Below are 57,671 nucleotides of genomic sequence, written 5' to 3'. Positions count from 1 at the left end.
GGGGGCCCGGAAATCAGGCGTGTTCTCCGCCTCTGCCGACAAAGCGGCAAGCCCTTTACGATTTTGCCCGGTCTTCGCCAGATCATCACCGGCGATGCCCGCTTCGGGCAGCTTCGTCCCGTGAATCCGGTGGACCTGCTGGGGCGCGAGACCGTGGATCTCCAGGAGGAACCGGTCCGCGCACTGGTGGAGGGGAGAACGGTGCTGGTGAGCGGCGCCGGGGGATCGATCGGCTCGGAGATCAGTCGCCAGATTGCGGCACTCGGACCGGCTCGACTGATTCTGCTGGGCCGGGGCGAGAACTCGATCTTTGAAGTGGAACAGGAGTTGCGGACCGCCTGGCCGAAACTGGATCTCTTGTCCCTGATCGCAGACCTTCGGGATCCGGATTCCCTTCTGCGCCATTTCCGGGAGTACCAGCCTCATGTGGTCTATCATGCGGCCGCACACAAGCATGTTCCATTCATGGAGCGTTTCCCGGAAGAGGCCTTTCTCAACAATGTTCTCGGAACCCGGAACCTCATCGAGGCGGCGACCGATTCCCGGGTGGATCGATTTGTCATGTTGTCCACCGACAAGGCCGTGGATCCGAAGGGAGTCATGGGAGCCAGCAAGCGCATGGCGGAATTGCTGGTCTTTCGGGCGAACTCCACTTCCGCAGCAAGCCGCTTTCTTTCGGTTCGTTTCGGTAATGTGCTGGGGAGCCGGGGAAGCGTGGTTCCGCTGTTTCAGGGACAGATTGAGCGTGGTGGCCCGGTGACCGTGACGGACGCGGAGACCACGCGTTACTTCATGACCATCCGCGAAGCCAGCATGCTGGTGATTCAGGCCAGTGCGCTCGGGGATGGTGGAGAGATTTTTATTCTGAATATGGGCGAGAGCCTGAACATTCTGGAACTGGCAAGAGACCTGATCATGCTTCACGGACTGGAGCCGGGCCGTGATATTCCTATCGAGATCACGGGGATGCGTCCCGGGGAGAAACTCCACGAGCAACTCATGAGCGACTCGGAGGCAGAGGCCAGCGAACTGGGAGAGAGGCTGATGATTCTCCGCCCGCCCTTCGATCCCGAGCAGGAAATCGAGGGGGTTCTTCGGGAGATGGAAGATCTGGCCCGAAGGGGAGAAGGCCGGGAACTGGCTCGCAGAATGCTGGACTTCACTTCAGAATGGGGGAGAGACAGTGAGTGATCCCAAACCTGCCATTGAGGGCGGTTCCCCGGTCCGGGAGGAGCGGCTCCCGTTTTTTCGGAGCAATCTCGGAGAAAGGGAGATCGAGTCGCTCGTGGATACCATCCGCAGTGGCTGGCTGACTCTCGGTCCCCGCACAGAGGAATTCCGGAAGGCCTTACTCGATTTCACGGAACTCCCCTGGGGGATTCCGCTCAACAGTTGTACTTCCTCAATGTTTCTTGCCCTGAAACTCTTGGGACTTGGGGAAGGCGACGAGGTCATTAGCAGCCCGAACACCTTCACCTCTTCGATCAATGTGATTTTCCACGCAGGAGCAAAGCCTGTTCTGGCTGACATCGAGATGGAAACCTATGGTCTCGATCCCGATAGCGTGGAAGCTGCGATTGGCCCGAAGACCCGGGCCATCCTTGCCGTGCATTACGGGGGACAGGCTTGCCGGATTCGGGAACTGAAAGAAATCGCTGATCGCCATGGTCTCTTTCTGATAGAGGATCTGGCCCATGGTTTCGGTGCACGGCTTGAAGGCAGACATCTGGGGCACCACGGCGACTTTGCGGCTTTCTCCTTCTATGCGACCAAAAATCTGAACACGGGAGAAGGCGGTTTCCTTGCCTGCAACAGTGAGGAGCGGGAAAAGGAAGCCTCGCTCATGGGCTTTCATGGCATGGACCGTGATGCCTGGAAGCGCTACGGAGATCGCGGGAGCTGGTTCTATGAGATCAGCAGAGTTGGCTACAAGTTCAACATGAGTGATCCCCAAGCGGCCCTGGGTGTGGTTCAACTGGAACGAGCCGATGAACTCCTGCTTGAGCGAAGCCGGATCGCGGGACGCTATCTAGAGGCTTTCGCCAGGGAGCCGGCCCTCATTCTTCCCCAGACCGGAGCCGATGCCTTGCATTCATGGCATCTCTTCGTGCCGCGCCTTGTGCCCGGAAGCCTTCGCATCGAGCGCGATGATTTTCTCAAGGCTCTTATTGCTGAAGGGATCAGTCCCAGCCTGCACTTTATTCCCATCCACCATCACCCTGCTCATAAGGACAGCTTTGCAGGGCTTGCCCTGCCGTCTTCAGAAGCATTCTACGAAACCTGCTTTACCCTGCCTCTCTTTGCGGGGATGGAGGAAAGGGAAATCGACGAGGTGATCGAGGCTGTGCAGAAACTCCTGAACTACTACAGGAGCTGAGATGAACTTCAGGCTGGAGGAATCACTGGACTGGAAGGAAGTGGATGCCTTTCTCGAAGAGGCCACCGGTGCATCCTTCTTTCACCACTCCACCTGGTTGAGTGGACTGAGCGAGATCTACGGCATGAAGATCTCTGCCCTCAGCCTTCGCAGGGAGGGTCGCCTCCGGGCCCTTCTTCCCTTTGCGGAGAGAAGTCGCTGGGGACTGAGGATTCAGGAGAGCCTCCCCTTCGGAACCTATGGCGGGCCTCTTCTTGCTCCCGGCGAAAAGTCGGAACTGGGGGAGCATCTTCTGGAAGCGGCTCTTGGCCGGGTCTCCGGAAGAAGGGTTCTGGCTCGCGTATTTCTGAAGCCCGGCGATAAGGCGGAATTGGCCAGCGAGTCCCTGTCCACCTATCGGGTGGATCTTCGGGAAGGCTGGGATGAGATCTTCACAAAGCGTTTTGCTGCGGGGAAACGCCGGCAGGTTCGACAGGCTCGGGAGGCGGGGCTGGTGACAGGAGAGAGCCGTGAGGACCGGGACCTGGAAGAGTACTATGCGCTCTATCTTGCCAATGCAAAACGCTGGAAGCTGAAGAACCCGGTTCCTCTTTCACTCCTGAAACATCTGCTGAAGGATGAGAGTCATGTGAGACTCTGGCTGGCGAGGCATGAAGGCAGAATCGTCTCGGGTATGCTGAACTTCCAGTGGGGGCAGGAGGAAATCTACTGGCAGGGGAGCAGCCTGGAAGAGGCCCGCAATCTGCGTCCAAGCGCCCTTCTTTATGCGGCTGTGCTGGAAGATGCCTGTCGGAGGAATCTGGACTATTTCAATCTTGGTGCAAGCCCGAACCTTCCGAGCCTTGCCCGCTACAAGATGGATTTCGGGGCCGAAGAGATCCCCTGCACACTCCTTGAAAGAGAAGCCCCCTGGTTTCGAAGACTTCGTTCCAGGAGGAAGGCATGAGGGGCGAGAGCCGCATCGGAAGAAACACGACCTGGCTGGGTCTCGGAACGGTACTCTCCAGCCTCTTTGTGATTGTGCAGATGAAGGTCTTCACGGTGACGCTGAGTCTGGAGGGCTATGGAACCCTGCTCGCCCTGCGTGCGCTGGCCGGAGTGATCACCGCTCTTGCCGTGATGGGTCTTCCCCAACTGGCCACCCGCTTCCTCCCCCAGTTTGAAAGTCGCGGAAGCCGCAAGGACACCCTTCGCTTCTTTCTGATGCTCATGCTCTTTCTCGGTCTCTCTGTTCAGGCGGCACTCTTGCTTTCCCTTTGGGGACGCGAGTTTCTTCTTTCGAATTTCAGTATGGGGGAAGAAGGGCTGGCCTTCTTCAACCTCACCCTGTTTTTGGCACTTGCGATGAGCGTCAATGAGATGTCCCTGAATCTCTTTCAGGGAATCCGCAGGATGTCCTGGGTTGCTGTTTCCCAGGTTCTCATGCAGGGACTTCTGGCACTTCATTTCATTCTCGTGCGGGGGAATCTTGAGCCGGCCTATGCATTGAAGCTCTATGCCATCTACTTCGCTGTTCCGGGATTCCTCATGCTCGCGGCCTTCCCCTTTCTCATCCCCCGGGGAGGAGAGGGGAACCTCCGGATTCGCAAGGGAGAGATCTTCTCCTACTGGAAGTTGGGTCTTCTGCTGAGATGGATGGTTCTTGCGGCCATGGATCTCGACCGCTACTTCCTGAGTTTCTTCGCATCGATGGAACTGATTGCTTTCTTCAATATCCCCGCAAGAATCATGGGAGTAAGCCGCCGGCTTCTGCAGAGTTCCATCACCAGTCTGCAGACCGAGGTCAGTCGGCTGCATGAGGAAAGGCGGGACAGTGATCTTCCCGCTCGCTTGGGGATCTTTCTCCGCGGGCAGGTAAGCCTCTCTCTCTGGATGGCAACGCTCCTCTTCCTGCTGGCTCATCCCCTGATCCTGCTGGTTTCTTCGGAAGACTACCTGAAGGGACTTCCGCTTCTTGCGATCCTCCTTCTTACCCTGCCTCTTTCCAGTTTGTCCTCTCCCCTGGAAGCTGCGTTTCGCGGAACCCGGGGTCTGGGAAAGGTGCTGACGGGCAACCTGATCTGGGCTCTTGCCTACTTTGGAAGTTTCCCCTTTCTGGTCAGGGGCATGGGACTTGTCGGACTGGGAGTTGCGCAGGTGGGCGCACTTCTTCTTCAGGCACTCTGGATGCTCTGGATGGGGAGAAGACTTGGACTTCTGGGGAAAGGTCCCCTTGCTTCACGACTCATTCGCTCGCTTTTCCCATCCATTACGGCTCTGCTGGTGGCCTTTCTGATTCCGGGTGCAAGGGGGCTTTCCCCTTCGCTTGCGGGGATGCTCCTGGGAAGCCTTGTTCTTCTTCTGCATTCTCTCTTACTGCTTCGGGGCAGCACGCTCTTTAGCAGAGAAGAGAAAGCCTGGTTGCTCGGGAGAGTCCGCCCGGCCCCTTTCCGCGAAAGACTGGAAACCCTGCTGGGAGTCGGGGAGGGGAAGGCATGAAAATCGCAATGCTCAGTGAGGGCGGCAATGTTCACACCCGGCGATGGGTCGAGTATTTTCACGCGGCCGGCGATGAGGTGCTCTTGCTGACCCTGGAGCCGACTCCGAGTCTTCCGGTTCGCGTGGAAAGAATCGGGAGAAGGGGAAAGCTGGACTTCCTGTCCTACACTCTCTCCCTTCCCCGTGCGGGAAAGATCCTCTCTGACTTCAGCCCCGATCTGGTCAATGCCCACTTTGTTCCGAACTATGGCTGGATTGCCGCTCTTCTGGGCCGCAGGCCTCTGGTGGTTTCGACCTGGGGCAGTGATGTTTTGAGCAATCCCCGTCGAAGTGTCCTGCATCGCTGGCGCGCTCAATTCGTCCTGCGAAAAGCAGACCTTCTGACGAGCGATGCAGAAATGATGAGCGAGGTGATTCGGGACATGATCGGCAGTGCAAGTCCGATCCTCACCGTGCCCATGGGCGTGGACCGCCATTTTCATGAGTCTGCAAATCCCGGAGAGGCTCGTGAGAAGATCGTTTTGCAGTACCGGAACTTTGAGCCGGTCTATGATCCGAAGACCCTGATTGCCGCCATTCCCGCCTTCCTCGATGATCACCCCGACTGGCGCTTTCGTCTGGCCGGAGAGGGTAGCATGCGGGCGGAGATGGAGGCCCTTGCCGGGAAGCTCGGAATCGCTGGCAGCGTGAGCTTTCTGGGGAAGCTGCGAAGGGAGGAGTTGATCTCGGAATTGCGAAAGGCGCGCATCTATCTTTCGGCGAGTTTGTCCGACAGCAGCAGCGTTTCACTGTTGGAGGCGATGAGCCAGGGAGCCTACCCGGTAGTCTCCGACATTCCCGCAAACCGGGAGTGGCTCGGTGATGGCACACGCGCCCTCTTCTTCCCCTGTGCGGATTCACGGACCTTGTCGCGGCGTCTTTCAGAGGCCGCCGCCCTTCCGGAGGATGTGAGACTCCCCCTGTTGGAGCAAAACCGGAAGCTCATTGGCGAGACGGCAATCTGGGAAGACAATATGGACAGGGTTCGCAAAGCCTTCCTTGAACTGAAGGAGTCGGCATGAAGCGTCTCCTGATGATCAGTTATTATTATCCGCCCATGGGCGACGGCGGCGTATTCCGCTGTCTGAAGTTCAGTAGCTACCTTCGAGAGCATGGCTGGGAAGCCGTGGTCCTCAGCGGGGATCCGGAGGATTACTGGGTTCGGGATGAATCGCTTCTTGAGCAGTTGCCAGAAGATCAGCAGGTGTCCCGGGTGGGGGGGATGACCGGCCTGTCTCTTCTGCGGAAGATGCGGGGAGGGCGTAAATCCTCTTCTTCCTCCTCCCGCTCCAGTTCTCTTTTTCGTTTCCTTCGAAAACTCTCGGATTTCTTTCTCTTCCCGGACTCCTACCGGGGCTGGATAGCGCCCGCCCGCAAGGAAGCACATCGGCTTCTTTCCACCGGGGACTTCGACCTGATTTTCAGTTCCGGCCCTCCGGATTCTGCCCACCTTCTGGGCCACTCTCTGGCCCGGGAATTTCAACTTCCCTGGGTGGCGGACTTCCGGGACCTCTGGTACAACCTGCACCTGAAGGATGCTCCCACGCCCCTGCACCGTTTTCTTCATTCCCGTCTCGAGGCCGGCGTACTCCGGGATGCGGAAGTCGTGACGGTAACCCGGGGCTGGCAGAAGTTTCTGGAAGGACGCAAGGCGGGCCCCGTGCATCTGATCCGCAATGGTTATGACCCTGCGGATTTCGAGGGGCTTCATCCCGCTGGGCGGGAGGATGCTCGCCTGCACCTCTTGCACACTGGCAAACTGAGTCTGGATCGTTCCAGTCGACCTTTTCTGGAAGGTCTCTCCCTCTTGCTGCAACGAAGGCCGGATCTTCGTGAGCAGCTCCGGGTGGAGTTCCTCGGTCCGAGTGAAAGTGACAATGAGAATCTGATCGCAAGTCTGGGTCTTTCAGAAGTAGTTCGTTTCCGTCCCTCTTTGCCTCACCGGGAAGCTCTCTCTCTTCAGCTTTCTGCAGACTTGCTCCTTCTCCTTCAGCAGAGCGAGCTGCGATACCGGGATCTGGTTCCCGGAAAACTCTACGAGTACATGGGGTCAGGTCGACCGGTTTTTGCGGTGGGACCCGGCGGCGAAGTTTCCGAGCTTGTCCGGGAACTGGGGCTGGGCTGGATGAGCGAGGCGGAGACAGGGGCTGTGGCGGATCTTCTGGAAGAGGCCCTGGAGAAGATCCGATCTGGCTGGAAGCGGGAGACCGTGGATCTTTCTCCTTTCGAGCGTCCCGGGCAGGCGAAACAGATGGCAGAGATTTTCGACTCTCTGGAAAGGACGGACTCCCCTTGAAACTAAGCTCCTGGGCCTTTCCTGCTTTTCTGATTCTTCTCTTTCTGGCAGCGCAGATTCCACTCTGGGGATACTGGACGGATGACACCTATATCCACATGGTCTATGCGAAGAACCTCGTGGCGGGTCATGGTTGGTCCTTCAACCCCGGGGAAGCAAGTTATGGTTCGACCAGCCCACTCTGGGTCCTGCTTCTGGCGCCCTGGGCTTCCACGGAAGCGGGGGGACTGCTTGCGGCAAAGCTGCTGGGCATTCTGGCAGCCCTGATTTCGATTCTCCTGTTTCACAAACTGTCCGGCCGCTTCCTTCCCGATGAGACGCTTCGCCGCTCCGCCAGTTTTCTCTTTGCCACCGAGGTCTGGTTTCTGCGCTGGAGTGCTTCGGGGATGGAAAGCTCTCTGGCAGTGCTTGCCCTGCTTCTGATTCTTCTGGCCCTGTCTGCTCCCCTGAAAAACCGCGGGGATTTCTTTCGCCTCGGCCTTTTCGGGGGGCTGGCCTGCCTGGTGCGTCCCGAGTTTTATCTCTTTGGATTCCTGCTCGGCCTTGCGGGGCTTCTTCAGCGCGAATGGCGGAAACACCTTCCCGTTCTCATTGCCGGTCTTCTTCTGCCTACGATTCCCTGGCTTCTCTTTGCGCAGTTTTCCATTGGAAGCATGCTCCCGAGTACGGGGTCGGCAAAGGCGGAGGGTCTTCAGGGTTTCGGGGAGTACCTGAATTACGCTGGCAAGCTTCTGCGCATTCCTCTCTCCAGTCAGGGGCTTCTGCTGATTCTCGCGCTGGCCACTCTGGGCTCGAGCCTGTTCTCCCGAATCCGGTCGAAAGAGTGCTACCGCCCGTTTTTCTGGATCACGATTCTCTGGGCCACCCTTCTGCCCCTTTTCCTCCTGAAATCGGGGGTGGCTCTGGTCAGCCGATACCTGCTTCCCGTCACGCCCCTGATTCCCCTGGCGGCCATGATGGGGCTCAGAAATCGTCTTTCACCCCTGCGGAAGTTTCTCCCCCTGATTCTCCTGCTCAGCCTCCTGCCCAATCTCTGGCTTTACTCCTCCAAGGTGCTTCCCCATGCCCGGCAATTTCCCCGGGAGTTCGGCAGCGTAATGGGCGAGGTCGCGGACTGGCTCTCGGAGAATGATCCGGGAAGCCGGGTGGCCTGCCCGGATATCGGGCTCATCGGCTACCGCTCCGACTGCTATGTCGTGGATCTCGTGGGCCTGATTCACCCGGATATCGCGGATATCTGGCATCAGACCAGTTTCGGAAAAATGATCGAGGAGCTGGACTTCCTACCCCTGCGCGATGCAGATTACCTCATCGAGAGAACTTCGGAAGGCGATGGCCTGGACGGGCTTGAGAGGAGGGGGCGAAGACTGGTGATAATCCTGGAGAGAGAGGTCCCGGGTCTGGGAATTGCAAGAGATGGCGGGTTCCGATACAGATTTTACCGGATTGAAAGGCACGATCAGGTCGAATGAAGAGCATCCTGAGTGGCATACTCCTGCTAACTTCCCTCTTTTCCCCCGTTTATGCGGGGGAATGGCTTCATGAGGAGAGCCTCGCCGCCCATGAAATCCTGATTTCGCAGGACAGGGATGGGAGCGGGCTGGAGTTTCCTTCCTCCCTTTGTCTGGAGGCTCCCGGATCTCCCGCTCTTCCTGGCCGAATCCTCAGGATTCCCCTGCCGGAAGGACAGCGTCTTTCTTCCTTTCGCTATGAACTTCCGGCCGCCTCCCTGATTATGGGAGACTTGCCCCTGCCCGGACTTCGATCCGATCAGGGCGACTTCGCCGGGCCTGCTGAAGGGATCCCGGAGGGAAGCCTTGTTCTGCTCTCCCAGCCCGGTCGCCGGGGCATCCGGGAGGCTCATTTCTACTGGCGCCCCCTGAAGATCGAGTCGGGTCAACTGAGCCTTGATCCGGAGCTTCGACTGTATCTCACGAGCGAGGCGGATCCCGAACCCCCGCTACCGGTTCTTCGGGCTGATCGGGGAGTAGAACTGTTTTTTCAGCCTTCGGATCGTCCCGGTCTGGATGGCTCTGCCGTCGATGCCCTGATCCTCACCAATGAGGAAATGTTGCCGGCCTTTGAGATTCTCGCGGACTGGCACCTTGAGCGCGGAAGCAGAACCGTCGTGAGAAGCCTCGAATGGGTGGCAGAGAACTATCCGCCGGGAGCAGATCCCGCCGAGAATCTCCGCATTTTCCTTCAGGATGCCTATCAGTTCTGGGGAATTCACTCCCTGCTCATTGGTGGCGATACTTCCGAGATCCCCGTGCGTTACTCCACGATTCGCATTGCCTGGGAAGAGAAGGAGGTTCCGACAGACCTCTACTATTCCTGTCTGGATGGAAACTGGAATGGCGATGGCGATGAGCACTGGGGGGAGGGCTTCAGTTCCGCATCCAATCCCGGCGATGATGCCGACTTCCTGCCGGAACTTCTCGTGGGACGCGTCCCGGTGAGTTCCTTCTCCGATGCCGAGAGTTACGTCAGCAAGCTCCTTGCTTATCGGGAAAGCCCCCCGGATGCGGACTTCCAGGACCAAATACTGTTCTTTGCGGAAGTTCTCTTCCCGAAAACCTGGTACTCGGGGCTCCCCATCCTGACTGATGGAGCAGACTTTCCCGTGAAGATCATCGAGAACTATCTCGAGGATGATCTGAACTACACCTGTCTCTTCGAGAACTACCAGGACAGCGTTTCCGTCTGGCAGTCCATCCCTCTTGATCCTCTGCCAGTGGAACTCACCGTGGAAGCTGCGGTGGATTCCATGAGCACGGGTCACTTCGCCCTCGTGGACCAGAACGGGCATGGCTTCCGCAACAACATGTCCGTAGGCGACGGGAACATCACCCTCTCCCATGCCCAGAATCTGACGAATCCGAACGGATTCCATATCACCCTGATGAACTGTACTTCCACGGCCTTCGACTACGACTGCCTCGGAGAGAACTTCCTGCGCAATCCAGATGGAGGCGCGGTGTCGGTTTTCGGAACGACCCGGGAGAGTTTTCCTTCCTATACGGAGCCATACTACAAACGGTTTTACGATATGCTCTTCAGCGGGCAGGTTTCCAACGCCGGCAAGGTTTTCGACTCCATCCGCTGGGAGATGGCCGCCTCCGCCCAGGGCAACAGTTACTTCCGCTGGACCTACCTGATCGTCACCTATCTGGGCGACCCGCTCATGGATCCCTGGTGTGGGGAGCCTCTGGAGTACAATGTGACGGCACCTGCAGAGATCTGGGTGGGGGACTCTCTTCTCGACTTTCATGTGGATGACTCTCTTGGCTCTGCCTCCTCGAAGGTTCGCATCACCCTTCAACAGGGAGACGATCTTTGGGTGAGTGGCACGACCGATGCTGCGGGGGATCTTACTCTCCCCGTCTTTCTTCCCTCCGAGGGAAACCTGGAGCTCTGCGCCTGGGGGCACAACGGAGTACTGCTTCGCGATACCCTCACGGTTCTTCCCTCCGAAGATGCCGAGCTTAATCTTGCGACCTGGTCCTTCAGTGATGATTTGGCTCTGGACCCAGCCAATGATGGCGATGGCCTGGCGGATGCCGGGGAAGTCCTGTCCCTCAACCTGCTTCTGGAGAATGCGGGAGGAAGCGATGCCAGCGGGCTAACGATTGGCATTTCCTCCAGCCATGATTCCCTTCAGGTCCTGCAGTCCGAGGAGCTTCTGGGAGAGTTGCCCTCGGGGGCCACGGTTTCCTCGACCACGCTTCAGATTCGCTCTGCTGTCGGTCTGGAAGACGGGAGTCGTCTTGCTCTGCTGCTGAGCCTCTCCGCAAGTGATCTGCCCACGAGGCAGGATACCCTGTTCCTCAGCTTCCAGGCACCGGAGTTGCGTTGTAGTGGCTGGACTCTTGATGATAGCGGCGATGGAATTCTTGATCCCGGGGAATCCTTCCGGGCGATTCCCCGTCTGGTCAATGTCGGACAGGGTGAGACCACTTCCCTGTCTCTTCATCTGGAGGCTCTGGAACCGGGAGTGTCGGTGGAGGAGGGCAGCCTGAATCTCGTCTCGCTGTCTCTGTTGGAAGAGGGGGAAGCCGGGCCTGGTTTTCTTCTTTCACTCGATGACCCGGAGGCTGGAATCCCCGCCCTGTTTACGGTCATGGACGAGATGGGCCGAGTCTTCCAGGACACGCTGGATTTCATGCCCCCGGATCCTCCCGGGCAACCGGTTTCTGCCGTGAGTACGGAATCCGGGAGAATCGATCTTAGTTGGGACGCCTCCCAGTCCGAAGATGTTGCCTCCTATCATGTCTACCTGGCCCTCGAAGGAGATCCGGCCTTTAGCCGCTACACGCTTCTTCCCGTGGAGTATCGGGGGATGGCCGTGCGAAACCTGCCCGAGAACAGCCTCCTTCAGTTTACTGTCACGGCTCTCGATTCTTCGGGCTTTGAAAGCCTGCCCAGCGACACTCTGCAGACTTCCACCAACCCTGCACAGCTTGCCGGCTTCCCCCATATTCTGGGGCAGTCCTGCGGCAGCTCGGTTGCTTTGGGAAACATCAGCGGTGATGAGGCTCCGGAACTGGTCGTTGCCTCGGACTATCTCTACGCCTGGTTCGCCAATGGGGATGAGGTTCTCGATGGAGACAATTCGACGGGCACGACGGGAGTTCTCACTCAGGCGGCCAATGATGTCGCAGGATCGGTGACTCTGGCACCGCTTTTGGGCACGGAGACTCTTCAGATTGTGGTCGCTGCCCGAGGCTCCAGTCCCCCGGGCCTGAAGGCCATCTATGCCTTTGATGGGGAAGGCAATGTCCTGCCCGGCTGGCCCCGGGAAACCGAGGACTGGATCTGGGGCAACCTGCTTGCTGAAGATCTGGACGGGGACGGGGATCTGGAGATCGCAGGAGTCGACAACGATGGAATTGTCTATGCCTTCCATCACGATGGCAGTGAATTGGTCGATGGAGATGCGGATCCTTCGAGCATCGGAGTCCTTGCCCGCGGTATCGGAGCCTGGAGTATCGGCAGTCCTGCAGCTGCCGATCTGAATGGGGATGGTGCGAAGGAACTGCTCATCTCCTCCCGGGACAACTTGCTTCATGCCTTCCAGTCAGACGGCAGTGAGGCCAGCGGATTTCCTGTCAGTGGCAGTCTCTCTTCGAGAAGTCCCCTGGTCGTGGCCGACCTGATGGGCGATGGAGCGCCGGAGATCCTCTTCCTCTCAGCCAGCAATGCTCTTCACGCCATCGGATTTGATGGCGTCGAAATGGCGGGCTTCCCCCTTTCCTATCCCAATGACTTCGGGAGTACGGGACCTTCCCCGGTTCCGGTGGATCTGGACGGAGACGGGGTAATGGAGATCTTCCTGCCGAGAATTGTCTCGGAAAATGAGGAAACCCATCTTCATCTCATCGACCTCTCCGGAAACGAGCAGCCCGGCTGGCCCATTATCCTGGAAACCAGCATGCAGTCCAGCCCCGTGGTCGGGGATATCGATGGCGATGGCAGCCTGGAGTTTATCATTGGAAGCGAGGATGGGACGGTCTTTGGATTCAATGTGGACGGGAGCATCCAGCCCGGCTTCCCGATCAAGGTGGGCGGGGAAGTCCGTGGCGCGCCGGCCCTCGGGGATCTCGATTCTGACGGGGATGTGGACCTGATTCTGGCCTCCTGGAACCGGGGTGTCTTTGCCTGGGATTTCGAGGGCCGCTTCGACCTTGAGAATTTTCCCTGGCCCACGCAGTCGGGGAACTATCGGAGAACCGGACGCTTGGGCGATGCGGACAGCTTCGACAAGACTCCCCCTCAACTCAGTTTGGCGGTCTTCCAGAATCCCTATCTGGACCAGTACCTCGATCTCTATGTAACGGCCGATGAGGATCTCAAGGTTGAGAGTGTGGAACTCCTGGCCGGCGTAGATACTCTGGAAGTACACGCGGTAAGCGGAGAGGGGGGGCTCTACCGTGCAGATTATGAACTGACGGATGAGGGACTTCTCCATCTGGAAACCTGTGCAGAGGATCTCTTTGGAAATGCCGCATGCGGAGAACTGGAGTTCAGTTCTTCCTTTGTCCTGGCCTCTGAAGGCGTTCATCTTCGCGATGGAATGGCAAGCTTGCTCATCGAGCCGGGAAGTCTCTCGCAGGATCGCTGGTGCCTCATGGTTCAAGAAGACTGTGAGGGTCTGCTGGCAAGGAAGCTGCTGATTCCCGGTTCCGCGGAAGCTTGGCTGGAGCTGTCCTGGTCTGGCGAGCTGGAGGATCCCGGGAATCTGGTGATTCAGGGGCCCGGTGGCGAAGTGCTGGAAACCTATGTGGATCCCCGCAAGCAGACGGCCGGTGCCCGCATTCTCGGGGGAGGCATCTACGAACTTCTCCGGGAGGACGAGGCCGAGTCGCATCTTCTTGACCCCTCGTTTCTGAAGATCTCGCAGAACTATCCGAACCCTTTCAATCCTGCAACCCGGGTGGATTTCGAGCTGAGAAGCCATCAGCGAGTTCGCGCTGATCTTTTCGATCTGAGAGGCCGACGACTGAGAGTTCTTCTCGATGAAACCCTCAGCCCGGGGCAGCACACCTTGCGCTGGGACGGGCGGGACGAGAGAGGCCGGGAAATGAGCAGTGGCCTGTACTTCCTCAGGATTCGAAGTGAGCAGAAAACCCGGAGCCTGAAGATGCTCCTGATTCGATAGGGCGGGAAGAATCGTGAAAGCTGGAAATATCGTCCTTCTCTTCTTGCTCACCCTCCTGGGCGCTTGTGGCGGGGGCGGCCCCACGGATCCTCCGCCTCCCTCCCTTGGCAGCATCCAGATACAGGCCCTTCCCGAAGAAGTCGCGGATCTTGCCGCCTGGACCCTGAGCGAGCCCGATAGCGGAAGCCAAAGTGGAAGCGGGGTCGCGACTCTCGAGGACATGCCCACGGGTGCTTACTCTCTCCAATGGGAGGATTTGGAGGGGTGGATCACTCCCTCTGCATCTCAGGGAAATCTTGCCGCGAATGACACGCTTCTGCTCACTGCCACTTATTTGCCTGATCCCGATCCGGTCACCCAGAGCGCCTGGCTTCTTTTTGAAGCGGGCTCTTTTGCCGAGGCTCTTCTCATGTTTGAGGAGGCACTCGGAATGGATGCGGACTATGCCGAAGCTCATCACGGGCTCGGCTGGTGCCAACTGCTTCTGGGAAATCTGTCCGAAGCGGTGGAAGCATATTCTGCAGCCAGAGCTGCCGGACTGAACACGGCCGATCCGCTGGTGGGAGAAGCTCTGGCTCTTCGTGACCTGGAGCCAGTGGACTTCCCGGCGGCTATTGAAGCGGCGGAGGCCGCGCTTCTTCTTCAGCCCGACTATGACTTCGTACACGATGAGCAGCTCGACTGGCATGACCTGCGCCTTGTGATTGCCCAAAGCCAGGTGGCGCTCGGAGAATACCTGCTTGCCCTCGACGAGGTGATTCTTCTCGGAGGAGTGGCCCCCGACCCCGGGTCGGAGACTTTCCTGGAGGATCTGCTTTCGGAGATTCAGCGTCTCGAAAGCCTCTACGGCTCCTGATTCTATTCCTTGCTTGTGCCTCTGAAATTGTAGCTGGCCTTCTTCCTGCCGTCTTTTGTGTAGGGAGAAGCTCTCGATGCAGGGTTCCCTCTGGCAGCCGCCCTTTTGCCCGGACCCCAAGTGACGCTACCATCAACACTTACAGGTCCCCAGGCCCTTCAGGAAGCAGGGGTCGATCCCCGGTTTCAGGAGAGTATCTCCAGCAGATACAATTTCAGAGGCACAACAAATAAACCTCCGAAGGGGCTTGACTTGGCAGACGGTGGGGAGTAATCTCTGCGCAGTGGGGGAAAGTGGGTGAAGATTCATTCTCTTTCACTCAAGGAAAGGAACCGGATGTCGGCCTTCATCGGAACTCATCGCTGTCGAGTGGACGCCAAGGGGCGCTTCAATGTGCCGGCCAGTTTCCGGCGCTATCTCGGCACGGAGGGCGGCGAGACCTTTGTGATCAGCCGGGGAACCGAGCAGTGCCTGATTCTTTTTGCCCCCGACGGTTGGAAGGCCTTCCAGGAAAAGCTGGCGGCCCTGCCTGCGGGCGCAGACAAGAAGAAGACGATCCGCTTCTACAGTGCGAATTCCGCCACGGTGGTTCTGGACCGGCAGGGGCGTGTCGGTATTCCCAAGGACTACCTGGGCGATTACGGAATTGAGGGAGAGGCCCTTCTGGTGGGGGCCCTCGACTATATCGAAGTCTGGATGCCCGAAGACTTCGATCGCCATCTGAAGGACGCCGAAGAGGTCGTCCGGAAGATGGATACCCTCCTCTGATCCCACCACTGGCCGGCAGGCCCGCTCCATGCGGGCCGCCCGCCGGCCAAAGAGGTGAGACGGGGAGGGAGGGTGAGAGAGAAAAGGGGAGAGAGATGCTGCACATCGAGACATTGAGAGAGAAGGTTCTGCTTCGCCCCGGAGGCGAGTGGGATTCAAGTGTCGAGATGGAACTGAAGTCCCGGATCCTCGGCAAGATGAGCGAGGGCTATCGGGATTTTGTGATCGACCTCAGTGAACTGGGGCACATCAAGTATTCCATTCTTCCCGACTTGCTGTCGTTTTATCGGCAGATTCGAAGGCAGGGGGCCGAGCTTGCTCTGGCGAGTCCGAGTTCTTACCTGCTTTCCATTCTTGCAGCGGGAGATCTCGCGGGACAGGTTCCCATTTATCCTTCAGAGGCTTGTGCGGGTCCGGATGACTGGAGCTCTTCCGCTGCCATGGTTCACTGGCAAGAGGGTGAGAGAGAAGAGAGTGGCCTGGGTCTTTAGGCCACTCTCTATTTTTGAAAGGTGCAGATGAGGCACAAACCGGTGCTTCTTGAGGAGACTGTGGAATTCCTCAGACAGGGAGGCCCCGGACTTTATCTGGACGGCACTCTCGGGGCGGGAGGTCACAGTCGGGCCCTCCTGGAAAGCTTCGGGGATGCCAGAATTCTGGGACTGGACCAGGATTCCGTGGCTCTGGACGCTGCCCGGGAAACTCTTTCCCCCTTTGCCCAAAGAGTTCTGTTTCACAAGGGGAACTTCAGGGACATGGAAGCACTGCAGAGAGAGTTTGCGCCGGAAGGCTTTCGCGGAGTTCTCCTCGACCTCGGTCTCAGTTCCCTGCAAATCGACGAAGCCGACCGCGGGTTTACCTACCAGCAGGACGCTCCCCTGGATATGAGAATGAGTGAAGACACGCCCCGAAGCGCAGCGGATCTTCTTGCGGAGCTGGATGCAGAAGCTCTTCAGTCCCTGCTTTCAGAATTTGGGGAAGTTCGTCATGCCCGCCGCATTAGCCGGGCCATCGTGGAGTTCCGGGAGCAGGAGCCACTGCTTCGCAGTTCCCAGCTTCGCCGAGCCATTGAATCGGCGGTCCCGGCGGGCCCGAAGAGAACGGGGGAAGTGGCTCGCGTCTTTCAGGCTCTCCGCATCAGCGTCAACGGGGAACTGGAGGCACTTGACGAAGCCCTGGAATGCCTGCCCCGGGTTCTCGCAGAAGGGGGGCTGGCCGTTCTGATCAGCTATCACTCTCTGGAGGATCGTCGGGTGAAGCAGAGCTTCCAGCGGGGAAGTCTGGACTGCCTCTGTCCCCCGAGCCTGCCGGTCTGCGCCTGTGATCATAAGAGGAAGTATGAGATTTTGACGCCGCGCCCTCGGGGTGCGGGAGAAGAGGAAATCAGAAGCAATCCGCGCGCAAGAAGCGCAAGGCTGAGAGTCGCCAGGAGGATCGCCCAATGAGCAGCGCCCCCCGAAGAGTGCAGATCTGGAACCCGGACTCCCGCAGGGGAGAGGAGAGCGGGCTTGAGAAGTTCTCCGAGCGCAAGGAAATCTGGTTCCTTGCAGTTCTCTTCCTGCTGGTTCTGGTCATTGTCATCTGGCAGAACAATGCCGCCTGGAGGCTCAGTAGCGAAATGGCGCATCTGGAAAGTCAGCGCGACGCACTTCGAAACACGGTCCTCCAACTGGGAACCGAGCTCACCGAATTGCAGCAGCCGAACTTTCTTTTGGCAGGTCTTTCCCCGGGAGAAAAGCTTTCCCCGGATCTCAGCGGTCGGGTTATGATCTCGGCAGATCCCCTGCCAAGGAGCCGGAGGGCTTCTGGGGGGGGAGAACAGTGGTTAGCCAGCCTGGGCCTTGCGGTTCCCAGTGCCCTGGCCTCAGAGTCTCCCTAGCGTCCATCCTGAAAGCGAGCCCCGATGCCGCAGTCTCCCGCCCCCGGTTTGAAATTTCTGGGGAGGCTGATGATTGCTCTCTCTCTCTTGCTGGCGGCTCGCCTGATTCAACTCCAGTGGGTCCAACATGACTTCTACCTCCGTTGCGCTCTGAGGCAGTGGGAGCGCAAGGTGTCCCTGCCCGGGAGTCGCGGCAATCTCTATGACCGAAGCGGCTCTCCGCTGGCGGTAAGCGCACACAAGATCAGAATCAGCACCGACCCTTCCTGGTTTGTCGACATGGAGGGGGAACGGAAGAAGAGGATTCTGGGTCTGCTCTCGAGGATACTGGACAGAAAGGAGTCCCTTCTTCGGCGTCAGTTGAAGAAAAATGGTCACTTCCTCCTTCTCGACGATGGCCGCCAGTTGACTTCCGAAGAGAGAGAAGCTCTGGAAGAGACAGGTCTCTTCAGGCTGGAGGAGCAGACCAAGAGACTCTATCCCCTGGGGAGCATCGCTGCGCCCCTGATCGGATTTCTCAATTCCGAGGGCAACGGAGCAGGAGGTCTTGAGGCTTCCCTGCAGGAGTTTCTTGCCGGGGAACCGGGGCTTGCGAGAGTGCAGAAGGACGGGAGAGGAAGAAGCAGCAAGAGCAGTTCGAAGATCGTGGTCAAACCCGCCGTTCCCGGGGGAGATGTCACTCTGACCATCGACCACAAAATGCAGGCAATCGTGGATGGAGAACTGAAGCGGGCGGTGGAAGACGCTTCTGCCAAGTCAGGGGCTGCCGTGGTTCTCGAGCCTTCCACGGGCCACCTGCTGGCTCTGTCATCCTGGCCTTCGCCGGAATCCCGCGACGATGCCTACCGTGCCGTGGAATGGCAACTTCTCCCCCTGCAGGCTTCCTATGAGCCCGGCTCCACGGTCAAGGCTCTCAGCAGTGTCGCCCTGATGGAGAAAGGGGGCGTGGACTTCCAGACCCAGACGGATGCTGAAGATGGGACGGCCCTGATTGATGGATTTGCCATCCGGGATGACAAGGAGCATTTCGGCTTTCTCAGTTTTCGGGAGGCCTTTTCCCTTTCCAGTAATGTCTGCTTTGCCAAACTCTCCGAAAGGGTCAGCGATCAGGAGCTCTTCTCGACCCTGAGAGATTTCGGATTCGGGATCCGAAGCGGACTGGAGTATCCCGGAGAGCAGGACGGCATCCTGCGGCACCCCACAGAATGGAGCCGACGAAGTCGCCTGACCCTGGTATTCGGACAGGAGATGAGTGCAACTCCTCTTCAGATGGTTTCGGCTTTTGCTGCTCTGGCAAATGAGGGTCGACTGATGAAACCTCAACTGATTCTGGCACGGGCGAAATCCGGTCGGCCCGCGGAGAAAGTCGAGGAGTTGAGCATTCGGAAGGTATGTCGGGAGTCCACGGCCCGGAAGATCCTGGAGCTTTGCGAAGAGGTGGTTCTTGAGGGAACGGGAACAAGAGCCGCCGCGGCACCTTTCCGCGTGGGAGGGAAGACCGGAACCGCACAGAAGTTCGAACAGGGAAAACTCAAGTCGGGGAAATACATGGCCAGTTTCATCGGCATGATTCCTCTGGAGAAACCGAGCCTTGTGATTGGTGTTTTTCTGGACGAACCACGATACGGGAAGCACCATGGCGGGGTGAGTGCCGCTCCGGCCTTCGCGCGAATTGCCCGCCGGGCAGCCCTGTCTACCGACTGGCTGGCTCTGCCGGAAATCGAGGAAGACGAGAAGGGGAATCCTGGGGGCTTTCGTCTTGCCTCCTATCTCGATCTGGAAGCGGAGGAGGCTCAGCGCCTGGCGGTGAAGGCCGGTGTCCCCGTTCTTCTTCGAGGTCGGGGAGAGAGGGTCGTGGCGCAGGAACCGGCCCCCGGCGCACTGCTTCCACCGGATGAGAATCTGAACCTGATTCTCGGGGGAGAAAAGCGAAAGCCCGGGGAACCACCCCGCCTGAAAGGCTGTACACTCCGCGAGGCAAGAAAACGCGCCCTGGAAAGGGGCTATCAGATTGAAGCCCGGGGCCAGGGAATTGTCATTCGTCAGGAAGCCCCCCGAGATCGCAAGATTATCGTGAAACTGGGAGAACCATGAGCCGAATCTGGACCCTGGAGGAGCTTTGTCATGCACTCTCCCATTGCAGGAGAGAGGGTGGCCCGGCTTCGATTTCCGGGATCTCTTTTGACAGCCGGGAGGTGAGAAGCGGCGATCTTTTTGCCGCCCTTCCGGGAGTGCAAAGTGAGGGTCTGGACTACCTGGAACAGGCTCTTTCCCGGGGGGCCGTGGCGGTTCTTGCTCCATCCACGGCGACCCTTCCGCGGGATCTGCCAGCCCTTCTTTGTGATTACCCAGCAGAGAGTGCGGGGCAAGTGGCCCACCTTCTGGCCGGAAACCCTTCCCGTGACTGGCCTCTTCTTGCCGTAACCGGAACCAATGGAAAGAGCAGTTCTGTCTTTCTTCTTCGCCATCTTCTCGGGCAGGAGGAGGAGTGGGGCATGCTGGGGAGCCTGAGCTATGAGACCGGCCTAAGAAAGGAAGAGAGCAGTCACACGACTCCCGATGCCCTGCGTCTTTCCACCTTTCTTCGGGAAATGCGGGACTCGGGATTTGCGGGCGCGGTTATGGAGGCCAGCAGCCACGCTCTCGAGCAGTCCCGGCTGGCAGGTTGCAAGGTTCATGCTGCGCTTTTTACCAACCTCAGTCGGGATCATCTGGACTATCACGGGAGTATGGAGGATTACTTTGAGGCAAAACTGCTTCTCCTCGGTCTCTTGGGAGATCGTGCCCCCTGCCTTTACAACCGCGACGATGAGTGGATGAAACAGGTGGGCAAAGTGCATCCAGGGGCTCTCTCCTTCGGGCATCACAAGGAAGCGGACTATCGCATTCTTGAAGAGGACTGCAGTGCCGAGGGGAGCCGGATGCGAATGAGTTTTGCCGGAGAGGGAGAACGGGACTTCTTCTCGCCACTTCCCGGACGCTTCAATGGAATGAATGTAGCCGGAGCTTTGGCTCTGGCCCATGCAATGGGGAGGGACAAGGACCTGCTCATTGATTGCCTTCCCACTTTCGTAGGGGTTCCCGGAAGGATGGAGTCATGGCGACTTCCCTCGGGGGCAAGGGTGCTGATTGACTTTGCGCATACTCCCGATGCCGTGGAAAAAGTCTGTCTTGCGGCTCGCCCTCTTTGCCGGGGAACTCTCCGGATCCTGATCGGAGCCGGCGGGGACCGGGACCGGGGGAAACGCCCGCAGATGGCCGCGCTGGCCGCTTCTTTTGGAGATCACTTGATTCTCAGTAGCGACAATCCCCGAAGCGAGGATCCAGAAAGGATCCTCGACGACATGGAGTCCGGACTGGATTCTTCAAAATACTCCTGGCAGAGAATCAGTTCCCGTTCCGAGGCGATTGCCCGGGCCTGTGCAGAGTGTGAGGACGGGGATCTTCTTCTCCTGCTGGGCAAGGGAGATGAAACCTGTCAGGAAATCGCCGGCGAACGCATTCCCTTTCGGGATTCCGAAGAAGTTCAGAAGGCGGGAGGGCGCAGTGATTAACCCGGCATGGATCGAGGAAACACTGGCTGCATCAAGGCAGCTTCTGGACTCCCATCGGGGAAGTGCCGGTGTTTCGGGAGCTTCGATAGACAGCAGGAGTATCCGGGGCGGAGAGATCTTCTTCGCTCTTCCCGGGGATAACACCGACGGACACCGGTTTCTCGATGCAGCGGGAAAAGCGGGAGCCTCTGCTCTGGTTCTGGAGGAGGAGGAACCCTTCAAGCGACTTTCAGAATCTGCTGACGGCTTTTCTCTCTTTCGGGTAAGGGACTGCCTGAGCGCTCTGCAGGAACTGGCGTCTCAGCGCGTGAGAGATTGCCATGTCCGGGTTCTTGCGATTACCGGAAGCAATGGAAAGACCGGAACCAAGGATCTCCTGGCGGCCCTGCTGGGAAGCCATGGGAAGACCTATGCGAGCAAGGGCAACCTGAACAACCAGATCGGCCTTCCTCTCACCCTTCTCTCCATGCCGGAGGACGCCGACTATGTCGTGGCAGAGATGGGCTGTTCCGGTTTCGGGGAGATCCGGAAACTGTCGGATCTTTTCCCGCCCTTTGCCGGTATCGTGACAAACATCGGCGAAGCGCACCTGGAGGAACTGGGGGATCTTGACGGAGTCTTTCGGGCAAAAAGCGAGTTGCCGGAATCCCTCCCGGTAGAAGGTCTATTCGTGACCTCCGGTGATGAAGACTATGCCCGCGCCCTGAAGGAGTCGAGTCCCGCCAGAACGGTCTTTGCCGGAAGGGGAGAGGAAAACCACTACCAAATTGAGGATCTCGGTTTGATCGACCCCGTGCAACGCCGTTTCAGGATCGAAGGCCTGGAGGGCCAACTGGCCGCTCCTTCCGCCCATACCCTTCTCAACCTGTCTCTGGCCTGGGCACTGGCCCGGGAACTTGGCGCAGAGGCCGAAGCGATGCTGGAGTCTCTCAAGTCCTTTCAGGGAGAGGAAAACCGCTCGACACTCCTTCGTCTGGGCTCACACCTGCTGATGAACGACTCCTACAATGCGAATCCGTCCTCCCTGCGCGTGGCTCTCGACTGGCTGTCCCAGCCTTCGGAAGGGAAATGCTGGGCCGTTTTGGGCGACCTTCTGGAGTTGGGTGACGATGCCGCAGGGATTCACGGGGCACTGGGAGAGGAAATCGCCGGGCGGAAGATCGACGGACTTCTGGCACTGGGTCCCCTTTCGGCCGTCATGGTGCAGCAAGCTTCAAAAGCCGGGCTGGACCATTCCTACCATTTCGAGGATCATGGATCTCTGGTGGAGAAACTTTCCGCTTTGCTTGGATCCGGGGACCGGATACTCCTGAAGGGATCCCGGGGAATGGCCATGGAGAGGCTTCTTCCCCTGCTGGAGAAAACGCTGAACGACTGTCCTGAGGAATGGCAATGATCTATTACCTTCAACCCTGGCTCGCGGAGTATTTCTCGGCCTTCCGGGTTCTCCGTTATCTGACCTTTCGCAGTGCCTATGCGATGGTCACGGCACTGCTGATCTGCTTCATCATCGGCCCCTGGCTGATTCGAAAGCTCCGGCAACTTCAACTGGGAGAGACCATCCGCAGCGAAGGGCCTGAAAGCCATCAGGCGAAGGCGGGCACCCCGAGCATGGGCGGTCTTCTGATTCTGGCTGGCATTCTCCTGCCCAGTCTGCTCTGGGCGGATCTCTCCAATCGCTATGTGCAGTTGGTTCTCGCGGTCACGGTCTGGACGGGGCTGATCGGTTTTCTTGATGATTACCTGAAAATCGTTCGTAAGAAAAGCAAGGGACTTGTCGGTCGCTACAAGATGATCGGACAGCTGGCCTTTGGCCTCGGTCTTGGCTGCTTTCTCTATTTTTTCCCTCTGGAACCCGGGGTGGCTTCTGCAACCGAACTTCCCTTCTTCAAGGGAAGCCTTCTGCAACTGGGACTGATCTATGTCCCCCTGGTCGTGATCGTGGTGGCCGGCACGAGCAATGCCGTGAATCTCACGGATGGTCTCGATGGTCTTGCCATCGGCATTACCGCCATTGTCTTCTTCTCCTTCATGGCTCTGGCCTATCTCAGCGGAAACAAGGTCTTCAGTGAGTATTTGAACATTCTCTATCTGCCGGGAGCCCAGGAACTGACCGTCTACTGTGCCTCGGTGGTGGGGGCTTCTCTCGGCTTCCTCTGGTTCAATTCCCATCCCGCAGAGATTTTCATGGGAGACACGGGGAGTCTCTCCCTGGGCGGAGCCTTGGGCACAGTGGCGATTTTGCTGAAGAAGGAACTCCTTCTCGTAATCCTCGGCGGGGTCTTTGTCCTGGAAGCCCTGAGCGTGATCCTCCAGGTGGGAAGCTTCCGGTTTTTCGGCGGGAGGAGAATCTTCCGGATGGCTCCCCTGCATCATCACTTTGAACTGAAGGGCTGGGCGGAGCCGAAAATTGTGGTTCGTTTCTGGATTCTGGCGGTTCTTCTGGTCCTGATCGGACTTTCCACGCTGAAGTTGAGATAGATGTCCGGTACCCTGATTCTGGGAATGGCCCGAAGCGGGCAAGCTGCTGCCCGCTTGCTGATGGAGGAAGGCAAAAGCCCCCGGCTTGCGGACAGCAAGCTCTCGCAGGAGGATCTTCCTTCCGCGCTCCGGGATCTGGATTTTCGTGGAGGGGCTTTTCGCGAGGAGTTTTTTGAAGGGATTGACACCCTGATTCTCAGCCCCGGCGTTCCGCTGGACTCGCTCCCCGTGCATGTGGCTCGCCGCCGGGGAATCCGCGTGAGCGGAGAACTGGAAGAGGCCTTCTCCCGCACCCGTCGCCCGGTGATGGCCATTACCGGCAGCAATGGCAAGAGCACCACCACGACTCTGGCATCGCTTCTTCTTGAGGCATCCGGTCTGCGGGCTCCTGCCTGTGGAAATCTCGGAACGCCTCTATCCGATGCCATCGTCAATCATCCCGATGCCGATGTCTGGGTGGTGGAAGTCAGCAGTTTTCAGGCGGAGACCTTTTCCCGCTTCCACCCCCGATCTGCCTCTCTTCTGAACCTCACGCCCGATCACCTGGATCGCTATGTCAGCATGGAGGCCTATGCCCGCGCAAAGCTGGCCTGTTTCTCCTTGATGAAGGAGGAAGACACGCTGGTTCTTGATGAAAGCCTCGAGGAGCGGCTTTCTTTCTGTCCCTCGAGAAGACTGCGCTTTTCCCGAAAGGACTCCGGTGGGGAGGGGGCATTTCTCTTGGGCGATGATCTCTGCCTGAGGTTCGGGGGGAAGGAGGACAGGGTGCTGCCGCTGGCAGAACTGGCCCTGGCCGGGGAGCACAATCTTCTCAATGCGCTGGCGGCGCTGGCTCTTTCCCTGCCCCTGGGCCTGAAGCCCGGGGCGGCTGGAGATGTACTCCGGGAGTTTTCCGGCCTTCCCCATCGCATGGAGTCTCTGGGAGTTCTCGGTCCCCTGAACTGCTTCAATGACTCGAAGGCCACCAATGTCGAAGCCACCCTCGCGAGTCTGGGCAAGCATCCCCGACCCTTTCGACTTATTGCCGGTGGCAGGGACAAGGGCGGTGATTTCAGTCTTCTGGCAGGGGGCCTTCCCCGACTGAAGCGGGTCTACGCGATCGGAGAGGCCAGCGGGAAAATCCTGGAGGCTTTTGGTGACCGCGCCCTTGCCTGTGAAACTCTGGAGCGTGCCATCAAGAAGGCCCGGCAGGAAGGCTCTGAAGGGGAGGATCTCATTCTCTCTCCCGCCTGCTCGAGTTTTGATCAGTTCCGGGATTTCGAGGACCGGGGCGACCGCTTCCGGGATCTGATTCGGGAGCTCTCATGATTGCCCTCTTCCGCTCCCTGAATCGCACCCTCATCCTGACCCTTCTTGTCCTGATCTTCTTCGGAAGCACGATGCTCTATTCTGCCAGTTCCGCCCATCGGAAGGGAGGACTGGAAGTGGGTCTGCAGGAATTGTCCGACCGCGTGTTCCACGTGATGATCGGACTTTCCGTTTTGGTTCTCCTCGTGGTGATTGACTATCAGGTTCTTCGCAAACTGGCTCTCGCAGGCTTCCTCCTGGGCGTTTTTCTTCTGGTGATGGTGCTGTTTACAAAGGGAATCCGGGGCACCCGTGGCTGGCTTTCGCTTCTCGGCTTTTCCCTGCAAGCCGCTGAACTGGCGCGACTGGCCATGTTGATCTTCATGGCGAAACTTTTGGCCGACAGGGAAGAGGAGGGCAGCCATTGGAAGCGTCTGCGTCTTCCCCTGCTCGTGCTCTTTCTTGTCCCCGCCCTTGTCATCTTTCAACCCGACTTCGGCTCCGCCTTTGCGATCGGGCTGAGTGGCTTGCTACTGCTTCTGGCTGCCCGCCTTCCCCGTCGATGGCTCCTGGCCCTGCTGCTGGGGGGACTGTTTATTGCGGGGACCGGTTACCAGGCGAGTGAGAGGATTCGGGAGCGCATTGACTGGACCTACCGGGTCGACCCGACGGAATTGCGGGACGAAACCTATCAACTGGGTCAGAGCCTGATCGGATTCGGTGCCGGAGGGGTAAGGGGCCGGGGTCCCGGTGCGAGTCGGCAGAAGGTGTTCTTTCTCCCGGACCATCACACTGACTTTATCTACTCCATTGTCGGGGAAGAATTGGGTCTGATGGGCTCTCTTTCCACGCTTTTTCTTCTTGTCTTTCTTTCAACACGGATGTTGCAGATCGCAAGACGGCATACAGAGCCTTTCGGGCGCTACCTTGCTTCGGGCATGGCTTCGATGGTCTTTGCCTATACTTTCCTGAACATGGCCGTAGCTCTGGGACTGTTTCCCCTGACGGGGCTACCTCTGCCGTTTTTCAGCCACGGGGGAAGTGCCCTGATCATGAACATGGCGGCCGTGGGGATCTGTCTCTCCGTGGATCGGCAACAGAAGAAACCGGATCGAAGGTCTCCAGGGAAGGTGAGCGGTGAACTGGAAGATCTCTTTCAGAGGGGTTCCTCATGAAGCGCATGATCTTTACCGGCGGGGGAACCGGGGGGCACATCTACCCGGCCCTTGCATTGGCCCGGGAGTTTCTTGACCGGGATCCTGCCAGAAAGGCTCTCTATCTCGGATCCGGACGGGGCCTGGAGAGTCGGGCTGCCGCAAGTGAAGGGCTTCCTTTTGCCCCGATTCCCGCAAGGCCCTGGAGGGGGCGCAATCCTCTTCAGCGGATTCTCTTTCTTTGGGACCTCCTGCGTGCCTGGTTTCTCTGTATCGGTCACCTTCGGCGTTTTCGCCCTGATGCGGTGCTGGCCACCGGGAGCTATGTCAGCCTTCCGGTCGTCCTGGCAGCCCGAAGCCTGCGCATTCCCTATTTCCTTCAGGAGCAGAATCGCGTGCCCGGCAAGGTGAACCTCTGGATGGCATCGCGTGCCCGGGAAATCTATGCGGCCTTTCGGGGAACAGAGGAACATTTTCCCAAATCTTCCTGTCTTGTTTTCGGGAACCCCCTAAGACCCTCTTTTCTGAACAGGGAAACAGGGGAGAGAGAGGAAGGCCCTCCCCGGCTTCTGGTCTTTGGAGGCAGCCGCGGGGCAAGCAGGATCAACCGCGCCGTGATGGAGGCCCTGCCGGCTTTGCTGAAGGACCTTGCCTTCACCGCGCTGCTTCAGACAGGAGAGGAAGAGCTGGAGGAAGTCCGTTCCGCGCTCGCTGTCCATGATTCCATTGAGGTGTTTCCCTATCTGGACGACATGCCGCGGCACATGGCAGAAGCCGATCTTCTGCTTTGCCGGGCCGGAGCCATGAGTCTGGCCGAACTGACCGTCTGCGGGCTTCCCGCAATACTGGTTCCCTATCCTCATGCCGTCGATGACCACCAGACCCGCAATGCGGAGATGCTCGTGGAGGCCGGTGCCGCCCTTCTTCTTCCGGATTCGGAACTTCAGGGCAGAATCCTCTCTGAGGCACTTCGCCCGCTACTTTCCGACAGGGCACTGCGGGAGAAGATGGCGCTTGCTTCGGCATCTCTTGCCAAACCCGATGCCGCGAGCAGAATCCTGGATTCCATAGAGAAATACTTGTCGGGGCGGGGAGCCGATGATATTTCTTCTCCTGGCTCCAAAGGAGAAATATCATGATCCTGGGCAGAACCCGCCAGATCCATCTGGTCGCTATTGGTGGAATTGGCATGAGCGGAATCGCAGAAATCCTTGTAAACAGCGGGTTTCGGGTGTCAGGCTCCGACTTGAGCGAGAGTCCTGCCCTGCAGCGGCTGCGGAGTCTCGGGATTTCCTGCCATGTGGGACATCGTGCCGAGCAGGTGGGGGAGGCGGATGTTGTGGTCCACTCCACGGCGGTTCCTCCCGACAACCCGGAACTTCAGGAGGCCCGCCGCAGGAAGATCCCCGTGGTTCGCCGTGGCGAAATGCTCGCAGAACTGATGCGCCTGAAGCACGGCATTGCGGTGACCGGAAGCCACGGAAAAACCACCACCAGCAGTCTGGCTGCGGAGATCCTTCATGCGGGCCAACTGGAGCCGACGGCCGTGATCGGCGGAAGGCTGCACAGTATCGGAAGCAATGCCCTCCTGGGCTCCGGTCCCTACATGGTGGTGGAAGCGGATGAAAGTGACGGCTCTTTTCTGCGCCTTGCGCCCACCTGGGCTGTCGTGACCAATGTGGATCGCGAACATCTCGACCACTACGGCTCCTTTGAAAAGCTCCAGGAGGCCTTTGTGGACTTTCTGGACCGGGTTCCTTTCTATGGGGCGAGCATCGTCTGTCTGGAGGATCCGGTCCTGCGGTCCCTTCTGCCCTCGGTCTCCGGCCGCATTGTGGGATACGGTTTCGGCGAGGATGCGGCTCTTCGCGGTCGTCTTCTGGAAAAGAGCGAGCGGGGAATGCGATTTGCCTGGGAAAGTGCGAGGAACCGCGGAGAAGCGGAGATCCCTCTTCTTGGGGATCACAATCTCCTCAATGCCCTGGCGGCCGTGGCCGTGGGTCTGGAGCTGTCCATGGAGCCGGAAGCCATCGCTCTGGGGCTGTCTCGTTTCCGGGGCGTGGGACGGCGTTACGATGTGAAGGGGGAAGCTCGGGGAGTGTTTGTCATCGACGATTACGCACATCATCCCACGGAGATAACTGCGATACTTAAAGCACTGCATGAACACTCGAAACGCCCTGTGAAGGCCGTCTTCCAGCCTCATCGCTACAGCCGGACTCAGATTCTCTTTGATGATTTCGCAGCGGCCTTTGATCTGGCCGAGGAAGTCATCATCACGGAGATCTACGAGGCCAGTGAGAAGCCCATTGAGGGGATCACTCCCGAAGCTCTGGTCGAGAGTGTCAATCGGCGGGGCAAGACTCCCGCGCTTCACCTGTCGGATCGCGAGGAACTCAGTGACTACCTGCTGGAGAGTCTCGAGGAAGGCGACCTTCTGGTCACCCTCGGAGCGGGCAACCTGAACCGTTTCTCCGAGGAGTTTCTGGCCCGGCTTCAGGAGTCCTGATGGAAGCCGCGCAAAACGCCTACGCCGGTCCCTGGTTAGCGGAACATCCACTTGCCCCCTTGAGCAGCTTTCGAGTCGGCGGAAAGGCCGACTGGCTGGTTGAGCCCGGGGAGGAAGAGGCCGGTCCCCTTCTTGCCCGCCTCCGGGAGCTTCAGGTCCCGGTGACTTTTCTCGGGGAGGGCAGCAATGTCCTGATCCGGGACGGGGGGATCCGGGGCGTGGTTCTTCGCGTGGGCAAGGCTCTTTCATGGATCCGTTTTGAAGGGGATTACGCAAGCTGTGGCGCGGGGCTCTCCAGTTCCCGTCTGGCACGCCTTGCAAGGGAAGAGGGACGGGGTGGCTTCGCGTGGGCAGCATCCCTGCCCGGCAATCTGGGGGGAGCTGTTCGCATGAATGCGGGTTGCTTCGGCGGAGAAATCGGAGAGGTCTTCCACTCCCTTTCCGGCTGGACTCTGGGTGGCGAGCGCCGTTTGGTCAGTGCTGAGGAGATCGAGTTTCGCTATCGACATTCTTCCCTGCCCGGGGACTTTCTGGTCACCTCCCTCAAGCTGCGTCTTCCCCTCCTGTCCTCCGATGAACGAAGTGCCATGGAAGAGAGATTCCGGGAGGTTCAGCAGACTCGCGCCCGAAGCCAGCCGGGAGGTCTCTTTACCGCAGGAAGCACCTTCCGCAATCCTCCCGGAGATTCTGCGGGCCGACTTCTCGAGCAGTGCGGGCTGAAGGGTCGCAGTGTCGGGGGGGCCATGGTGAGCGAGCGACACGCGAATTTCATTGAGGCCCGGGGCGAGAAGGTTCTTGCTTCCGACATCGAGTCCCTGATGCAGATCATGGCCGAGGAGGTCGAGCGACAGACGGGCATTCGCCTGAAAAGGGAGGTGGTCCTCCTTGGCGAAGCCTAGGCAGCGCATGGCGGTTCGCCGCCGCGGCCCCTGGCGCAAGATCCTGCTGGTCCTCATCCTCTGTCTTCTGGGTTTGGGAGGATGGGGGAGCTGGAAGGGATTCCTTGCCATCCTCAACAGCGATTTCCTCACGACCCGCTATCTGGAGGTCGAGGGATGTCGTGTGGTTCCCGAGGAGAAAATCCGGGAGCTTCTTCAGCCTGCGATCGGGCAGCCTCTTTTTCGTCTGGACCGGGAAACGCTAGGTAGCTCCCTTACCGTCCTTCCCAGAATCCGTTCCCTGAAGCTCAGCCGACACCTGCCGGGAACCCTGCGCTGCCGCGTGGAGGAATCGGAGGCACTGGCACTTTTCTACGACGGCAAATTTCGCGAGATCGACCGGGAGGGCCGCTTTCTGGAACGCTATGGCAGTGAGGCGCCCGATCTGCCGATTCTGCGCAAGAGCGATCGTATTTCCGCTGACAGCCTCATGACGCTGGCTCTTCCGGTTCTCACTGCTCTTCAGGAGTCCTTTTTTGATCTCTCCCGCGAGGTCAGCGATCTGGGGCTGGAAGAAAGGGGCCTGTTTTTCTACCGGAACGAGGGACAGTGCCGGGTCCTCCTCGGATGGGATTCCTTCGATGAGAAAATAGCCAACTACCGGGAAATCCACTCCCGACTGGATCAGGAAAAGAGCTTCCCCGAAGAACTGGATTTGCGTTACCGTGATCAGGTCATCGCGAGAGACCGGGAGTGAAAGCATGAACGACAGCATGATCATCGTGGGACTGGATCTCGGAAGCCACCGGGTTTCCATGGCCATTGCGGAACTGGACGGACGGGGGAAACTGCGGGTCCTGGGCTTGGGGACCTCGAGCAGTGAAGGAATCGTTCGCGGGGAAGTGATGGACTTTGACCGTGCTCTTGATTGTGTTCGCACCGCTCGCCGTGAGGCAGAGGCTGCGGCCGGCCATGATGTGCAGTCGGCATTCGTTTCGGTAAGCGGGAAGGACTTCGTTGTCCGTCGCAGCGAGGGTGTTCATGTCAAGGACGGAGACGGGCGTGAAATCACTCGAGAGGATCTTGAGCAGGTGGTGCGGGTTGCCAAGGGAATGCTGCTGCCTGAGGGCTACCGCATTCTGCACACGCTTCCCGTAGATTTCATTCTTGATGGTCGTTCCGGCATCAAGGATCCCGTGGGGATGGATGGCATCCGCCTGCAGGCGGAGGTGCAACTGGTTCTGGGAAGTTCTCCGCACCTTGACAACACGAGGAAACTCGTCGAGAAGGCGGGCGTGGGTGTCGAGAGTCTGGTCTTCAGTCCCCTGGCCACGGCCATGGCCGCACTCAGTCCCGATGAAAGGGAAACAGGGACGATTCTCTTCGACATCGGTGACGGGTCCACGGAGATCCTCGTGTTGGAGAAAGGGGCCCTGCAACACTGTCAGGTTCTTCCCATCGGTGGCTCGAATATCAGTCGTGATCTTTCCATCGGTCTGAGCATTCCTTTTGAAGAGGCCGAGCGGCTGAAGCGAAATGCCTGTGTTGCAATTGAAGAGAAGCGACAGAATCTCAGCTTCCCGATTCGTCAGATGGGGAGCAGTGAGAACCGGAGCGTGAGCCTGGAGACGATTCGTTCCATCATGGATCCCCGCCTGAACGAAATCCTGGAAGTGGCCTGGAGGTCTGCCCTGGAAGGAAGCGAGGCGGCTCGCCTTCCCTCGACTGGGCTGGTTCTCTGTGGGGGAGTGGCTCGGATGCCGGGCATCGGGGATCTGGCCAGCCAGCGTTTTGACCGTCCGGTGCGTCTGGCCTCGCCGGTGGACACTGAGGGTCTTCTTGCTGAACTTCGGGACCCCCGCTACACGCCACTCGTCGGGCTTCTGCGCTACGGCTATCAGCGCCTTCAGGGAGAAGGTCGGGAGTCGGTTCCGGAACGCTCCGGGGGAAGCCCTCTCCGCCGTGCCCTGCGTGCGTTTTCGCGGAGATAGACCTCGAAAAAAAACCGGGCGAAACTCCGAATAATCCTAGACAAGATTTTCACTTCCGAGGATACCTTGTCTTGGAGGTGAGAGAAATGTCCAGGAACCCGTCTGAGCGGAGCCAGGCTCCCTTGCATTTCAGTTTTGACAAGGAATTTACCGACTCGGCCAGCATCAAGGTCGTGGGAGTCGGAGGTGCCGGTGGCAATGCGATCGGAAGGATGATCGAAGCCGGGCTCTCGGGGGTCGATTTCATCGACATCAATACCGATGCCCAGGTTCTTTCGGAAAGTCAGGCCCTGCATCGACTCCAGATCGGAAGGAAGCTGACCAAGGGACTGGGTTCGGGGGGCAACCCCGAAGTCGGTCGTCGCGCGATTGAGGAAGATCTCGACGAGTTGAGCGAGCTTCTTCAGGGTGCAGACATGGTCTTCGTCACCGCTGGAATGGGGGGAGGCACCGGAACCGGAGCCGCTCCTGTGGTCGCAGAGATTGCACGCAAGACGGGTGCCTTGACGGTAGGCGTTGTCACCAAGCCCTTCAGCTTTGAGGGCAAGAAAAGGAATCTGGTGGCAGAGACCGGACTGACGGAACTGCGCAGTGAGGTGGACACGCTCATCACGATTCCGAACGAGCGTCTTCTGGAAGTTGTGGATCAGAATGTGGCCTTCTCGGAGGCCTTCCGCGTTGCAGACGATGTCCTTCTCCAGGCGACCCGGGGGATCAGTGACCTGATCACGGTCAAGGGCATGATCAATCTGGACTTTGCGGATGTAAAGAGCATCATGGCGGGAATGGGTCCCGCACTCATGGGTACCGGACAGGCGGATGGCAAGGATCGCGCAGAGTTGGCCGCCGAGCAGGCGATCCGTTGCCCCTTGCTCGAGGAACTGGAAATTGCCGGTGCTCAGGGAGTGCTGATCAATATCACGGGCAGTTCATCCATGACCATGCATGAAGTGACCCGGGCCACGGAGATTATCACCCAGGCTACAGGCGAGGAAGCCAATGTGATTTTTGGAACCGTGATTGACGAGGGAATCGGGGACGCGATGCGCATTACGGTAATCGCCACCGGATTCCAGAGCGAGTATCAAGTTTCCAGTGAGCGTCGGGAAGCGCGGCAACAGGAACTGATCCATCCCGCGCCGAAACGGGCCTTCGCGGCCGTGGCGGGTTCGGACGAAACAGTGGAACTGCCTGCCGAAGAGACAGTCGATGAGAATCCTTTCCCCTTCGAGGCTGCGCCGACGGTTGAGTTGATGGAGATCGCTCCTGAGTCGGAAGCGGGAACATCTCCTGTCGAACCGGTTATGGAAGAGGCTGCGCCGATCCTGACGGAGGAGCCGAGAAGCATGGTGAAGGAAGCGACCTTACGCCCAGAGCAGTCCGAAGACGAGGAATGGACAGTTCCGACCTTCCTTCGGAAACAGAGCGATTAGGAGAGAGATGCCGACCCTATTCCAGAAGATCTTTCGGAACCGGGGCAACGAGGATTACAACACGGGAATCACTCTCTATAATCAGGGCCGGTTCGAAGAGGCCATCAAACGCTTCGAAGCAGCGGTGAGCGAGTCTCCCGTCCACAGCACCACCTATCGCCTGGGAACTTTCTACACCGCAGAAGCACATGCGAACATTGGACGAAGTCTGCTGAGGGCAGAGAAGTATCAGGAAGCCATCAGTCACTTCGAACACGCGCTGGAAGAAACTCCCAACTTTCCCGACCTTCTCTACTGTCTCGGTGTTTCGCGCTTCATGTGCGGGCAAGTGGATGAGGCCCGTCCTCATTTCGAGAAAGCCCTGGAAATCAACCCGGTCTATGTCGAGGCCCGTTGCTTTCTTGCAATCTCCGAAGAAGAATTGGGGCACACTGATGAAAGCCGGGAACATCTGAAGCAGGTGCTGGCGGAGCGCTCGGAGATTCCCATTCAGGTCAGCCAATACCTTCTGGTTCATCTCAAGGAAAAGGAGCACGTCCTGCCGGAGATCAGCCCGGTGCTGGAACTGCTCGAGAGTACTACTCAGTTCCGGGAGGTGTATACCGAGGGCGTGGCCCAGTTCAATCTTGGGCACTTCGACCTGGCCGTTGGTCTTCTGGAGCAGGCTTCTCGCATGAAGCCACACTATGCCGATGTTCAGTGCCAACTTGGTCTGTCGCTGTTCCGCTCCAGGGAGCACTCTCGTGCCATTGAGGAGTTTCAGGGGGCGCTGAAAGTCAATCCCCATTTTCTGGAGGCCGCCTTTTTTCTGGGGGTGGTTCATCTGCATGAGGAATGTTATCTGGAAGCAGAAGAGGCTTTCCTTCGCGCCATGGGCATCCGGAAGGACTCCCATGATCTGCTCTATCATCTGGCTTTGGCCCGTTTCCATCTGGGCAAGAGCGAGGAAGCACTTCCCCTTCTTGAGGAAGTTCTCGAACACAAGCCCGAGTTCACTCAGGCTCGCTATCTGTTGGGCTTGGTGAATTACTCTCTGGGTCAGAGGGAAGAGGGCATTCAGTACCTTCGCAAGGCGCTTTCCCAGAGCCCTCACCTCAACGAGGTGGAGCGCGATCTGGGGCTGATGTACATGAAGCAGGGCGAATGGCAGAGCGCGGAGGAACTCTTCAGCAGTCTCGGGGAGCGCAGTCCCGAGGATCCTTCCCTGCAGTGCTTTATTGCCCAGACCCGGCTGGCACGGAATGAACTGGCAGAAGCGGCTCGCAGTTTCGAGAAGGCCCTGTCTCTGGATCCCGGCAATCTCTATGCGCTCAAGGGGCTGGCCCGTTGCTGGCTGAAGCAGGGGAGACCTTCAGAAGCGCAGAAGATTCTCGATCGTGCTCTCAAGGAGCATGAGACCTTCCCGGATCTCTGGAAACTTCAGGGAGTAACCCACTTTCGTGCCGCCCGAATGAAGGAGGCCGAAGAAGCCTTCCAGCGCGCGATCCAGGGAGCGCCCGGAGATGTGGAAGCGAAACTCGGCATGGCCCTGGTGCTCCGCAATCTGGGACGCTATGATGAGTCCTCCCTTCTCCTGAAAGACATGGAGCGCCTTCATCCCGACCAACTGGAACTGAGCAAGCTGCTGGGTCTTCAGGCCGTGGACCTGGAGGAAATCCCCTAGCGTTTTCGCACTTGCTGGGATAATCTCCCCTTATGCCTTCCCACAACCCCCGAAATCAGGATCTTCAGTCTCCCTGCCAGTATCTCAAGGGAGTCGGCCCCGCTCGTGCAGCAGACCTGTCCCGTCTGGGCATTGAGACTCTGGAAGATCTTCTCCGGCATTTTCCCCGGGAGTATCTGGACCGAAGTCGCATGACTCCTCTCGGCCAACTGAAGCCCGGGGAAAGGCACAGCGTTCGAGGGACGGTGCTTGTCAGCGGCATTCGCCGCCCCCGCAGGGGGATGAACCTCCTGCAGGTGATGATCGGCGATGAGACCGGGCGACTGGAACTGGTCTTCTTCAATCAACCCTTCCTCAAGCGAATGCTCCCAAACGGGCGTGAGGTGATTGCCAGCGGAGAGATCGGTAGTTTCGGGCAGAAGCTGCAACTCGTGTCTCCGGAAATCGAAATTCTGGATGGCGATCTTGATTCTGCTTTTCCCCACGCCCAGGGCATTGTGCCCGTTTACCCGCTGACCCGTGGAGTCAATCAGCGCTGGATGAGAAAAACGGTGCATGCCCTGCTGGAGCAGCGGGAACTGATGGAGTCTGTTCAGGAGATTCTTCCCCGCGAATGGCTCGATGAAAAGAAGTGGCCTCTTCGGGAGTCAGCTTTCCGGCAGATTCATTTCCCAGACGCAGAGAATGCTGCGGACTCCGCTCTGGAGCGCTTCAAGTTCGAAGAGGCCTTCCTCCTGCAGCTTCTCGGGGCTCTCAGCCGGGAGCAATTCCGAAAGGAGAAGGGTCCTCATCTGCCCGACGATTCGCCTCTTCTGGAGAATTTCATCAAGTCCCTTCCCTTTCAATTGACCCGGGCCCAGGAGAAATCTCAGGGTGAGATTCTCGAAGACCTGCGCTCCGGAAGACGAATGAACCGCATGCTCCAGGGCGATGTGGGCAGCGGGAAGACGGTCGTGGCTCTGGGGGCGCTTCTCAGTGCCATCGGCGCAGGCTATCAGGCGGCCTTTATGGTGCCGATTGAAATTCTGGCCGCCCAGCATTTTCGTCGCTGGCAAGAGAGGCTCGCAGCACTGGGGGTTCGTTCTGCACTGCTTACCGGAAGCACGCCAGCGGCGGAGAAGAAGGAGATCCTGTCGGAACTGGAGTCCGGGGAACTGCCCCTTGTCTTCGGCACACAGGCTCTGATTCAGGAAGGCGTGAACTTCCACAATCTCGGTTTTGCCGTCGTAGATGAACAGCATCGGTTCGGGGTTCGCCAGCGCGCCAGTTTTCACGATCAGGGTCGTCCCCATGTCCTGATCATGAGTGCAACTCCCATTCCCCGTTCCCTGGCCATGACACTCTATGGCGATCTGGATCTTTCCATCATCGACGAACTGCCTCCCGGTCGTCCTTCACTGGTCAGCCGCAGAGTCGGGGATGGGAAGACCGGGCAGGTCTATGACTATGTGAAAGAACGGCTGGAAAAGGGAGAGCGGGGTTTCCTGATTTTTCCCCTGGTGGAAGAGAGCGACAAGCTGGAACTGCAGGCGGCCACGGAGCGCTACGAAGAACTCAGCAAGACAGACTTCCGCGACTTTCACTGCGAACTGATCCATGGAAGGATGAATGGTGCCCGCAAGGCAGAGGTGATGGAGCGCTTTGCCAGTGGCGAGACGCAACTCCTGATCGCAACCACCGTCATTGAAGTAGGCATCGACATTCCCGAAGCAACGCTCATGGTCATTCATAATCCCGAGCGCTTCGGACTGAGTCAGTTGCACCAGTTGCGAGGGCGCATCGGGCGGGGGACCATGAAGAGCTACTGCATTCTTCTCGAACCCGGAAATCTCGGAGAACAGGCGCGACAGCGGCTGGAGGTATTCGTGAAAGAGTCCGACGGTTTCGTTCTGGCCGAAGAGGATCTGAAGATCCGGGGTCCGGGAGACTTCTTTGGAGTCCGTCAGCACGGGATGCAGGACCTTCGTCTGGTTCATCCGATTGCCGATGCAGAGCTGGTAGCTCTTGCCCGCCAAAGGGCTCAGGCGATGGTGAGCCGGGATCCACAGTTGATGGCCGCCGATCTTCAGCCGCTCCGGGAGCTTCTTGACCGCCTTTATCGGAACCGGATGCCCCTTGCCGGGGTCGGTTGATCCCCATGCTTCCTTGTTATTCCTCCGGGTCGGCACGCTCATTGCACTAGATCCCTGAAATGGAACACGAACAGCTGCAATGTCCGTCCTGTGCAGCGGGGTATCCCGTGCCACAAGAACTCTACGAGAGTGGACGCCTTCGTGTGCGATGTCCGTCCTGCGATTGCGTCTTTACCCTGAAGTTCTCGGGAGCGTCTCCTTCCGGGAAACCGATGGAGCCGGACGCGGTCGATCCCGCCGAACTGGAAAGGCGGGCGCAACGCCTGGCCCGTCACCTTGCTGAACAGGTTCTCGGGAGTCGTGCAAGGGAAAGGGATCGGGCACTTGAAGACGGAAGCCTGATTCGTGTATTTTCCAAGTCGTTGAGAGGGGCTCTTGAGGAACTGCGCCAACAGTTGCCCGAGGGCTATGAGCCGGCCAATCGCTATTTCAGGGAAGCGTTGAATGAAGTCCTCGCAAAGGGAAAACCACTCTTCTGAACTGGCTTCAGGAGGACCCCGTTTCCGGATCGACCCGGAACTGACGGGGAAGGTGCGCTTCTCCCTGGAGTTTTGCATCCCCAGCGAACTGCGGATGGTCGGTCCGGTGGTGGGCTATTTCTCCCGCCTTGCCCGCGGTCATGCCTTCAAGTCGGCTGTCTGGGCCGAGGCCATGCCGCTGGCCGTGGACGAAGCACTCAGCAATGCCATCCGTCACGGTAATGCAGAGGACCCCGCCCGGGAAGTTCACATTTCCGCAGAAATGGATGCCGGAGGTCTGGAGATTGTGGTGGAAGATCAGGGTCCGGGATTCGATCCGGAGGCCCTGCCCGACCCGAGCAGCGAGGAAGGCAAGCTCCGTGCAAACGGGCGCGGAGTCTTCCTGATGAAAGAACTCTGCGATCGAGTGATTTATGAGGAGGATGGCCGCAGGGTGCGGCTCTACTTCAAGAGGAACTAGTCCTCACTGTCCCAGTGATTCTCCCCGTCCCACTTGCTCATACTGATCTCCGCGAGGATGTTCTCAATCTGATGGCGAACCCTTGCATTCTGGTCCGGTTCGAAGAGAACCTTCCGGATTCGCCCGTTGCGATCCTTCTTCACATAGCGGATGCTTTGAAGATCCTTGACCGGAACAAGGATGTCCTTGCTTGTGCGGACCTCGTTCGGATTGCCGTCTTCATCTTCCAGGGGATTGTGAAAGGGATGCATCCCCAGACCCCAGCCATAGGCCAGGAGGGTCGCAAGCTGGAATAGGAGGGCATTTTTCCCCTGAACGGTGCCTAAATCCAGATCCTCACGAATGCTCTTGTTCACCTTCTCGAGAAGGGGCAAGAGGCGGCTCATCGTTTCTTCCGAAACCTCAAGATTCAGGAAACGGGAGAAAACTTCCTCGATGACCCGGGTACTACTGGCCATGAAACCCTCCGGAAAAACACCCAAAAACCCGTCGAAACACTTCTGCGCGAAGGATTTGCAAGAAGTGAGCCGCTTCTTGACAAGCTGTCCCATGCTGTCCTAGCTTCCCCTGTAGGTTCTTCCACTTTCCTCTGTCCCCGGGATGGGCAATGCAAAAGTTCCTCACATTCCTTCTTCTGGTTGCAAGTCTTCCGCTGGCCGCTTCTGAATTGCCCGCTCACCCCTTTGTCCTGTCTTCGGAAAGTGAGAGGGAGTTTTCCCTGCCCTTTGAATGGGGGCCGACCACTCTTGGCTATTCCCAGTCCTGGGGGGGAGGGGAGTCCTGGTCCCGGGGGACCATGATGAAGAGCCTGAAGGCGGAGTTGATGCCCGGGCTTCAATTTCAGGCGAGGATGGGGCTGAGCTACCGCGCGGGGGCCTTCAACACTGCTGAGAATGCCCGCTTTGAACTGCCGGAAGCCTCGCTCGTCTGGCGTCCCCGGGAGGATTTTGTCCTTCGTCTCCAGTTCTCTCATGGCTCGAGTATGCTAGACCCGATGCATCGGGAGGAGCGGTTTCCCTGGGCGGGGGATTTCACTCGATAAGTCTTGACCGGCTTTTCAGGGCGTGACTATTCTGCCTGAGTTCTCCCGAAAGGATCCCATGGCCTGGTTCTCCCGATTCAGCTTGTTACCCAAAAGAAAGCAGCTCGTGTCCCAGTGGCTGGAGCAGGGTAGCGGCATGGGAGAACTCGGGGGCTGGCTTGCTTCGGAACTGAGCGGGGGGCGTATGGGCCCTCTGGAGAGCTTCTTTGAGGATCTTCCCCCGATGAGCCGCATTCCTCTGGAGAGCTTTCCCGAACTACTCGATCTTGCCTGCAAGGGCCGGTTTATTCCCGAAGGCATTCGCCTTACCGAGGCCTGGATGGAGCGCGCTCCCGAGTCCGTGGCTCCGGTGAATCAGGCGGCAAGACTTCACTCCCTGGCAGGGCGCCATGAACAGGCGCACGAACTGCATCGCTACGCTCTGGGGCGTGATCCCGAGGAGCCGGAAACCCATTACCAGCTTGGTTGCACCCTGCTTCGGGAGGAGCGGATGGAGGAAGCCAAGGCTTCTTTCGAACAGGCGTTGGCTCTGGATCCCCGGCTGGGCAAGGCCTACACGAATCTCGGTTTCGTTCTGGATCGCAAGGGAGATCGCGAAGGGGCGATCCGCCAGTTCAAGCGGGCCATCCAGCTGGATCCGCGCAATGCGAACGGGCACTACAATCTGGGCGCTCTCTATGGAGAACAGGGGGAGTTCGACCTTGCCATTGAACTTTTCCTCAAGGCTCTGGAACTGGATCCGACCAGCCTGGAGGGTCGTTTGAATCTGGGGCTCGCGCTCTTCAATTCCGGTCGGCACAATGAGGCGATCCGCGAGTTCGAGATGGTTCTTCGCCATCATGCCGAGAACGGCGAGGCCTGGTTCTTTCTCGGGGTCAGTCTTTCGAGAATCGGATCCCATGAGCGCGCCTTCTCGGCCTTCCAGAAGTCCCGCAGACTCTATCCCGATGACACCCGCGTTCTCTATCACCTCGGTCTCTGCCATGTGAACCGGAACGAGTATGTGAAGGCTCTTCCCTGTCTTCTGGAAGTTCGGGAAGCCGATCCCGAAAATGCCCGCAATCACTACTACCTGGGAATCGTCTACGACAAGCTGGGGGACCGGGGGCAGGCGGAAGAATCCTATCGCCGTGCGGAGAGTCTCGGCATGAGCTTGCAGAGCCGTTCGGCCGGGGCCTGATGAACCTCTGGCAGAGTATTCTCCTCGGCCTGATTCAGGGCCTCACCGAATTCCTTCCCGTCAGTTCCAGTGGCCATCTGACCCTCTTCGGAGCTTTTCTCGGAGTCTCCAGGGGCGGGGGCGATCCCTATCGCTTCTTTGTCGTCATGACTCACTTCGGTACTTTGATGGCGATTCTGATTTACTATCGAAGGGATCTTTGGGGACTTCTTGTTTCCCTCTTTCGGAGCCTGCCCCGCCTGTCCCGCCCACGGGAGGAAGATCGCCCGCGCCTTCGCCTGATTGGTATTCTCGCGCTCGCGACTCTTCCCGCAGTGCTGGCCGGACTGCTTCTGGATGACTGGATTGCCGGTCTTTTCGAAAAACCCCTCCCCGCAGCTGTGTTTCTTTCGGTCACCGGTCTGATCCTCTTGAGCAGTCGCTGGACCAGTGCCCGTGCTTCTGGAGAAGCAGGTTACCGAAGCGGTTTTCTGGTGGGGCTGGCTCAGGCACTGGCCATCCTCCCCGGGATCAGTCGAAGCGGCTCGACGATTGCCATGGGACTGGCCATGGGCATCCGCAGGGAGGAAGCCGCCCGTTTTGCCTTTCTTCTGGCCGTTCCCGTTCTCTTCGGTGCGGCGCTCTTTGACTCCCTGAAGATCGAATCCCTGGCCATGGTGGATTGGCCCGTGATCCTTGCGGGGACTTTCACGGCCTTTGTCTCCGGCTACCTGGCCCTGATCTGGCTGATTCGCCTCCTCCAGCGCGAGAGCTTCTGGAAGTTCTCCTGGTATTGCTGGGGGGCGAGCCTTGTGGCTTTGGGGATGATCCTTCTGGGCTGAGCAGAGCCCTCCCGCCTTGACCCCCTGCTCCCTGTATTCTACTATGTTGGATCTTCAGGACTTATGTCGCCCTTGGCGAGGAGTATTGCATGAGTAGTCGCCCGAGCGCGCCGATGGACAAAACCTACGATCCCGCTTCCGTGGAACACCGCCTCTACGAGGCCTGGGAGAAGGAAGGTCACTTCCGTCCCCAGAAGGATGAGAAGGGGCGGGATCCCTACGTCATCGTGATCCCGCCACCCAATGTAACGGGCATCCTGCACATGGGTCATGTCCTCAACAACACCCTTCAGGACATCCTCATTCGCTGGAAGCGCATGCAAGGTTTCGAGACCCTCTGGGTTCCGGGAAGCGACCACGCGGGCATTGCCACGCAGAATGTTGTTGCCAAGAAACTGCGCGAGGCCGGGCAGGATCCCCGGGAAATGGGTCGCGAGGCCTTTTTGGAAAAAGCCTGGGAGTGGAAGGACGAATACCAGAGCCGCATCATGGGCCAGCTTCGTCGCCTCGGTTGCAGTCTGGACTGGGAGCGCGAGCGCTTTACCCTGGACGAAGGTCTCAGTCGCGCAGTGCAGAAGGTCTTTATCGACCTTTACAATGAAGGGCTCGTCTACAAGGGACAGTACATCGTCAACTGGGATCCTCTATACGGCACGGCCCTGAGTGACGAGGAAGTCGAGTTCCGCGAAGTGGAGGGCAAGCTCTGGCACTTCCGTTACCCGATGGAAGAGGGCGATGGCTATCTCGTGGTTGCGACCACGAGGCCGGAGACAATGCTCGGTGATACGGCCGTGGCCATGAATCCCTCCGACGAGAGCAAGGCCGCCTACCGTGGCAAACATTGCCGTCTTCCCATCATGGACCGGATCATTCCCCTGATCGAAGACGATTTCGTGGATCCCGAGTTCGGCACGGGCTTTGTGAAAGTCACGCCGGCTCATGATCCCAATGACTTCGACATGGGCGAGCGGCACGATCTGGAGAGGATCGTCGTCATCGGTCCCGACGGTAGCATGAATGCGAATGCGGGACGCTTCGAGGGCATGGATCGCAAGGAAGCGCGCGAGGCCATCGTCGAGGAGATGCAGTCCCTGGGCCTTGTCGAGAAGATTGAGGACTACACGCACTCGGTCGGTCATGGAGATCGCAGTGGCGTTCCCATCGAACCCTATCTTTCGGAACAGTGGTTCGTGAAGATGAAGCCTCTGGCCGAGAAGGCCATCGAGGTTGTAAAGTCCGGTGAGGTCACGCTGACACCGCCTCGCTGGGAAAAGACCTATATGCACTGGATGGAGAACATCCGCGACTGGTGCATCAGCCGACAGCTCTGGTGGGGGCATCGAATCCCCGTCTGGACCTGCAGCAATACCGGCGAGACGAAAGCCTGCATCGATTCCCCCGGAGACTGCTGGGTGCAGGAACAGGATGTTCTCGACACCTGGTTCTCCAGTTGGCTCTGGCCCTTCAGTGTCCATGATTGGCCGGAGGATAACGAGACTCTCAGGAAATACTATCCGAGCAATGACCTCATCACCGCTCCCGAGATTCTCTTCTTCTGGGTGGCGCGCATGATCATGGCCGGACTGCGTTTCGCCGATGGCATTCCCTTTGACCGCGTCTTTCTGCACGGGATCATCCGTGACAAGAAGGGTCGCAAGATGAGCAAGAGCCTGGGCAACAGCCCCGACCCGCTGGTGCTTTTTGACGAGTACGGGGTCGATGCCGTTCGCTTCTCGATGACCATGCTCACTCCCTGGGGTGGTGATCTCCACTTTGAAAACAGCCAGATGGAAATGGGCCGTAACTTTGCCAACAAGCTCTGGAATGCGAGTCGCTATGTGATCGGGCAGTTGGAGGAAGCGCTGGCAAGCCGCTCCGGTGAGGCCAGAGATGCGCGGGAAACCTGGATGTCAGAGGACTGGACAAATCCCGGTTCTCTGGGTGAACCCGCTCCGGAGGATCGCTGGATTCTCAGCCGTCTGGCCCGCACTCAGGCGGAGGTGAACCGCGACCTGGAAGCCTTCCGCTTCAATGATGCGGCTCGCAAGCTTTACGATTTCCTCTGGAAAGAATACTGCGACTGGTATCTGGAACTGACCAAGCCCCGCGTTTATGGCGAGGATGAAGAGGCAAAGCGCGCCGCCTTGCTTACGGCTGGGGCCGTCCTGCAGTCCACGCTTCGTCTTCTGCATCCCATTGCGCCCTATGTGACCGAGGCCCTCTGGGAGCGCTTCCCGGAGACTGAGGGGCGCGTGATCACGGCGGCCTGGCCGGACCTGCCGGACTCCTTCCTGGACGAGAAGGCAGAAGTGGAACTGGCGTACTGGATGGAACTCATTCAGGCCATTCGCAATTTAAGAGCCGAAGCGAGGCTCAAGCCAGGACAGCGGATCCACATGATCTTCCGAACCGAAAGTCGTCAGAAGGATGTCGAGGCCTGTCGCATTTTCCTGGAGAGCCTGGCAAAGGTGGAGAGCTTCGAGTTCCAGCCCCTCGGCGAGGAAAAGCCCAGTCCCGCTTCCAGCGCATTTCTGGAAGGGCTGGAAATCTGGCTGCCTCTGGAAGGGCTCGTGGATCTGGAAGAAGAGGCCGCACGACTTCGCAAGGAACTCGGGCGAGCAGAAGGCTCCCTGACAGGTTTGGAAAAGAAACTGTCCAGTGAGGGCTTTCTTGCCAAGGCTCCCGAAGAGGTGGTGGCCGATGTGCGGGAAAAGGCAGGGCTCGCAAAAGAGCAGGTCGAAAAACTTCTTGCAAGTCTCGCAAGTCTGGGAGGAGATGCGTGAATCCGGAACGGACCATTGGAGAGACACTGCGTCTGGCCCGGGAGGACAAGGGTCTGAGTCTCGAAGAAGTGACCGAGTCCACGCGCATTGCCCTTTCCGTTCTCCGTGATCTGGAGCGTGATCGCTTCAGCGAACTCCCCGGCCCCATCTATGTTCGTAACTTTCTGCGATCCCTTTCCGGTTTTCTGGAACTCGACTACGAAGCTCTTCTTGAGCGCTACCGAGAAGGAGTTCGGGGTGTGAGCGAAGAGGTTCCCGAACAGCAGATCTGGAGGGAGGCTCCCGCAGAAATCACCCGCCTTCGCGACTGGAAGGGAAGGACACGCTATCTCTGGGCGCTGCTTCCCATCGCGCTGATCGTGCTTCTCTTTCTCTGGGCTCCCTGGCAGGGAGATGGGCAAGTTGAGCCGAAGGCAGAACTTCAGGAACAGTCCCCGCCTGCCGGCATTCCCCGGGAGGAAGTGGAAGCCAGGATTGCTGACCGTGGTGCTGTTCTGGAGGAGGGGCCTGCACCTTCTGTTACTGACCGGAATGCAAAGTCAGAAGGGGCGCCGGTTCAGGGGGATCTGGCCCTGCACATCCTCGCGAAGTCTCCCTCCCGGGTTCTCGTGGAAGTGGATGGAGAACGCAGCTTCTATCGCGCCTTTGACGAAGCAGGGGGGCTCTGGACACTGCAGGGCGTGGAGTATTTTCTGCTCAGCGTAGACGGTCTTGATGCACTGGAGATTCGTCTTGGCGACAGTCCTCTTGTCATGCCGCAGTCCCCGGACAATCGTCTCATCGAGTTCCGGGTGGATGCTGCCCGGGCCGGGGGAGTTCCCTGATTGCCCCGCTTCAAGTTGCATGCGCCCTATCCCCCGAGAGGGGATCAGCCAAAGGCCATTGAGGGGCTCAGCGAGAGTGTCCTCTCGGGGCGCAAATACCAAACCCTGCTCGGAGTTACCGGAAGCGGCAAGACCTTCACCATGGCGAAGGTCATCGAGAAGACCGGCCTACCGGCTCTCGTCATCAGCCACAACAAGACTCTGGCCGCACAACTCTACGGAGAGTTTCGCGCTTTCTTTCCTGAAAACGCCGTAGAGTTTTTCATCAGCTACTACGACTACTATCAGCCGGAAGCATTCATTCCCGCTTCGGGAACCTATATCGAAAAAGATGCGAGTGTGAATGAGGAGATCGACCGACTCCGCATGAGCGCGACCAGCCAGCTTCTGATGCGTGATGATGTGATCGTGATTGCCAGCGTGAGCGCGATTTACGGGCTTGGTAATCCCGAGGAGTTTCGTCGCATGGTTCTTCCCCTTCGGGTGGGGGACTCGCAGGGCCGGCCGTCCATTCTGCGGAAGCTGGTGGACATGCAGTACACACGCAACGATGTGAACTTTCACCGGGGCTGTTTCCGGGTTCACGGGGATCTCATCGAGATCTACCCGAGCTATGAGGACAGCAGCTATCGAGTGGAGCTTTTCGGTGACGAGATCGAGAGTCTGGAAAGGGTGGATCCCCTGACCGGGAAACCGCTGGAAGAGCTTCAGGAGTTTACGCTTTTTCCTGCGCACCACTTTGTGACCGGCTCGGAGAGAATGCAAAAGGCCATCGGCGAGGTGGGGAAGGATCTGGAGATTCGCCTGAATGAGCTTCGGCAGGAGAACCTGCAGGCGGAAGTTCAGCGACTGAGCAACCGAACCCGCTACGACATGGAGATGATGCGCGAAATGGGATTCTGTCCGGGCATCGAGAACTACTCGCGCTATCTCGACGGTAGAAAGGCGGGAGAGCGCCCGCTCTGCCTTCTCGACTACTTTCCCGAAGACTACCTGGTCTTTATCGACGAGAGCCATGTGACCGTCCCCCAGGTTCGGGGCATGTATAATGGAGATCGCAACCGGAAGACGACGCTGGTAAATCACGGCTTTCGACTGCCCAGTGCTCTTGACAACCGTCCTCTGCACTTCGGGGAGTTTGAATCGCTTCTTCCGCGCGCGGTCTTTGTCAGTGCGACTCCCAGCGACTACGAATTGAAACAGAGTGAGGGAGCGGTCTTTGAACAGGTGATTCGCCCGACCGGACTCCTGGACCCGGAGATTGAGATTCGCCCGAGCAAGGGGCAGGTGGATGATCTTCTTGCGGAGATCCGGATTCGGGCAGAGAAGAAGGAAAGAACGCTGGTCACGACCCTGACCAAGCGGATGTCCGAGGATCTGAGCGACTATCTTTCGCAGGCCGGGCTGAAGGTCGCCTGGCTGCACAGCGACATCAAGGCCCTGGAGCGAGTCGCCATTCTTCGCAAGCTGCGCCTGGGTGAACTGGATGTTCTTGTGGGGGTGAACCTTTTGCGCGAAGGGCTGGATCTGCCGGAGGTTTCCCTGGTAGCGGTTCTCGATGCAGACAGCGAAGGCTTTCTGCGCAGTCACACCAGCCTGATCCAGACCGCCGGTCGTGCGGCGCGTCACGAGTCTGGCAAGGTGATTCTCTATGCGGACCGGGAAACCAATTCCATCCGACTTTCGGTGGAGGAAACCCGTCGCCGGAGAGAACTGCAGGAAGACTATAACCGAAAGCACGGGATACAGCCCCGGGGCATCCGGAAGAGTCAGGAAGACATTGAAGCGCAAACCCGGATAGGGGAGCGCAAGGGAGACGGAGGGCAGGCCCATCGGGTGGCCGCCCGTTTCGGGCATCTTTCCGTCGGGGAGAAAATCACAGAACTGGAGAAGGAAATGCGTCGGGAGGCTGAAGCCCGGCGTTTCGAGTCGGCAGCCAGTTTACGGGACCTGATCGAGGAACTGAAACTGCAACTGGCTGAAGACGGGAGGCAGGATGAAGGATCCCTGGTTTGAGTGGCCTCGCAAGTTGCGGGAATCTTCGACAACTCTTCTCACCCTCGCTCTCGAAGAGGATCTTGGGGAGGAGGGCGATCTGACAGCCCGCTATTTCTCTGCGGGTCGAGGGTTGATTCCCCTGAGACTTGTGGCAAGAGAAGCGGGCGTTCTTGCGGGGATGCCCCTCTTCCTGCGTTGCTTTCGCGCGGTCGGAGAAAAACTGTCCGGGGAGACCCTGGACCCCGAGCGTGGCATTCTGGGCGAGGGAGTCGAAGTCCGCGAGGCTCTTTCTGATGGAAGCCACTTTGAAGAAGGAGATGTTCTCGCCCGTTTTCTGGCTCCGGAAGCCTGGGCGCATCCTGCAGAACGCACTGCATTGAACTTCTTGCAAAGGCTCTCCGGCGTGGCCACGCGCAGCCGGGAAGTTCGGGACATCAGCGTCGGCCCTCTTCCTCTGGACACCCGAAAGACCACCCCGGGATTTCGCCTTCTGGAAAAATACGCAGTTCGAACCGGAGGCTCCGGAAACCATCGCATGGGTCTGCACGATGCCATCATGGTGAAGGATAACCACAAGGAGGCTCTGGGTGGCATTGCCCGTGTGATGGACAAACTGAAGGAGCTTCCCGATTCGATTCCCGTCATTCTGGAAGTGGATCATCTCGGGGAGTTGGAAGTGATTCTGGAGCACGAACTGGCCTCTCGCGTAAAGCAGGTTCTTCTGGATAACTTCGATCCCCGGGACGCAGCGCGCGCCCTGGAGCTTCGGGAAGCGGCCGGAGGTGGACCGGACTTTGAGATCTCCGGGGGGCTTCGTGCAGAAGACCTGGCCAATCCTCTCTACCGGGGCATTGAGTTCGCAAGCCTCGGGGAACTGACCCACCAGATTCACTCCCTGGATCTGGCCCTGGAAGTGGACGAATAGAAATGAAAAGGCTTCCGGAAATGGAGTCGAGGTTCCAGCACTGCCTTCGGGGAACCTGGGGTCGGCAGCTGAGATTCTTTGATCGGGTCACGAGCACGCAGGATCTTTTGGCAGAATGGAAAGACGCGGAAGAAGGAGATGCGGTTCTGGCGCTCAGCCAAGGCCGGGGGCGAGGACGAAGGGGGCGTGAATGGCAGGATTCTCCCGGCTCTTCGCTTCTGGTTTCCGTCCTCATTCTCCCTCGCAGAAGTCCTGAAGATTTGGGGGGGCTGCCTTCCCTGGTCTCCGCTTTGGCACTGCTTCGTTCTCTTGGTCGTGAAGACCTGAAGCTCAAGTGGCCCAATGACCTGCTCTGGAAGGGTCGCAAGCTGGCCGGCCTGCTTCCGGAATCGAGAATCGAGTCTGGCCGTTTCCGCTGTCTTCATCTTGGCTTGGGTCTGAACCTCTCGCCCTTTCCGGAATTGCCGCAGGGGGCCTGTAGTCTGAAAGAGATTCTCGGGAGAGATCCGGAAGCAGAAAGGGTCTATGCCGCATTCCTCTTCGAACTGGAAGGGGCCTTCAAGGCACTGGACCGCGGAGAAGAGTCAGGACTGCTTGAGGACTGGAAGCGTCACTGGAGTCCGGATCAGGAAAAATGGCAGGGACAGGAAATCCGCGGACTCGGTTCCCGGGGGGAACTGATTCTCGCAGAGGGCACAGCTCTGGCTGGAGCCGCCGACGGAGAGGAGAAGAGAGGATGAAGCTACTATGCCTGGATCGGGGAAACAGTAGCCTGAAGGGGATTTTATATCAGGACGATCAGGCAATTGCCCGACTGAATCCTGCCCTTCCTGAAAAAGAGGCATTGAGGGAACTCCTGTCCATGGAACTGGAGGGCATCGCCCTTTGCAGTGTCCGACCCTCGGAGGATGTCCTGATCCATGCACTTGCCGGAGAGGTCGGACAGAAGGTCTGGCAGGTGAAGGGTGATTCCCCGACGCCTTTCCCGGTGGACATTGACAAGCGGAAAACTCTGGGTCCGGACAGGATTTGCAACGCCGCCGCCGCCGTTTTTCAGAAGCGGAATCCGGTCGTGATTGTAGATGCGGGGACGGCGATCACGCTCGATCTTGTGGATCTTGAAGGAGTCTTTCGGGGAGGGGCCATTCTTCCCGGACCCCGGCTCTGGCTCGCCTCTTTGGCCGGGGGCACGGAGTTGCTGGGCCAGGTGGAGCCGAATCCGAAGGTGAGTCCTCTGGGACGACACAGTCAGGAGGCGCTTCAGGCCGGACTTCTCGGAATGGGAGGAGCCGTTCAGGAGCTGATTCTTCGTCTGGGGGACTTGCTCTCCGAAGACTTTTCCGTCATTCTCACCGGCGGGGCTTCAGCCTTCCTCGCAGACACCATGCCCGACCTGGCTTTCGAGAGGGAGGCGGACTGGACTCTGGAGGGGCTTCGTTTCCTGCATAAAGAATCCCGGCCCTGAAAGGAGCCGGGATCCCGGGAGAAGCCTGCCCGGAGGCATGCTCCGGTACAGATGGAGCGTGGACGAATCTCAGGGAGAAGCTGTCGATTTCGTCCACCCCTTGTATCGTCCCTTCCGGGAAAAGCTGAAGTTCTTTTCTTGCATATTCTCCCAAAGGAGAGCGGGTATGAAAGAAATGCTGCGAATCGGCTGGAAGGAAAAGGTGGCATTTCCGACCTGGGGGATGAGCCTTCGCGCCCGGGTGGAACCCTCTGAAGCCCTTTCGACCCTTTCTGTGGAACGAGTGGAAGCGATCGGACGGGTGCGAGATGAGGAGGGACGGCGCCGACTGGTGCTAAAAATTCTGGTTCCCCTGGCTCGCGGAAAAAGCCGTAGCAAAACGGTCCATGCCTTCTATCATCGCCGTACCCGTCTGGGAGAAGCCGAGGGTCGCCACTATGTGATCCGGGTTCCTCTTCGGGTAGGCGGCACGCTTCAGGAAGCAGAGCTTGCGCTTCTGCCCTCGGAGCGCCGGCAGCACTTTCTCCACCTGGGAAGGGAGCTTCTCTCCGGGCGCTTTCTCGTGGATTCCTCCGTCAGTTACCTGCACCGGATTCCCCGAACCTCTCTGGAGGCCGATCCGCTACTTCCCTTGCCCGGCACGGATTAATTCCCGGAAGCGTCTTGCAGGGATTTCTTGCGCTTCCTATATTGCATCCACACTGGCAAAGAGCTGAGGCTATTGCCAAATCCTTTGTCATACAAGGTCTTACGAGGGTTTTCAGGGAGAGAACCCGATTACAAGGAGAAGAAATGTCCAAGCAAATCGAGTTCAATATCGATGCCCGCAATTGGCTGAAGTCCGGACTGGATCAGTTGGCCAATGCGGTGAAAATCACTCTCGGTCCCCGCGGACGCAATGTCATTCTGGACAAAAAGTTCGGAAGCCCGACCGTCACCAATGACGGCGTGACTATTGCCAAGGAAATTGAACTGGAAGATGCCTATGAGAACATGGGCGCCCAGCTGGTCAAGGAAGTGGCCACCAAGACGAATGATGTGGCTGGCGACGGAACCACTACGGCGACACTTCTCGCTCAGGCCATCGTGACCGAGGGCCTGAAGAATGTCACTGCCGGCGTGAATCCCATGTACCTGAAAAAGGGTATTGCCAAGGCCGTCGAAGTGGCGGTTTCGGCGATCGGGGAGATGAGCAGTGAAGTGAAGGATCGTGAGGGCATCGCCAATGTGGCCTCGATCTCTGCGAACAACGATCGCGAGATCGGCGAGCAGATCGCCGAAGCGATGGAGAAGGTCGGACACGAGGGCGTTATTACGGTGGAAGAGGCGAAGAGTCTCGACAGTTTCCTCGATGTGGTCGAGGGCATGCAGTTCGACCGTGGTTACCTCAGTCCCTATTTCGTTACCGATGCCGAGCGCATGGAAGCGATCATCGAGAACGGTCTGATTCTTCTCTACGACAAGAAGATCAGCAACATGAAAGACCTGCTTCCGGTTCTCGAGAAGGTAGCCCAGACGGGCCAGGCTCTTCTGATCATTGCCGAAGACATTGACGGGGAAGCTCTGGCGACCCTCGTTGTCAACAAGCTGCGCGGCACCCTGAACGTCTGTGCGGTCAAGGCTCCCGGCTTCGGCGACCGTCGCAAGGCCATGCTCGAAGACATCGCCATCCTCACCGGCGGTACGCTGGTTTCCGAGGAAATGGGCCGCAAGCTCGACAGCGTGACTCTTGAGGATCTCGGCAGTGCGAAGCGCATCACCATCGACAAGGAAAACACCACCATCGTCGAGGGTGCCGGAGAAGAGGGTGCGGTTTCTGCTCGCGTGAATCAGCTTCGCAAGCAGATCGAGGACACCACGAGCGACTACGACCGTGAGAAGCTGCAGGAACGCATGGCCAAGCTGGCCGGCGGTGTTGCGGTGATCAATGTGGGCGCGGCGACCGAGACCGAACTGAAGGAAAAGAAGATGCGGGTTGAGGATGCGTTGAACGCCACCCGCGCTGCGGTGGAAGAGGGTATCGTGCCCGGAGGTGGCGTTGTCTTCCTCCGGATCGTCGATGCTCTCGACACTCTCGAAGGCCTGAGCGACGAGGAGCAGACGGGCGCGAATATCATTCGCAAGGCTCTCGAAGCTCCCCTGCGCCAGATTTCCGAAAACGCCGGCGTGGACGGCTCCGTGATCATCGAGAAGGTCCGCAATGAGGAAGGCGACTTCGGCTACAATGCTGCGACAGGCGAGTTCGAGAACATGCTTGCCGCCGGCATCGTGGATCCTGCGAAGGTCAGCCGTTCGGCGCTTCAGAATGCTGCGAGCATTGCGGCGCTTCTGCTGACCACCGAGGCCATCATCGCAGATCTCCCCGAGAGGGAGAATGCGGCGTCGGCCGCGGCCGGCATGCCGGGTGGCATGGGTGGCATGGGCGGCGGCGGGATGTTCTAGCTCCCGATCCAGCCTGGATTTTAGCCCCGGAAGCAGTGTCTTCCGGGGTTTTTTCTTTGCCCGGGGGCTTCCCTTGACAGCCCGCCTTTCGCTCTCTAGTCTCTCCGGCAATCGGGGGGAGAGCACCTTGGATTGCATCCGGCTGAAGGATATTCTGGTCTTCGGACATTACGGGGTCAGTGCCGAGGAACGGGACCTGGGCCAGCGCCTTCGCATGAACCTGCTTCTGGAACTGGATCTGTCTCACGCTGCCGAGAGCGACAGTCTGAAAGACACTGTCAGTTACGAAGACCTCTACCGCAAGGCAAAGGAGACGGCGGAATCCGAGTCCAGCCATCTCCTCGAACATCTTGCCGCAAGGGTGGCCGATCGGGTGATGGAAACCTGGCCGATTGTTCAAGCCGTAAGCGTTTCTCTTTCTAAACTGAACCTTCCTTTCCCCGGAGAGTGCCGGGAGGCGGAAGTGGAAGTACGCAGGGAGAGAGCATGAGAGAAGCACCTCGCCTGGTGGCTCTTTCTTTGGGGAGCAATCTCGGAGACCGCCGGAGCCACTTGAGAAGAGCTCTCCGCCGGCTGGATGAGGTCCTCGAGGACACTCGCCTCAGTTCCCTCTGGGAGACCGAGGCCGTAGAAGTGGATGAGAAGCAGAATCCCTATCTTAATCTCTGCCTCAGCGGCTCTTGCCGCTTGACGGCCCGGGAGCTTCTGGAATATTGCAAGGGACTGGAAGTGGAGGCAGGGAGAAGGCCGGGAGGACATCGCCTTCCCCGGGAACTGGATGTGGATCTTCTCTTTCTGGACCAGGAGAGGCACCGGGACAAGACCCTCTCTCTTCCCCATCCGGGATTGCCCGGGAGGAGATTTGTTCTGGCCCCGCTCGCCGAGATCCTCCCGGACTGGAGGCACCCGGAACTCGGTTTGACGGTTCGTGAACTATTGTCGAATGTGGGGGAGGATCAAGCGGTTCGCAGGCTTGAAACAGGCAAGGACGGTTGGGATTATCATGGCGAGTGAACAGCAGACAGCTTCCTATATCGTGATTGAAGGTGTGATCGGGGTGGGAAAGACCAGTCTGTCCCGCCTGCTTGCCGAAGAAATGGATGCCCGCCTGAATCTGGAGATCGTGGAAGAGAATCCTTTCCTGTCGGAGTTCTATTCCGACCCCCGCTCCAACGCATTCAAGACGCAGGTTTTCTTCCTTCTGTCTCGCTACCGCCAACAGCAGTCCCTTTTTCAGGGCGAACTCTTTCAGTCCCGCGTGGTCAGCGATTACCACTTCGACAAGGATCGCATTTTTGCGAACATCAACCTGAGCGATGACGAACTGGGCCTCTACAATCTTGTGGCGGATGCCCTGACGCCCCGGGTTCCCACGCCCGACCTGGTGATCTTCCTGCAGGCTTCCATGGACAAGATTCTCGAGAGAATCGCCCGCCGGGGGCGCCCCATGGAGCGGGATATTCGAAGGGATTACCTGGAATCCCTTGCGGAAGCCTACAATCACTATTTCTTCCACTATACGGGGACGCCCTTGCTGGTCGTGAACACGGACAACATCGACTTTGTCTCGTCACGGCAACAGCTCTTGGACCTGAAGGCCAGGATCCTGACTCCCTTTGAGGGCACCCTCTACTATGTCCCGACCTGGGAGGACTAGTGGCAGAGAAAAAGAAGACCATACTCTGTTTTCAGAAGATGAAGGATCGTGGCGAGAAGATCGTCGCCCTGACGGCCTATGATTATCCCTCCGCCCGCATTCTGGATCGAGCGGGCGTGGATCTCATTCTGGTGGGGGATTCGGCTGCCAATGTGGTTCTGGGATACGACTCCACGCTACCGGTGAGCATGGATGAAATGCTGATGCTCTCTTCTGCAGTGGTTCGAGGCTGCCACCGTGCTTTGGTGGTCTCAGACATGCCTTTCCTTTCCTACCAGATCAGTCCTGAGCAGGCTCTCGAAAATGCAGGCCGCTTTATCCGGGAGTCAGGAGCGGGAGCGGTCAAGCTGGAGGGCGGGCGCCGAAGTGTTCCCGCTATCAGCAAGATCGTGGAAACGGGAATTCCCGTGATGGGACATCTGGGCCTGACCCCGCAGAGCTATCTGCAGATGGGGGGCTATCGGATCCAGGGCAAGGAAAGCAGGGAAGCGGAACTGCTGGTGGAGGAAGCGCTGGCTCTGGAGGAAGCGGGGATCTTTGCCCTGGTTCTGGAGGGAATCCCCTGGACTCTGGCCCGACACATCAGCGGTAAACTTCGCATCCCGACGATTGGAATCGGCGCGGGAGCGGAGACCGACGGACAGGTTCTTGTTCTTCATGACATGCTGGGTCTGGAGGCTGGCGACCTCAAATTCGTGAAACGCTATGCTGATTTGGGCAAGGATCTTCAAAAAGCAGTCGAAGACTATGCCCGGGAAGTCAGACAGGGACAGTTCCCCGCCGAAGAGCATCGCTTCGAAGCTCCCAGTGCCCATCGGGCAGCTGGCGAGGACTCTTCTTGATGGATGTTCTGCGCAGTGTTGCCGACATGCAGGCCTGGAGCCAGAGGCTTCAGCGTGCAGGAGAGGACATTGCCTTTGTCCCGACCATGGGAAACCTGCATGAAGGGCATCTGGCCCTGGTTCGCCGCGCCCGCAGGGAAGCCCAACGAGTGGTCGTCTCCATTTTCGTCAATCCCACTCAGTTTGGACCGGACGAGGATTTCGAGCGATATCCCCGGTCTCCCGAGGAGGACATGGCACTTCTTCGACAGGAAGAAGTCGATGCCTGTTTTCTGCCTTCGAAGGAAGATCTCTATCCCGGGGACAATGCGCTGACCTTTCGACTGGACTGGGGACTGGATCAGCTCTGTGGCCCTTTTCGCCCCGGACACTTTGAGGGAGTTCTCAGTGTCGTGGCCCGCCTCTTTCATGCCCTTACTCCGAGCCATGCAATCTTCGGCCAGAAGGATGCTCAACAGGCTCTGCTGATCCGGCGAATGGTTCGGGATTTTCATTTCCCGCTGAAGCTGATCCTGGAAAAAACCGTGAGGGAAGAAGACGGTCTTGCCATGAGCAGCCGGAACTCCAATCTCAGTCCCGAGGAGAGGCGGCAAGCTCTGGCCCTTCCGCGCGCGCTTGCTTCTACAGAAGAGGCTCTTCGTTCGGGAGAAAGAGAAAGCTCCCTTCTGGAAGCCCGGGGCCGCGAGCAACTGGAGGGATTGAAGCTCGAGTACTTCTCAATGCTTGAAGCGGAGAGCCTTCGCCCGGTCTCCCGCCTGGAGTCCGGTCTCTATCTCCTTGCAGGAGCCATACGATTTAAATCCGCCCGCCTGATCGACAACCGGGTTTTCCTTGTCGATGGGGAGCGGGTGGAAGAAGGGATCTTGTTCTGATGTCAGAGCGATGTGCTGCTCTTGTTCTTGCCGCCGGCAAGGGAACCCGCATGAAGAGCGATCTGGCCAAGGTGCTTCATCCTCTGGATGGAAAAACCCTGATTCGCTGGGTTCTGGAGGCTTCCCGCGAGGCGGAACTCGGGCCCATGATTCTGGTCCTGGGCCATCAGGCCGACCGGGTTCGGGAGAGTCTGGACGGAGAAGCGGATCTTCAGTTTGTCCTTCAGGAAGAGCAGAGAGGGACGGGACACGCCGTCATGATGGCTCGTGAGATTCTGGATGGTCTCGAAGGCGATGTTCTGGTACTGGCCGGGGATGTTCCCCTGATTCGTGCGGAAACACTGCGAAATCTTCTGGACTATCATCATTCCCGGGATGCTGCGGCCACGGTACTGAGTGCCGTTCTGGATGATCCCACGGGCTACGGCCGCATTCTCCGCAACGCAGATGGTGATCTGGAAGCCATTCGGGAGCATCGTGATGCCAGTGAGGAGGAGCGTGAGATCCGGGAGATCAATTCCGGGATCTATGTCTTCAAAGTGAGTTTGCTTCTCGCTGCTCTTGATCAGTTGGGAAATGACAATGACCAGGGCGAGTACTACCTGACCGACACGCTGGAAATCCTTCGCTCAAGGGGACAAAGAGTGGCCGCGCAGATCTGCCCCGATCCTTCGGAACTTGAGGGGATCAATGACCGGGAACAGTTGCTGGCGATGGAACAGTCTCTCCGGGAGCGGGAAATATGAACCTTCTCTTTACCCCCTGGCGCAGAAAGTATGTGGTGGAAGGTGAGGGGCGGGACGACTCCTGTGTCTTTTGCCGCCTTCCTGACGAGGAGGAACGGGACTTTCTTCTGGAGACCGAACACTGGTATCTCGTTCTCAATGCCTATCCCTACTGCAATGGGCACATGATGCTGGTCAGCCGAAGGCATCTGAGTTGGCTCTCTGACTTGAGTTCCGAAGAGATGATGGAAATGCCGGCGCTTCTTGCGAGAGCGGAGTCGGCCCTGAGGATAGCTTACTCTCCGGACGGGATGAATCTCGGCATCAATATCGGGTCGGCGGCGGGAGCCGGAGTACCCGGTCATCTTCATATTCATCTTCTTCCCCGCTGGATCGGGGACACCAATTTCATGACTTCTCTTGGCGAGACTCGCATCCTGCCTGAAGAGATTTCCCTGACCTTCGAAAAGCTCAGCAAGGCACTGGAAGAGGGCCATGGCTAAGCGCGGTCAGAGAATTGGCGGGTTCTTCTTTTTCCTCTCCCTGGTCTTTCTGGTTCTTCTTGTGTTCTCTCTTGTTCTGCGCTACGGGGAGCCCCTTCAGGAAAATGTGGATCGCTGGATTGCCATCGGCAAGAGCGGAGATAGCAAGGAAGAACCTCTCATCCTTCCCCACGATGTGGGAGACAGGAAACTTGCCTTGAGAATCCAGATCCTCAACGCCACCCGCGTACAGGGGCTTGCCGCCAGAACCGGCGAAATTCTTCGGGTTTGGGGCGTAGACACGCTGGATCGCGACAATGCTCCTCCCTGGCCTTTCAATGAAACCCTCCTTCTGTTGCGACGGGGGAAGGACGATGAACTGAAGATCCTGTCGGAGTGGCTGGGAGGGGTTCCGGTTCTGACCCAGAAAAGAGAAGATCTGATGCTGGACGCAACGCTCATCATGGGGCATGATTGGAAGCGTTACAAGTGGCCGGATTCCCGACAGGGGAGGTAGGCGTGGTACTTCGAAGAAAATCCATCAAGGCGATACTCCTGACCGTTCTTTTGGGCATTGCCGTAGGAACCGTGTTGGGCGATGTCCTTGCCCTGGTCCTGCCGGATGGAATTGCCCGGGAGGTTCTGACGACCTCCGCAGAGTACAACTTTGATCCTTTCACACTGAACCTCATGGTCATCAGCTTTACCTTCGGCTTCAGTCTCAAGTTCAATGTGGTCTCCGTTCTCGGGATCTTTCTCATGGTGCAGCTTCTGAAATGGTCCTGGTAGCGATTGTGGGGGGCATTGGAGGATGGGAGCTCTTTCTGGTCCTCGCCGTGGCTCTATTGATCTTCGGCCCGGACAAGCTTCCCCATCTTGCCCGGAAGATTGCAGGACTGACAATTCGCATGAGGGAAGTAAATCGGGACTTTCAGCGGGAAATGTACCGAAGCATCGACGAGAGTGGGGAAGAGGAGGCTCCTCGCCCCCGTCCGGAGACCCGTAGTGTGGAACGGGAGTCTGGCGAAGATCCTGGGGAAACTTAAAGGTTGTGCCTCTGAGAGTGTATCTGGCCTTCTTCCTGCCCTCTGTGGGGTATGGAGAAGCTATCACTACAGGATCCCCGCTGGCAACCGCCCTTCTGCCCGAACCATAAGTGCCGCTATCACCAGCACTTCCAAGGCCCCTGGCCCTTCAAGAAGCAGGGATTCTACCGGCGAAGTCAGGCTCCCCGCACTGTCCAGCGATTTCAGTGCAAACACTGTAAACGCTCATTCAGTGTACAGACCTTCTCCCAAAGCTACTGGCAGAAGAGACCGGACCTGGATCGAATGATCTTTCTCAAGATCTGCGGCGGCATGGCAGCCCGTCAAATTGCCCGGGACCTGGAAGTTGCTCCCTCTACTGTGGATCGCCACATTGAACGACTCGGCCGACACTGCCTGCTCTTTCACCGTAATCTGATGCAAGATTATCAGTTACAGGGAGATCTCGTCATCGACGGCTTCGAGACCTTTGAACTCAGCCAGTACTTTCCCTTCCATCACAATCTGGCAGTAGAGGCCGAAACGGGCTTCTTCCTCTCCTTCACCGACAGTGAGTTGCGCAGAAAGGGACGCATGAGAGAGGATCAGAAGAGTCGGAGAGGGGAACTGGAGGCGCAGTGGGGTCGTCCTGATCCGAAGGCCGTGGAGAAGGGAGTGCGGGAACTGCTCGAGGATGTGCTGGCGGGAGAAAGCCGAGTGGTGATCCGCAGCGATGATCATCGGGCCTATCCGCGTGCCATGTGGGGGATTTCGTGCAGCATCGAGCACCAGGTGACCTCCTCCAAAGACTACCGGGACCGGCACAATGCACTCTGGGAGATCAATCTTCTGGATCTCCTGCTACGCCACAGCAATGCCAATCACAGAAGAGAGACATTGGCCTGGAGCAAGCGTCGACAGAACTCGAGCCTGAGGCTGGCGATCCTGCTGGTCTGGCGCAACTACCTGAAGAAGCGTTGGGAGAAGGGGAAACGGGAGACCCCGGCCATGCTCAAGGGCTTGTGCAAGAGACCCCTGAAGAGGGAGGAGATTCTGACGGAGAGGCTCTTTCCGAAGAGACAGAAGCTCAGTCCGAGATGGGAGCACTACTACCGGGGGAGCATCCATACCAGAGCGCTGGGAAAAAACCGGGAGCACACTCTCAGTTACGCCTATTAGAGTGGAAGCAGAGGAAGAGAAAAGGACATCCCGCCGG

The 57,671-nt window shown here is 58.4% G+C and carries 51 protein-coding genes and 1 pseudogene (1 of these 52 only partly in view); 51 read left to right on the top strand and 1 reads right to left on the bottom strand.

Annotated elements, in window-relative coordinates; translation table 11 throughout:
* From QGH30_04695 to QGH30_04555, 29 genes and pseudogenes are all read left to right on the top strand, one after another.
* Window positions 1–1,191, top strand: the 3' portion of a protein-coding gene (locus QGH30_04695) for a nucleoside-diphosphate sugar epimerase/dehydratase (protein MDP7021635.1). The gene continues 228 nt to the left of window position 1, outside the view; 1,191 of the gene's 1,419 nt are visible here — the last part of the coding sequence; the start codon falls outside the window, past its left edge; it ends in the stop codon at window positions 1,189–1,191.
* The gene (locus tag QGH30_04690; protein MDP7021634.1) at window positions 1,184–2,377 is read left to right on the top strand and encodes a DegT/DnrJ/EryC1/StrS family aminotransferase; all 1,194 of its coding nucleotides are present in this window, start codon (window positions 1,184–1,186) and stop codon (window positions 2,375–2,377) included. Before QGH30_04695 ends, QGH30_04690 begins: the two co-directional genes overlap by 8 nt.
* 1 nt (window position 2,378) lies before the next feature.
* On the top strand, window positions 2,379–3,323 hold the full coding sequence (locus QGH30_04685; protein ID MDP7021633.1) for a GNAT family N-acetyltransferase: 945 nt from the start codon (window positions 2,379–2,381) through the stop codon (window positions 3,321–3,323).
* Window positions 3,320–4,855: a lipopolysaccharide biosynthesis protein gene (locus tag QGH30_04680; GenBank protein MDP7021632.1), complete on the top strand. Its 1,536-nt coding sequence runs from the start codon at window positions 3,320–3,322 to the stop codon at window positions 4,853–4,855. The genes QGH30_04685 and QGH30_04680 overlap by 4 nt, the downstream gene beginning before the upstream one ends.
* Window positions 4,852–5,916: a glycosyltransferase family 4 protein gene (locus QGH30_04675; protein MDP7021631.1), complete on the top strand. Its 1,065-nt coding sequence runs from the start codon at window positions 4,852–4,854 to the stop codon at window positions 5,914–5,916. Before QGH30_04680 ends, QGH30_04675 begins: the two co-directional genes overlap by 4 nt.
* Window positions 5,913–7,190, top strand: a complete 1,278-nt coding sequence (locus QGH30_04670; GenBank protein ID MDP7021630.1) for a hypothetical protein — start codon at window positions 5,913–5,915, stop codon at window positions 7,188–7,190. The genes QGH30_04675 and QGH30_04670 overlap by 4 nt, the downstream gene beginning before the upstream one ends.
* Window positions 7,187–8,662 (top strand): hypothetical protein, encoded by a 1,476-nt coding sequence (locus QGH30_04665; protein MDP7021629.1) that lies wholly within the window; start codon window positions 7,187–7,189, stop codon window positions 8,660–8,662. Before QGH30_04670 ends, QGH30_04665 begins: the two co-directional genes overlap by 4 nt.
* Entirely contained in the window at window positions 8,659–13,848 is a 5,190-nt protein-coding gene (locus tag QGH30_04660) for a C25 family cysteine peptidase (protein ID MDP7021628.1), read from the top strand. The genes QGH30_04665 and QGH30_04660 overlap by 4 nt, the downstream gene beginning before the upstream one ends.
* Window positions 13,849–13,861: 13 nt before the next feature.
* Window positions 13,862–14,704: a tetratricopeptide repeat protein gene (locus tag QGH30_04655; protein ID MDP7021627.1), complete on the top strand. Its 843-nt coding sequence runs from the start codon at window positions 13,862–13,864 to the stop codon at window positions 14,702–14,704.
* Window positions 14,705–15,001: 297 nt separating this feature from the next.
* On the top strand, window positions 15,002–15,472 hold the full coding sequence (locus QGH30_04650; protein ID MDP7021626.1) for a cell division/cell wall cluster transcriptional repressor MraZ: 471 nt from the start codon (window positions 15,002–15,004) through the stop codon (window positions 15,470–15,472).
* 95 nt (window positions 15,473–15,567) lie between these two features.
* A complete protein-coding gene (locus QGH30_04645; protein ID MDP7021625.1) occupies window positions 15,568–15,963 on the top strand; it encodes an STAS domain-containing protein in 396 nt (131 codons plus the stop codon).
* Between the two features lie 27 nt (window positions 15,964–15,990).
* Window positions 15,991–16,917 (top strand): 16S rRNA (cytosine(1402)-N(4))-methyltransferase RsmH, encoded by a 927-nt coding sequence (gene rsmH / locus QGH30_04640; protein MDP7021624.1) that lies wholly within the window; start codon window positions 15,991–15,993, stop codon window positions 16,915–16,917.
* Window positions 16,914–17,351: a hypothetical protein gene (locus QGH30_04635; protein ID MDP7021623.1), complete on the top strand. Its 438-nt coding sequence runs from the start codon at window positions 16,914–16,916 to the stop codon at window positions 17,349–17,351. The genes rsmH and QGH30_04635 overlap by 4 nt, the downstream gene beginning before the upstream one ends.
* A gap of 69 nt (window positions 17,352–17,420) precedes the next feature.
* Window positions 17,421–19,445, top strand: a complete 2,025-nt coding sequence (locus tag QGH30_04630; protein MDP7021622.1) for a penicillin-binding transpeptidase domain-containing protein — start codon at window positions 17,421–17,423, stop codon at window positions 19,443–19,445.
* Window positions 19,442–20,905, top strand: coding sequence for a UDP-N-acetylmuramoyl-L-alanyl-D-glutamate--2,6-diaminopimelate ligase (locus tag QGH30_04625; protein ID MDP7021621.1), 1,464 nt, complete (start codon window positions 19,442–19,444; stop codon window positions 20,903–20,905). The genes QGH30_04630 and QGH30_04625 overlap by 4 nt, the downstream gene beginning before the upstream one ends.
* Window positions 20,898–22,301 (top strand): UDP-N-acetylmuramoyl-tripeptide--D-alanyl-D-alanine ligase, encoded by a 1,404-nt coding sequence (murF, locus tag QGH30_04620; protein MDP7021620.1) that lies wholly within the window; start codon window positions 20,898–20,900, stop codon window positions 22,299–22,301. The genes QGH30_04625 and murF overlap by 8 nt, the downstream gene beginning before the upstream one ends.
* Complete coding sequence (gene mraY / locus QGH30_04615; GenBank protein ID MDP7021619.1) at window positions 22,298–23,386, top strand: phospho-N-acetylmuramoyl-pentapeptide-transferase; 1,089 nt, start codon at window positions 22,298–22,300, stop codon at window positions 23,384–23,386. Before murF ends, mraY begins: the two co-directional genes overlap by 4 nt.
* Window positions 23,387–24,694, top strand: a complete 1,308-nt coding sequence (murD, locus tag QGH30_04610) for a UDP-N-acetylmuramoyl-L-alanine--D-glutamate ligase (protein ID MDP7021618.1) — start codon at window positions 23,387–23,389, stop codon at window positions 24,692–24,694.
* On the top strand, window positions 24,691–25,848 hold the full coding sequence (locus QGH30_04605) for an FtsW/RodA/SpoVE family cell cycle protein (protein ID MDP7021617.1): 1,158 nt from the start codon (window positions 24,691–24,693) through the stop codon (window positions 25,846–25,848). The genes murD and QGH30_04605 overlap by 4 nt, the downstream gene beginning before the upstream one ends.
* Window positions 25,845–26,966 carry an undecaprenyldiphospho-muramoylpentapeptide beta-N-acetylglucosaminyltransferase gene (gene murG / locus QGH30_04600; protein ID MDP7021616.1) on the top strand — a complete coding sequence of 374 codons (1,122 nt, stop codon included), beginning with the start codon at window positions 25,845–25,847 and terminating at the stop codon, window positions 26,964–26,966. Before QGH30_04605 ends, murG begins: the two co-directional genes overlap by 4 nt.
* Complete coding sequence (gene murC / locus QGH30_04595; GenBank protein MDP7021615.1) at window positions 26,963–28,336, top strand: UDP-N-acetylmuramate--L-alanine ligase; 1,374 nt, start codon at window positions 26,963–26,965, stop codon at window positions 28,334–28,336. The genes murG and murC overlap by 4 nt, the downstream gene beginning before the upstream one ends.
* On the top strand, window positions 28,336–29,235 hold the full coding sequence (gene murB, locus QGH30_04590) for a UDP-N-acetylmuramate dehydrogenase (GenBank protein MDP7021614.1): 900 nt from the start codon (window positions 28,336–28,338) through the stop codon (window positions 29,233–29,235). Before murC ends, murB begins: the two co-directional genes overlap by 1 nt.
* Complete coding sequence (locus QGH30_04585) at window positions 29,222–29,971, top strand: FtsQ-type POTRA domain-containing protein (protein MDP7021613.1); 750 nt, start codon at window positions 29,222–29,224, stop codon at window positions 29,969–29,971. The genes murB and QGH30_04585 overlap by 14 nt, the downstream gene beginning before the upstream one ends.
* Window positions 29,972–29,975: 4 nt before the next feature.
* Complete coding sequence (gene ftsA / locus QGH30_04580) at window positions 29,976–31,205, top strand: cell division protein FtsA (GenBank protein MDP7021612.1); 1,230 nt, start codon at window positions 29,976–29,978, stop codon at window positions 31,203–31,205.
* 86 nt (window positions 31,206–31,291) lie between these two features.
* Window positions 31,292–32,323 (top strand): annotated as a pseudogene (gene ftsZ / locus QGH30_04575) (cell division protein FtsZ).
* Between the two features lie 322 nt (window positions 32,324–32,645).
* The gene (locus tag QGH30_04570; protein ID MDP7021611.1) at window positions 32,646–34,301 is read left to right on the top strand and encodes a tetratricopeptide repeat protein; all 1,656 of its coding nucleotides are present in this window, start codon (window positions 32,646–32,648) and stop codon (window positions 34,299–34,301) included.
* Between the two features lie 32 nt (window positions 34,302–34,333).
* Window positions 34,334–36,433, top strand: a complete 2,100-nt coding sequence (gene recG, locus QGH30_04565; GenBank protein MDP7021610.1) for an ATP-dependent DNA helicase RecG — start codon at window positions 34,334–34,336, stop codon at window positions 36,431–36,433.
* 107 nt (window positions 36,434–36,540) lie between these two features.
* Window positions 36,541–36,912 carry a hypothetical protein gene (locus QGH30_04560; protein MDP7021609.1) on the top strand — a complete coding sequence of 124 codons (372 nt, stop codon included), beginning with the start codon at window positions 36,541–36,543 and terminating at the stop codon, window positions 36,910–36,912.
* A complete protein-coding gene (locus tag QGH30_04555; protein ID MDP7021608.1) occupies window positions 36,878–37,372 on the top strand; it encodes an ATP-binding protein in 495 nt (164 codons plus the stop codon). The genes QGH30_04560 and QGH30_04555 overlap by 35 nt, the downstream gene beginning before the upstream one ends.
* On the opposite strand, the gene QGH30_04550 is transcribed toward QGH30_04555, so the two are convergent.
* Complete coding sequence (locus QGH30_04550; protein MDP7021607.1) at window positions 37,369–37,830, bottom strand: hypothetical protein; 462 nt, start codon at window positions 37,828–37,830, stop codon at window positions 37,369–37,371. The two genes, QGH30_04555 and QGH30_04550, sit on opposite strands and share 4 nt — an antisense overlap.
* A 149-nt stretch (window positions 37,831–37,979) precedes the next feature.
* Here QGH30_04550 and QGH30_04545 point away from each other — a divergent pair, with 149 nt between their 5' ends.
* The 22 genes from QGH30_04545 (at window position 37,980) to QGH30_04440 (ending at window position 57,634) form a co-directional block, all read left to right on the top strand.
* The gene (locus QGH30_04545; protein ID MDP7021606.1) at window positions 37,980–38,414 is read left to right on the top strand and encodes a hypothetical protein; all 435 of its coding nucleotides are present in this window, start codon (window positions 37,980–37,982) and stop codon (window positions 38,412–38,414) included.
* Between the two features lie 22 nt (window positions 38,415–38,436).
* On the top strand, window positions 38,437–39,594 hold the full coding sequence (locus tag QGH30_04540) for a tetratricopeptide repeat protein (protein MDP7021605.1): 1,158 nt from the start codon (window positions 38,437–38,439) through the stop codon (window positions 39,592–39,594).
* A complete protein-coding gene (locus tag QGH30_04535; protein ID MDP7021604.1) occupies window positions 39,594–40,415 on the top strand; it encodes an undecaprenyl-diphosphate phosphatase in 822 nt (273 codons plus the stop codon). Before QGH30_04540 ends, QGH30_04535 begins: the two co-directional genes overlap by 1 nt.
* Before the next feature lie 89 nt (window positions 40,416–40,504).
* On the top strand, window positions 40,505–43,198 hold the full coding sequence (locus QGH30_04530; protein MDP7021603.1) for a valine--tRNA ligase: 2,694 nt from the start codon (window positions 40,505–40,507) through the stop codon (window positions 43,196–43,198).
* Window positions 43,195–44,022, top strand: coding sequence for a helix-turn-helix domain-containing protein (locus QGH30_04525; protein ID MDP7021602.1), 828 nt, complete (start codon window positions 43,195–43,197; stop codon window positions 44,020–44,022). Before QGH30_04530 ends, QGH30_04525 begins: the two co-directional genes overlap by 4 nt.
* The gene (uvrB, locus tag QGH30_04520) at window positions 44,023–46,038 is read left to right on the top strand and encodes an excinuclease ABC subunit UvrB (GenBank protein MDP7021601.1); all 2,016 of its coding nucleotides are present in this window, start codon (window positions 44,023–44,025) and stop codon (window positions 46,036–46,038) included. It abuts the gene before it with no gap.
* Entirely contained in the window at window positions 46,019–46,945 is a 927-nt protein-coding gene (locus QGH30_04515; GenBank protein ID MDP7021600.1) for a nicotinate-nucleotide diphosphorylase (carboxylating), read from the top strand. Before uvrB ends, QGH30_04515 begins: the two co-directional genes overlap by 20 nt.
* A gap of 2 nt (window positions 46,946–46,947) precedes the next feature.
* Entirely contained in the window at window positions 46,948–47,685 is a 738-nt protein-coding gene (locus QGH30_04510; protein MDP7021599.1) for a biotin--[acetyl-CoA-carboxylase] ligase, read from the top strand.
* Window positions 47,682–48,410, top strand: coding sequence for a type III pantothenate kinase (locus QGH30_04505; protein ID MDP7021598.1), 729 nt, complete (start codon window positions 47,682–47,684; stop codon window positions 48,408–48,410). The genes QGH30_04510 and QGH30_04505 overlap by 4 nt, the downstream gene beginning before the upstream one ends.
* A gap of 166 nt (window positions 48,411–48,576) precedes the next feature.
* The gene (locus QGH30_04500; protein MDP7021597.1) at window positions 48,577–49,059 is read left to right on the top strand and encodes a RimK/LysX family protein; all 483 of its coding nucleotides are present in this window, start codon (window positions 48,577–48,579) and stop codon (window positions 49,057–49,059) included.
* 143 nt (window positions 49,060–49,202) lie between these two features.
* Window positions 49,203–50,852, top strand: coding sequence for a chaperonin GroEL (groL, locus tag QGH30_04495; protein ID MDP7021596.1), 1,650 nt, complete (start codon window positions 49,203–49,205; stop codon window positions 50,850–50,852).
* A gap of 127 nt (window positions 50,853–50,979) precedes the next feature.
* Window positions 50,980–51,342, top strand: coding sequence for a dihydroneopterin aldolase (folB, locus tag QGH30_04490; protein ID MDP7021595.1), 363 nt, complete (start codon window positions 50,980–50,982; stop codon window positions 51,340–51,342).
* Entirely contained in the window at window positions 51,339–51,866 is a 528-nt protein-coding gene (gene folK, locus QGH30_04485) for a 2-amino-4-hydroxy-6-hydroxymethyldihydropteridine diphosphokinase (GenBank protein MDP7021594.1), read from the top strand. Before folB ends, folK begins: the two co-directional genes overlap by 4 nt.
* Window positions 51,856–52,509 (top strand): deoxynucleoside kinase, encoded by a 654-nt coding sequence (locus QGH30_04480; protein ID MDP7021593.1) that lies wholly within the window; start codon window positions 51,856–51,858, stop codon window positions 52,507–52,509. Before folK ends, QGH30_04480 begins: the two co-directional genes overlap by 11 nt.
* A complete protein-coding gene (panB, locus tag QGH30_04475) occupies window positions 52,509–53,351 on the top strand; it encodes a 3-methyl-2-oxobutanoate hydroxymethyltransferase (GenBank protein MDP7021592.1) in 843 nt (280 codons plus the stop codon). The genes QGH30_04480 and panB overlap by 1 nt, the downstream gene beginning before the upstream one ends.
* Window positions 53,351–54,223 (top strand): pantoate--beta-alanine ligase, encoded by an 873-nt coding sequence (gene panC / locus QGH30_04470; GenBank protein MDP7021591.1) that lies wholly within the window; start codon window positions 53,351–53,353, stop codon window positions 54,221–54,223. Before panB ends, panC begins: the two co-directional genes overlap by 1 nt.
* The gene (locus QGH30_04465) at window positions 54,223–54,969 is read left to right on the top strand and encodes an NTP transferase domain-containing protein (protein MDP7021590.1); all 747 of its coding nucleotides are present in this window, start codon (window positions 54,223–54,225) and stop codon (window positions 54,967–54,969) included. The genes panC and QGH30_04465 overlap by 1 nt, the downstream gene beginning before the upstream one ends.
* Window positions 54,966–55,451 (top strand): HIT domain-containing protein, encoded by a 486-nt coding sequence (locus tag QGH30_04460; GenBank protein ID MDP7021589.1) that lies wholly within the window; start codon window positions 54,966–54,968, stop codon window positions 55,449–55,451. The genes QGH30_04465 and QGH30_04460 overlap by 4 nt, the downstream gene beginning before the upstream one ends.
* The gene (locus tag QGH30_04455) at window positions 55,444–55,947 is read left to right on the top strand and encodes a LytR C-terminal domain-containing protein (GenBank protein MDP7021588.1); all 504 of its coding nucleotides are present in this window, start codon (window positions 55,444–55,446) and stop codon (window positions 55,945–55,947) included. Before QGH30_04460 ends, QGH30_04455 begins: the two co-directional genes overlap by 8 nt.
* Before the next feature lie 2 nt (window positions 55,948–55,949).
* Window positions 55,950–56,219 carry a DUF4321 domain-containing protein gene (locus tag QGH30_04450; GenBank protein ID MDP7021587.1) on the top strand — a complete coding sequence of 90 codons (270 nt, stop codon included), beginning with the start codon at window positions 55,950–55,952 and terminating at the stop codon, window positions 56,217–56,219.
* On the top strand, window positions 56,207–56,476 hold the full coding sequence (locus tag QGH30_04445; GenBank protein MDP7021586.1) for a twin-arginine translocase TatA/TatE family subunit: 270 nt from the start codon (window positions 56,207–56,209) through the stop codon (window positions 56,474–56,476). The genes QGH30_04450 and QGH30_04445 overlap by 13 nt, the downstream gene beginning before the upstream one ends.
* A gap of 285 nt (window positions 56,477–56,761) precedes the next feature.
* Complete coding sequence (locus tag QGH30_04440) at window positions 56,762–57,634, top strand: hypothetical protein (GenBank protein MDP7021585.1); 873 nt, start codon at window positions 56,762–56,764, stop codon at window positions 57,632–57,634.
* Window positions 57,635–57,671 lie beyond the last annotated feature (37 nt).

The sequence above is a fragment of the Candidatus Krumholzibacteriia bacterium genome (assembly GCA_030748535.1).
Lineage (GTDB): Bacteria > Krumholzibacteriota > Krumholzibacteriia > JACNKJ01 > JACNKJ01 > JASMLU01.
This window is presented reverse-complemented; position numbering and strand designations above follow the sequence as displayed.

What these genes read in the sequence shown, in the direction of transcription:
- QGH30_04685 (MDP7021633.1), top strand. Translation starts at nt 2,379, where the DNA reads ATGAACTTCAGGCTGGAGGAATCACTGGACTGGAAGGAAGTGGATGCC.
- QGH30_04680 (MDP7021632.1), top strand. Translation starts at nt 3,320, where the DNA reads ATGAGGGGCGAGAGCCGCATCGGAAGAAACACGACCTGGCTGGGTCTC.
- QGH30_04675 (MDP7021631.1), top strand. Translation starts at nt 4,852, where the DNA reads ATGAAAATCGCAATGCTCAGTGAGGGCGGCAATGTTCACACCCGGCGA.
- QGH30_04670 (MDP7021630.1), top strand. Translation starts at nt 5,913, where the DNA reads ATGAAGCGTCTCCTGATGATCAGTTATTATTATCCGCCCATGGGCGAC.
- QGH30_04660 (MDP7021628.1), top strand. Translation starts at nt 8,659, where the DNA reads ATGAAGAGCATCCTGAGTGGCATACTCCTGCTAACTTCCCTCTTTTCC.
- QGH30_04645 (MDP7021625.1), top strand. Translation starts at nt 15,568, where the DNA reads ATGCTGCACATCGAGACATTGAGAGAGAAGGTTCTGCTTCGCCCCGGA.
- rsmH (MDP7021624.1), top strand. Translation starts at nt 15,991, where the DNA reads ATGAGGCACAAACCGGTGCTTCTTGAGGAGACTGTGGAATTCCTCAGA.
- QGH30_04635 (MDP7021623.1), top strand. Translation starts at nt 16,914, where the DNA reads ATGAGCAGCGCCCCCCGAAGAGTGCAGATCTGGAACCCGGACTCCCGC.
- QGH30_04630 (MDP7021622.1), top strand. Translation starts at nt 17,421, where the DNA reads ATGATTGCTCTCTCTCTCTTGCTGGCGGCTCGCCTGATTCAACTCCAG.
- QGH30_04625 (MDP7021621.1), top strand. Translation starts at nt 19,442, where the DNA reads ATGAGCCGAATCTGGACCCTGGAGGAGCTTTGTCATGCACTCTCCCAT.
- mraY (MDP7021619.1), top strand. Translation starts at nt 22,298, where the DNA reads ATGATCTATTACCTTCAACCCTGGCTCGCGGAGTATTTCTCGGCCTTC.
- murD (MDP7021618.1), top strand. Translation starts at nt 23,387, where the DNA reads ATGTCCGGTACCCTGATTCTGGGAATGGCCCGAAGCGGGCAAGCTGCT.
- QGH30_04605 (MDP7021617.1), top strand. Translation starts at nt 24,691, where the DNA reads ATGATTGCCCTCTTCCGCTCCCTGAATCGCACCCTCATCCTGACCCTT.
- murG (MDP7021616.1), top strand. Translation starts at nt 25,845, where the DNA reads ATGAAGCGCATGATCTTTACCGGCGGGGGAACCGGGGGGCACATCTAC.
- murC (MDP7021615.1), top strand. Translation starts at nt 26,963, where the DNA reads ATGATCCTGGGCAGAACCCGCCAGATCCATCTGGTCGCTATTGGTGGA.
- murB (MDP7021614.1), top strand. Translation starts at nt 28,336, where the DNA reads ATGGAAGCCGCGCAAAACGCCTACGCCGGTCCCTGGTTAGCGGAACAT.
- ftsA (MDP7021612.1), top strand. Translation starts at nt 29,976, where the DNA reads ATGAACGACAGCATGATCATCGTGGGACTGGATCTCGGAAGCCACCGG.
- QGH30_04570 (MDP7021611.1), top strand. Translation starts at nt 32,646, where the DNA reads ATGCCGACCCTATTCCAGAAGATCTTTCGGAACCGGGGCAACGAGGAT.
- recG (MDP7021610.1), top strand. Translation starts at nt 34,334, where the DNA reads ATGCCTTCCCACAACCCCCGAAATCAGGATCTTCAGTCTCCCTGCCAG.
- QGH30_04555 (MDP7021608.1), top strand. Translation starts at nt 36,878, where the DNA reads ATGAAGTCCTCGCAAAGGGAAAACCACTCTTCTGAACTGGCTTCAGGA.
- QGH30_04550 (MDP7021607.1), bottom strand. Translation starts at nt 37,830, where the DNA reads ATGGCCAGTAGTACCCGGGTCATCGAGGAAGTTTTCTCCCGTTTCCTG.
- QGH30_04545 (MDP7021606.1), top strand. Translation starts at nt 37,980, where the DNA reads ATGCAAAAGTTCCTCACATTCCTTCTTCTGGTTGCAAGTCTTCCGCTG.
- QGH30_04535 (MDP7021604.1), top strand. Translation starts at nt 39,594, where the DNA reads ATGAACCTCTGGCAGAGTATTCTCCTCGGCCTGATTCAGGGCCTCACC.
- QGH30_04530 (MDP7021603.1), top strand. Translation starts at nt 40,505, where the DNA reads ATGAGTAGTCGCCCGAGCGCGCCGATGGACAAAACCTACGATCCCGCT.
- QGH30_04515 (MDP7021600.1), top strand. Translation starts at nt 46,019, where the DNA reads ATGAAGGATCCCTGGTTTGAGTGGCCTCGCAAGTTGCGGGAATCTTCG.
- QGH30_04510 (MDP7021599.1), top strand. Translation starts at nt 46,948, where the DNA reads ATGAAAAGGCTTCCGGAAATGGAGTCGAGGTTCCAGCACTGCCTTCGG.
- QGH30_04505 (MDP7021598.1), top strand. Translation starts at nt 47,682, where the DNA reads ATGAAGCTACTATGCCTGGATCGGGGAAACAGTAGCCTGAAGGGGATT.
- QGH30_04500 (MDP7021597.1), top strand. Translation starts at nt 48,577, where the DNA reads ATGAAAGAAATGCTGCGAATCGGCTGGAAGGAAAAGGTGGCATTTCCG.
- groL (MDP7021596.1), top strand. Translation starts at nt 49,203, where the DNA reads ATGTCCAAGCAAATCGAGTTCAATATCGATGCCCGCAATTGGCTGAAG.
- folK (MDP7021594.1), top strand. Translation starts at nt 51,339, where the DNA reads ATGAGAGAAGCACCTCGCCTGGTGGCTCTTTCTTTGGGGAGCAATCTC.
- QGH30_04480 (MDP7021593.1), top strand. Translation starts at nt 51,856, where the DNA reads ATGGCGAGTGAACAGCAGACAGCTTCCTATATCGTGATTGAAGGTGTG.
- panC (MDP7021591.1), top strand. Translation starts at nt 53,351, where the DNA reads ATGGATGTTCTGCGCAGTGTTGCCGACATGCAGGCCTGGAGCCAGAGG.
- QGH30_04465 (MDP7021590.1), top strand. Translation starts at nt 54,223, where the DNA reads ATGTCAGAGCGATGTGCTGCTCTTGTTCTTGCCGCCGGCAAGGGAACC.
- QGH30_04460 (MDP7021589.1), top strand. Translation starts at nt 54,966, where the DNA reads ATGAACCTTCTCTTTACCCCCTGGCGCAGAAAGTATGTGGTGGAAGGT.
- QGH30_04455 (MDP7021588.1), top strand. Translation starts at nt 55,444, where the DNA reads ATGGCTAAGCGCGGTCAGAGAATTGGCGGGTTCTTCTTTTTCCTCTCC.
- QGH30_04445 (MDP7021586.1), top strand. Translation starts at nt 56,207, where the DNA reads ATGGTCCTGGTAGCGATTGTGGGGGGCATTGGAGGATGGGAGCTCTTT.
- QGH30_04440 (MDP7021585.1), top strand. Translation starts at nt 56,762, where the DNA reads ATGATCTTTCTCAAGATCTGCGGCGGCATGGCAGCCCGTCAAATTGCC.